Origin of the sequence: Klebsiella sp. HMSC16C06 (genome assembly GCF_001808325.1) — a bacterium.
Classification (GTDB): domain Bacteria; phylum Pseudomonadota; class Gammaproteobacteria; order Enterobacterales; family Enterobacteriaceae; genus Klebsiella; species Klebsiella variicola.
Genome location: NZ_KV792996.1, coordinates 1 through 42,815, shown reverse-complemented (window position 1 = coordinate 42,815; position 42,815 = coordinate 1). Strand labels below are relative to the sequence as shown.

At 60.2% G+C, this 42,815-nt stretch carries 42 protein-coding genes, 1 tRNA gene and 1 pseudogene; 23 read left to right on the top strand and 21 right to left on the bottom strand.

From position 1 onward, the window contains the following. Positions 1-58: 58 nt before the first annotated feature. From HMPREF3142_RS10060 to HMPREF3142_RS10050, 3 genes are all read right to left on the bottom strand, one after another. Positions 59-781 (bottom strand): MurR/RpiR family transcriptional regulator, encoded by a 723-nt coding sequence (locus tag HMPREF3142_RS10060; protein WP_012967042.1) that lies wholly within the window; start codon positions 779-781, stop codon positions 59-61. A 158-nt stretch (positions 782-939) separates the two neighbouring features. After that, complete coding sequence (gene yicI, locus HMPREF3142_RS10055; RefSeq protein WP_070612048.1) at positions 940-3,258, bottom strand: alpha-xylosidase; 2,319 nt, start codon at positions 3,256-3,258, stop codon at positions 940-942. Between the two features lie 12 nt (positions 3,259-3,270). Beyond that, positions 3,271-4,665 (bottom strand): glycoside-pentoside-hexuronide family transporter, encoded by a 1,395-nt coding sequence (locus HMPREF3142_RS10050; RefSeq protein WP_070612047.1) that lies wholly within the window; start codon positions 4,663-4,665, stop codon positions 3,271-3,273. Positions 4,666-4,957: 292 nt separating this feature from the next. Between HMPREF3142_RS10050 and HMPREF3142_RS10045 the strand changes: the two genes are divergently transcribed. The 4 genes from HMPREF3142_RS10045 to HMPREF3142_RS10030 all read left to right on the top strand — a co-directional run bounded on the left by HMPREF3142_RS10045 (position 4,958) and on the right by HMPREF3142_RS10030 (position 7,099). After that, positions 4,958-5,052, top strand: a tRNA-Sec gene (locus tag HMPREF3142_RS10045). A gap of 167 nt (positions 5,053-5,219) precedes the next feature. Continuing rightward, the gene (locus HMPREF3142_RS10040; protein ID WP_070612046.1) at positions 5,220-5,687 is read left to right on the top strand and encodes a DUF3237 domain-containing protein; all 468 of its coding nucleotides are present in this window, start codon (positions 5,220-5,222) and stop codon (positions 5,685-5,687) included. Between the two features lie 112 nt (positions 5,688-5,799). Beyond that, complete coding sequence (locus HMPREF3142_RS10035) at positions 5,800-6,807, top strand: zinc-binding alcohol dehydrogenase family protein (protein ID WP_070612044.1); 1,008 nt, start codon at positions 5,800-5,802, stop codon at positions 6,805-6,807. Between the two features lies 1 nt (position 6,808). Beyond that, positions 6,809-7,099 carry a putative quinol monooxygenase gene (locus tag HMPREF3142_RS10030; RefSeq protein WP_070612042.1) on the top strand — a complete coding sequence of 97 codons (291 nt, stop codon included), beginning with the start codon at positions 6,809-6,811 and terminating at the stop codon, positions 7,097-7,099. A gap of 51 nt (positions 7,100-7,150) precedes the next feature. Here the strand turns inward: HMPREF3142_RS10030 and HMPREF3142_RS10025 are convergent, their stop codons facing one another. Further along, positions 7,151-7,849 (bottom strand): winged helix-turn-helix transcriptional regulator, encoded by a 699-nt coding sequence (locus HMPREF3142_RS10025; RefSeq protein ID WP_070612040.1) that lies wholly within the window; start codon positions 7,847-7,849, stop codon positions 7,151-7,153. Positions 7,850-8,219: 370 nt separating this feature from the next. Between HMPREF3142_RS10025 and HMPREF3142_RS10020 the strand changes: the two genes are divergently transcribed. Further along, complete coding sequence (locus HMPREF3142_RS10020) at positions 8,220-9,269, top strand: NAD(P)-dependent alcohol dehydrogenase (RefSeq protein WP_022065263.1); 1,050 nt, start codon at positions 8,220-8,222, stop codon at positions 9,267-9,269. Here HMPREF3142_RS10020 and HMPREF3142_RS10015 read toward each other — a convergent pair. Together HMPREF3142_RS10015 and HMPREF3142_RS10010 are read right to left on the bottom strand one after the other, a co-directional pair. Beyond that, positions 9,266-10,219, bottom strand: a complete 954-nt coding sequence (locus HMPREF3142_RS10015) for a GlxA family transcriptional regulator (protein WP_070612038.1) — start codon at positions 10,217-10,219, stop codon at positions 9,266-9,268. The genes HMPREF3142_RS10020 and HMPREF3142_RS10015 overlap by 4 nt on opposite strands. A 21-nt stretch (positions 10,220-10,240) precedes the next feature. Then, a complete protein-coding gene (locus HMPREF3142_RS10010) occupies positions 10,241-11,020 on the bottom strand; it encodes an MBL fold metallo-hydrolase (protein ID WP_032731505.1) in 780 nt (259 codons plus the stop codon). 167 nt (positions 11,021-11,187) lie between these two features. Here HMPREF3142_RS10010 and HMPREF3142_RS10005 point away from each other — a divergent pair, with 167 nt between their 5' ends. Further along, positions 11,188-11,748, top strand: a complete 561-nt coding sequence (locus HMPREF3142_RS10005) for an NUDIX domain-containing protein (RefSeq protein WP_049139996.1) — start codon at positions 11,188-11,190, stop codon at positions 11,746-11,748. On the opposite strand, the gene HMPREF3142_RS10000 is transcribed toward HMPREF3142_RS10005, so the two are convergent. The 3 genes from HMPREF3142_RS10000 to HMPREF3142_RS09990 form a co-directional block, all read right to left on the bottom strand. Further along, positions 11,738-12,592, bottom strand: a complete 855-nt coding sequence (locus tag HMPREF3142_RS10000) for a DMT family transporter (RefSeq protein ID WP_002922972.1) — start codon at positions 12,590-12,592, stop codon at positions 11,738-11,740. The two genes, HMPREF3142_RS10005 and HMPREF3142_RS10000, sit on opposite strands and share 11 nt — an antisense overlap. A 24-nt stretch (positions 12,593-12,616) precedes the next feature. Continuing rightward, complete coding sequence (gene nlpA / locus HMPREF3142_RS09995) at positions 12,617-13,426, bottom strand: lipoprotein NlpA (protein WP_016161991.1); 810 nt, start codon at positions 13,424-13,426, stop codon at positions 12,617-12,619. A 127-nt stretch (positions 13,427-13,553) separates the two neighbouring features. After that, positions 13,554-14,459, bottom strand: coding sequence for an AraC family transcriptional regulator (locus tag HMPREF3142_RS09990; RefSeq protein ID WP_008806791.1), 906 nt, complete (start codon positions 14,457-14,459; stop codon positions 13,554-13,556). A gap of 116 nt (positions 14,460-14,575) precedes the next feature. On the opposite strand from HMPREF3142_RS09990, the gene HMPREF3142_RS09985 reads away from it, so the two are divergent. After that, positions 14,576-15,112 carry a carboxymuconolactone decarboxylase family protein gene (locus tag HMPREF3142_RS09985; RefSeq protein WP_008806790.1) on the top strand — a complete coding sequence of 179 codons (537 nt, stop codon included), beginning with the start codon at positions 14,576-14,578 and terminating at the stop codon, positions 15,110-15,112. Positions 15,113-15,131: 19 nt separating this feature from the next. On the opposite strand, the gene HMPREF3142_RS09980 is transcribed toward HMPREF3142_RS09985, so the two are convergent. Next, entirely contained in the window at positions 15,132-15,602 is a 471-nt protein-coding gene (locus HMPREF3142_RS09980) for a nuclear transport factor 2 family protein (RefSeq protein WP_022065267.1), read from the bottom strand. Next, positions 15,602-16,231, bottom strand: coding sequence for a pyridoxamine 5'-phosphate oxidase family protein (locus HMPREF3142_RS09975; RefSeq protein ID WP_012540285.1), 630 nt, complete (start codon positions 16,229-16,231; stop codon positions 15,602-15,604). Before HMPREF3142_RS09975 ends, HMPREF3142_RS09980 begins: the two co-directional genes overlap by 1 nt. Before the next feature lie 38 nt (positions 16,232-16,269). On the opposite strand from HMPREF3142_RS09975, the gene HMPREF3142_RS09970 reads away from it, so the two are divergent. Continuing rightward, positions 16,270-17,241: a LysR family transcriptional regulator gene (locus tag HMPREF3142_RS09970; protein ID WP_168225651.1), complete on the top strand. Its 972-nt coding sequence runs from the start codon at positions 16,270-16,272 to the stop codon at positions 17,239-17,241. Here HMPREF3142_RS09970 and HMPREF3142_RS09965 read toward each other — a convergent pair. Continuing rightward, positions 17,238-18,731 (bottom strand): MDR family MFS transporter, encoded by a 1,494-nt coding sequence (locus HMPREF3142_RS09965; protein ID WP_070612036.1) that lies wholly within the window; start codon positions 18,729-18,731, stop codon positions 17,238-17,240. The genes HMPREF3142_RS09970 and HMPREF3142_RS09965 overlap by 4 nt on opposite strands. A gap of 80 nt (positions 18,732-18,811) precedes the next feature. Here HMPREF3142_RS09965 and HMPREF3142_RS09960 point away from each other — a divergent pair, with 80 nt between their 5' ends. Beyond that, complete coding sequence (locus HMPREF3142_RS09960; RefSeq protein ID WP_070612034.1) at positions 18,812-19,459, top strand: TetR/AcrR family transcriptional regulator; 648 nt, start codon at positions 18,812-18,814, stop codon at positions 19,457-19,459. A 620-nt stretch (positions 19,460-20,079) separates the two neighbouring features. On the opposite strand, the gene HMPREF3142_RS09955 is transcribed toward HMPREF3142_RS09960, so the two are convergent. After that, complete coding sequence (locus HMPREF3142_RS09955) at positions 20,080-20,496, bottom strand: GNAT family N-acetyltransferase (protein WP_023298368.1); 417 nt, start codon at positions 20,494-20,496, stop codon at positions 20,080-20,082. On the opposite strand from HMPREF3142_RS09955, the gene HMPREF3142_RS29395 reads away from it, so the two are divergent. After that, positions 20,471-20,587, top strand: coding sequence for a hypothetical protein (locus HMPREF3142_RS29395; RefSeq protein WP_012540280.1), 117 nt, complete (start codon positions 20,471-20,473; stop codon positions 20,585-20,587). The two genes, HMPREF3142_RS09955 and HMPREF3142_RS29395, sit on opposite strands and share 26 nt — an antisense overlap. Here HMPREF3142_RS29395 and HMPREF3142_RS29390 read toward each other — a convergent pair. After that, a complete protein-coding gene (locus HMPREF3142_RS29390) occupies positions 20,547-20,669 on the bottom strand; it encodes a hypothetical protein (protein WP_012540279.1) in 123 nt (40 codons plus the stop codon). The genes HMPREF3142_RS29395 and HMPREF3142_RS29390 overlap by 41 nt on opposite strands. A gap of 206 nt (positions 20,670-20,875) precedes the next feature. Between HMPREF3142_RS29390 and eefA the strand changes: the two genes are divergently transcribed. The 8 genes from eefA to HMPREF3142_RS09910 all read left to right on the top strand — a co-directional run bounded on the left by eefA (position 20,876) and on the right by HMPREF3142_RS09910 (position 31,655). Beyond that, positions 20,876-22,000 (top strand): multidrug efflux RND transporter periplasmic adaptor subunit EefA, encoded by a 1,125-nt coding sequence (eefA, locus tag HMPREF3142_RS09945; protein WP_049165270.1) that lies wholly within the window; start codon positions 20,876-20,878, stop codon positions 21,998-22,000. After that, positions 22,000-25,107, top strand: coding sequence for a multidrug efflux RND transporter permease subunit EefB (eefB, locus tag HMPREF3142_RS09940; protein ID WP_023323401.1), 3,108 nt, complete (start codon positions 22,000-22,002; stop codon positions 25,105-25,107). The genes eefA and eefB overlap by 1 nt, the downstream gene beginning before the upstream one ends. Positions 25,108-25,110: 3 nt before the next feature. Beyond that, entirely contained in the window at positions 25,111-26,475 is a 1,365-nt protein-coding gene (gene eefC, locus HMPREF3142_RS09935; RefSeq protein ID WP_004889164.1) for a multidrug efflux RND transporter outer membrane subunit EefC, read from the top strand. A 45-nt stretch (positions 26,476-26,520) separates the two neighbouring features. Next, complete coding sequence (locus HMPREF3142_RS09930) at positions 26,521-27,684, top strand: multidrug effflux MFS transporter (RefSeq protein WP_016162000.1); 1,164 nt, start codon at positions 26,521-26,523, stop codon at positions 27,682-27,684. Positions 27,685-27,846: 162 nt separating this feature from the next. Next, the gene (gene murQ, locus HMPREF3142_RS09925) at positions 27,847-28,749 is read left to right on the top strand and encodes an N-acetylmuramic acid 6-phosphate etherase (protein ID WP_012967024.1); all 903 of its coding nucleotides are present in this window, start codon (positions 27,847-27,849) and stop codon (positions 28,747-28,749) included. A 24-nt stretch (positions 28,750-28,773) separates the two neighbouring features. Continuing rightward, on the top strand, positions 28,774-30,204 hold the full coding sequence (gene murP, locus HMPREF3142_RS09920) for a PTS N-acetylmuramic acid transporter subunit IIBC (protein WP_032736563.1): 1,431 nt from the start codon (positions 28,774-28,776) through the stop codon (positions 30,202-30,204). A gap of 151 nt (positions 30,205-30,355) precedes the next feature. After that, a complete protein-coding gene (locus tag HMPREF3142_RS09915; protein ID WP_002923118.1) occupies positions 30,356-31,258 on the top strand; it encodes a DMT family transporter in 903 nt (300 codons plus the stop codon). 106 nt (positions 31,259-31,364) lie between these two features. Next, complete coding sequence (locus tag HMPREF3142_RS09910; protein ID WP_023298372.1) at positions 31,365-31,655, top strand: YicS family protein; 291 nt, start codon at positions 31,365-31,367, stop codon at positions 31,653-31,655. A 3-nt stretch (positions 31,656-31,658) separates the two neighbouring features. Here the strand turns inward: HMPREF3142_RS09910 and HMPREF3142_RS09905 are convergent, their stop codons facing one another. The 4 genes from HMPREF3142_RS09905 to galB are packed head-to-tail and all read right to left on the bottom strand — an operon-like array spanning position 31,659 to position 35,061. Then, entirely contained in the window at positions 31,659-32,522 is an 864-nt protein-coding gene (locus HMPREF3142_RS09905) for an NAD(P)-dependent oxidoreductase (RefSeq protein ID WP_070612033.1), read from the bottom strand. 2 nt (positions 32,523-32,524) lie between these two features. Further along, positions 32,525-33,610 carry a 4-oxalomesaconate tautomerase gene (locus tag HMPREF3142_RS09900; RefSeq protein ID WP_070612032.1) on the bottom strand — a complete coding sequence of 362 codons (1,086 nt, stop codon included), beginning with the start codon at positions 33,608-33,610 and terminating at the stop codon, positions 32,525-32,527. Then, complete coding sequence (locus HMPREF3142_RS09895; protein ID WP_070612031.1) at positions 33,611-34,324, bottom strand: 4-carboxy-4-hydroxy-2-oxoadipate aldolase/oxaloacetate decarboxylase; 714 nt, start codon at positions 34,322-34,324, stop codon at positions 33,611-33,613. Further along, positions 34,321-35,061 (bottom strand): 4-oxalmesaconate hydratase, encoded by a 741-nt coding sequence (gene galB, locus HMPREF3142_RS09890; protein ID WP_008806774.1) that lies wholly within the window; start codon positions 35,059-35,061, stop codon positions 34,321-34,323. Before galB ends, HMPREF3142_RS09895 begins: the two co-directional genes overlap by 4 nt. Positions 35,062-35,188: 127 nt before the next feature. On the opposite strand from galB, the gene HMPREF3142_RS09885 reads away from it, so the two are divergent. Next, entirely contained in the window at positions 35,189-36,415 is a 1,227-nt protein-coding gene (locus HMPREF3142_RS09885; protein ID WP_016162005.1) for a LysR family transcriptional regulator, read from the top strand. On the opposite strand, the gene HMPREF3142_RS09880 is transcribed toward HMPREF3142_RS09885, so the two are convergent. The 3 genes from HMPREF3142_RS09880 to HMPREF3142_RS09870 all read right to left on the bottom strand — a co-directional run bounded on the left by HMPREF3142_RS09880 (position 36,412) and on the right by HMPREF3142_RS09870 (position 40,211). Continuing rightward, positions 36,412-37,674, bottom strand: coding sequence for a gallate dioxygenase (locus HMPREF3142_RS09880; protein ID WP_008806772.1), 1,263 nt, complete (start codon positions 37,672-37,674; stop codon positions 36,412-36,414). The genes HMPREF3142_RS09885 and HMPREF3142_RS09880 overlap by 4 nt on opposite strands. A gap of 13 nt (positions 37,675-37,687) precedes the next feature. Beyond that, the gene (locus HMPREF3142_RS09875; RefSeq protein ID WP_070612029.1) at positions 37,688-39,058 is read right to left on the bottom strand and encodes an MFS transporter; all 1,371 of its coding nucleotides are present in this window, start codon (positions 39,056-39,058) and stop codon (positions 37,688-37,690) included. 211 nt (positions 39,059-39,269) lie between these two features. Then, positions 39,270-40,211, bottom strand: a complete 942-nt coding sequence (locus HMPREF3142_RS09870) for a LacI family DNA-binding transcriptional regulator (RefSeq protein ID WP_032691298.1) — start codon at positions 40,209-40,211, stop codon at positions 39,270-39,272. A gap of 293 nt (positions 40,212-40,504) precedes the next feature. On the opposite strand from HMPREF3142_RS09870, the gene HMPREF3142_RS09865 reads away from it, so the two are divergent. The 4 genes and pseudogenes from HMPREF3142_RS09865 to HMPREF3142_RS09850 all read left to right on the top strand — a co-directional run. Continuing rightward, entirely contained in the window at positions 40,505-40,819 is a 315-nt protein-coding gene (locus tag HMPREF3142_RS09865; RefSeq protein ID WP_004145041.1) for a PTS sugar transporter subunit IIB, read from the top strand. Between the two features lie 11 nt (positions 40,820-40,830). Then, positions 40,831-42,153 carry a PTS cellobiose transporter subunit IIC gene (locus HMPREF3142_RS09860; protein WP_002923156.1) on the top strand — a complete coding sequence of 441 codons (1,323 nt, stop codon included), beginning with the start codon at positions 40,831-40,833 and terminating at the stop codon, positions 42,151-42,153. Positions 42,154-42,250: 97 nt separating this feature from the next. Further along, positions 42,251-42,553: a PTS lactose/cellobiose transporter subunit IIA gene (locus HMPREF3142_RS09855; protein ID WP_002923158.1), complete on the top strand. Its 303-nt coding sequence runs from the start codon at positions 42,251-42,253 to the stop codon at positions 42,551-42,553. A gap of 144 nt (positions 42,554-42,697) precedes the next feature. Then, positions 42,698-42,815, top strand: a pseudogene (locus HMPREF3142_RS09850) (maltoporin); the annotation flags it as partial.

Here is a 42,815-nt window from a genome sequence, read left to right as displayed (position 1 = left end):
GATAAGGCGCCAGCCGCCATCCGGGAACTCCCCCCGCTCGCGTCGCGCTTAGCGGGGGCTAACTATTACTACGTAGGCTGGTAAACCACATCTTCAACAGTCGCTCAAAGCCTAAGATGCAGTAGCCGAAAAACGGGTTGCTCCAGTAAATATCATCGTCGAACTTCTGCGGGTCGTGAATAATAAACGCCGTATCCGCAGCCTGCGCCAGCGGGCTTTGATAGTCGCCGGTAAAGCAGACCAGATTAATCTCCTTCCCCTCCAGGGCCTTCACCCAGTTAAGCGCCGAGCTGCTGCGCCCGGATTTAGAAACGATCCAGATGGAGTCGAAGCGGGCGGCGTTTTTCTGTTCGAGGATTTCATAATCGGGCCACAGCGCCAGGCTGGCATTCACGCCGGTGACGAGGAACTTGTTGTAAATATACTGGGCGATTAGCTGCGAAAAGCCGCTGCCGTGGATCAGGATGCGCTGCTGTTTAAGGCTTGCCAGCAGCGGCGTCAGCGCTTCTTCCGGCTGAACGCTCATGTAGTCGATATCGTTGGTGACATCGAGCTTCGGCATGGTGATATTGAACTTGATGAAATAGACCAGCTCCAGCCAGCCGCTGAACTTCAGTTTCTTCGCCAGCCGGACCAGCGAAGAGGGGTTGCTGTAGCACTGTTCGGCCACAGCGCGGACTCCCTGGCGGATACACTGCTCCGGGTCGTTCTGAATAAAGCGCAGCACGGTCATTTCCGTTTTGCTTAGCTTCACGTCACGAAAGATATTTTCTAAGTCCATGGCGGGCTCCTCTCAACGGCAGAATACGCTAACACCGTTCGGCGACAGCGTCTGCGGCCTGAGTCACCACTATGAAATGAACGTTACTTTTTGTACAAAAATGAAATAAAAAAACCCTCGCCGCTGGCGGAGAGGGTTGCAGCCGTTAAGATGGTGTTTTACAGGGTAATCGTCAGCGTATTGCCCTCGGCGCTCACTACCATACCCCATTCGCTGCCGGCCTGAGTCCCGCCCTGCACGCCCGCGACCTGCGGGATATTGCGCAGGCACAACGTCCAGCCGCGGGCCTCGCCTTCGCCGCTCACGGCGATGGTGTTGCCCTGGCGCCTGGCCTTCAGGGTGAAAATCGTCGAGCCGTCTGCCGCCGGAACGTCACAACGTGCCTCGCGTCCATCCTCGAGGTGGAACAGCTGGAAGGCGGTGCCCTCATGCCAGGCATAATCGGGTTTCTGGTCATTGTTGCCCAGCGCCAGCAGGGTGTTGTCGCGAACGTAGACCGGCAGGCTCAGCGCATCGTGATGCTGCTTATGCCAGCGGCTACCCGGTAATTCATCGTTATGCCACAGGTGCGTCCAGCGCCCATCCGGCAGATAAAATTGCACCTCGCCCGCTTCGGAGAACACCGGCGCCACCAGGACCGAATCACCGAGCATATACTGGCGGTCAAGATAGTCGCAGGCCGGATCGTCCTGAAACTCGAGCATCATCGCACGCAACATCGGCGTGCCGAACTCGTTGGCCAGCGCCGCCTGGCGATAGAGATACGGCATCATGCGGCATTTCAGCTGCGTGAAGTGGCGCACCACGTCGCAGGACTCTTCGTCGTAAGCCCATGGCACCCGATAGGATTTGCTGCCGTGCAGCCGGCTATGGCTGGAGAGCAGGCCGAAGGCGCACCAGCGCTTGTAGACGTGGGCCGGCGCGGTGTTTTCGAAACCGCCGATATCGTGACTCCAGAAACCGAAGCCGGACATGCCGATCGACAGCCCGCCGCGCAGGCTTTCCGCCATCGATTCGTAGTTGGCGTAGCAGTCGCCGCCCCAGTGCACCGGGAACTGCTGCGCGCCCACCGAGGCGGAGCGGGCGAACAGCACCGCCTCCTGCTCGCCGACGGTCTCTTTCAGCACTTTCCACACCAGTTCGTTATAGATGAAGGCGTAGTGGTTGTGCATTTTCTGCGGGTCGGAACCGTCAAACCACTGGACGTCGGTCGGGATACGCTCGCCGAAGTCGGTCTTGAAGCAATCGACCCCCATCGCCACCAGGCCTTTTAGTTTGTCAGCGTACCACTGGCAGGCTTCCGGGTTGGTAAAGTCATAAATCGCCAGCCCCGGCTGCCACTTATCCCACTGCCACAGCGAACCGTCCGGGCGCTTCAGCAGGTAGCCCTTCTCTTTCAGCTCCTTGAACACCGGCGAGCGCTGGCCGATGTACGGGTTGATCCACACGCAGACCTTCAGCCCTTTCGCCTTCAGGCGTTTGATCATCCCTTCCGGGTCCGGGAAAGTAAGCGGATCCCATTCAAAATCGCACCACTGGAAGGCCTTCATCCAGAAGCAGTCGAAGTGGAAGACGTGCAGCGGCAGATGGCGCTCAGCCATGCCGTCGATAAAACTATTCACCGTCGCTTCGTCATAGTTGGTGGTGAACGAGGTCGTCAGCCACAGACCGAACGACCATGCCGGCGGCAGCGCAGGGCGGCCGGTGAACTGCGTATAGCGGTTAAGCACCGCTTTCGGCGTCGGGCCGTCGATGACTAAGTACTCAAGGTATTCGCCTTCAACGCTGAACTGGACTTTAGAGACTTTCTCCGAGCCCACCTCGAAGGAGACGCGCTGAGGATGATTGACCAGCACGCCGTAGCCGCGGTTGGTCAGATAGAAGGGGATATTTTTGTAGGATTGCTCGGTGCTGGTGCCGCCGTCTTCGTTCCAGGTTTCTACCGTCTGGCCGTTGCGCACCAGCGCGGTAAAGCGCTCGCCGAGGCCGTAGACGGTTTCGCCGACGCCGAGGTCGAGGCGCTCAAACATGTAGTTGCGCTGGGTCTTACTATCCTGCACGTAGCCGTTGTTTTTCAGCTGGCTACCGGTGATGCGCACGCCGTCGCGCAGAAAATCCAGCGCCCAGAATTCACCTTTAGTGACGCGCACGCTGAGGTTGCCGCTTTTCAGCTCGGCGAACCCGGCCGTATTTTCTATTTCGACATGGACGTCTTTCTGCACGTTCAGCGGATAGTGCGGGCCGTTATCCAGCGCGCCCTGGAAGTGCGCCATGCGCACGCCGATTATCCCTTCCTGAGGCGAGAAAAAGCGCAGGGTGAACAATGGCGTATCCAGCTGCCAGGCGCGTTCGCGGACATCGCGCGGCGCGGCATAGACCACCATTTCATTCCCCTGCCGCTCCACCTCGTAAACCTGTACGGGTTGGATCAGGCTGAGCCCTGGTTGAATGAGCCAGTTTCCATCACTGATTTTCATTAAAACGTCCTCTTAGTTTTGCCATTCTTTATCGATCGGGGCTGCGGTGAAATCTTGTTCGTTGCGACGCGCGCCCTCGGCCAGCTCGGCCATCATTTTTTTCAGGAACGGCGTTTTCAGCGTGTAGTAGCGTTTGGCGATCACCGCGCTCAGCAGGTAGCACACCGCCGGAACGAGGGTGAACAAGGCGATAATGATGGTGAGGGTGGCGCTGTTCTGGGTTTTAGCGGCGGCGTCATAGCCGCCGCCGGCCAGCATCCAGCCGATCAGCGCGCCGCCCAGCGCCAGCCCTAACTTGAGCACAAACAGGGTGCCGGCGAAGCTGATGCCGGTCAGGCGTTTGCCGTTACACCATTCGCCGTAGTCGACGGTGTCGGACATCATCACCCACTGGATTGGCGTCACCAGCTGGTGCAGTACGCCAATGATGAAGATAAAGACGAACATGGTGATTTCGGCGTCCATCGGTACGAAGAACATCGCCACGCTGAGCACCGCCAGGAGGGCGTTGGTCCACCAGAAGACGCTGACTTTGCATTTCCAGTCGGTCAGCGGTTTCGCCAGCGCCGAGCCAATCAGGTTGCCGACGCAGTAGGTGGTGAGGAAGACGGTGAACAGCGCCGCCGAGCCCATGATCCAGGTGGTGTAGTACATCATCGCGCCGCCGCGAACGCAGACCGCGAGGATATTGAGGATGGTGAGTACGCCAACGATGCGCCACTGGTCGTTGCGCCAGATATCGCGCAGGTCTTCACGCATCGAGGTGCTGCTCGGCGGCGCTTCGACACGCTCTTTGGTGGTGAAAAAACAGAAGGCCAGCATCAGGAAGGCGACCACCGACAGCACCGCGATGCCGCCCTGGAAGCCGAGCGCTTTATCTTCGCCGCCGATAAAGTTGACCAGCGGCATCATCAGCACGGTGGAGAGCATGCCCCCCGCCGTCGCCAGCACGAAGCGCCAGGACTGCAGCGAGATGCGCTGCGTCGGGTTGTCGGTGATCACGCCGCCCAGCGCGCAGTAGGGGATATTCACCACGGTGTAGAGCAGGGTCAGCAGCGTGTAGGTCACGGCGGCGTAGATCAGCTTGCCGTTGTGGCTTAAATCCGGCGAGCTGTAGGCCAGCACGCAGACGAGGCCGAACGGGATGGCGCCGAAGAGGATCCATGGGCGGAACTTACCCCAGCGGCTGCGGGTACGGTCGGCAAGCAGGCCCATGCACGGGTCAGAAATCGCGTCCAGCGCGCGCGCCAGCAGGAACATGGTGCCGACAAAGCCGGCGGGGATACCAAAAATATCGGTGTAGAAAAACATCATGTATAACATGACGTTATCAAAAATGATGTGGCTGGCGGCGTCACCCATGCCGTAGCCAATTTTCTCTTTGACGGACAAAATATGATCTTTCATATGCGCACTATTCCCTTAGCGGCACCGCGGATTGGTACCGGTTACGATTTTTGTAAACCTTTGCCGCAGTAAGATGAATTGCGATATCTCGTTATCAGATTACGTTTCTTGTTTTCTGTGATCGTGGTAGGGAATCAGGGAGTGAAAAAGTGTAACTCACGGATTTTGTGAGGATTTGTCCAGGACTGTTCTGTAAAGTCCAGTTTTAACAGTAAAAAAGTGCGTTTAGGTATGTGGTAAACGGCTGAAAGTAGCTATAATGCGCCCCGCCTCCATGTAGCAATCGAGGCGCGGAAGATCGTCATCTCCGGTGAGGTGGCTGGACTTCAAATCCAGTTGGGGCCGCCAGCGGTCCCGGGCAGGTTCAACTCCTGTGATCTTCCGCCAGTTTGCCTCTGCTCCCCCAAAGCCACGCCATACCAACCTGAGCACCCCCAAACTCATCATCCCAGCCAATCATTTTCATCCAAACCCTGCGTTATTTTGTCTCTCGCGAACCCGTTACACTGGCGCGGTGGCCGCGTGCCGTTACCAACCGAAACAGGAGAGCCATAATGACCCCCGAACTCAGACACTGTTTTTCCATTACCATCCAGGTTGATAAACCGATAATTGTCTCCCGCAGCCCGCAGACCGGTAAGCGTCAGTTGATCCCGATTATCGGCGGCAGCGTCTCGGGTCAACTTCGCGGCCACGTATTACCCGGCGGCGTCGACAGCCAGATAATCGAACCCGACGGCACCTGCAGGCTGTCCGCTCGCTATGCCCTGCAGGTGGCGGAAGGGACAGTCTATGTGGAAAACAACGGCATCCGCCGGGTGCCGGCCCAGTATCATGCCCAGCTGTTCGCCGACGATATGCGCTTTTTTAGCGATATTCCGCCAGAAGCCATCTATTTTCGCACCGTTCCCTCCTTCGAGGTGGATACCCCCGCGCTCAGCTGGCTAACCACCTCGCTGTTTATCTGCGCCGGTGGCCGGACCCAGGATGGGGTAATGCTCGATTTCTATCAGGTGGGCTGATTTTCACTTTCTGCATATAACTGTTATTGCCGTTAGCCCATTTTTCCCCTCCCGGCAGCGGTCTACTATCGCGTCATCTTTTCATTCACCCGAATCACAGACCGGAGCAGTTATGAAAGCTATCGCCATTACTCAAGCCGCCGCTGACGGCAACAACATCCCTTCTTTAACTGAGATCGACCTGCCGGTCCCCACCGCCCACGGGCGTGACCTGCTGGTCGCCGTGAAAGCCATCTCGGTCAACCCGGTAGACACCAAAGTACGCGCCGGCTTCCAGGGCGACACACCGCGGGTGCTGGGTTGGGACGCCGTTGGCGTGGTGCAGTCCGTCGGTGCGGAGGTGACGTTGTTCGCCCCGGGTGATGAGGTCTGGTACGCCGGCGCGCTGGGCCGGGCCGGCAGCAACAGTGAATATCAGCTGGTGGACGAGCGCCTGGTGGCGCACAAACCGCGCACCCTCGATAACGCCGCTGCCGCTGCGCTGCCGTTGACGGCGATCACCGCCTGGGAGCTGCTGTTTCACCGTCTCGGCGTTAAGGAAGGCGGCAATGCGGGCGACACGCTGCTGATCGTCGGCGCGGCGGGCGGCGTGGGGTCAATCCTGACCCAGCTGGCCAGCAAACTGACCGCCATGACGGTGATCGGCACCGCCTCGCGTCCGGAGAGCCAGCAGTGGGTCCGCGAGGCGGGCGCGCACCATGTGATCGATCACAGCAAGCCGCTCGCCAACGAGCTGGCGCGCATTGGCATCAGCGCGGTGACCCATGTCGCCAGCCTGACCAACACCGAGCAGCACTTCAACGCGCTGATCGACGCCCTCGCCCCGCAGGGCAAGCTGGCGCTGATTGATGACCCGGAGACCCTGGACGTGGTGCCGCTGAAAGCGAAAAGCCTGTCCCTGCACTGGGAATTTATGTTCACCCGTTCAATGTTTGAGACGGATGATATGATCGCCCAGCATCAGTTGCTCACCCGCGTGGCGGCGCTGATCGACAGCCACACGATCAAAACCACCCTCGGCGAACACTACGGCGCCATCACCGCCGCCAATCTGCAGAAAGCGCATCGCCAGCTGGAAACCGGGCGTGCCGTCGGCAAGATTGTGCTCGAGGGGTTTTAAGATGATATCGCTTATCGCCGTGCTCAAGGCGAAACCGGGCCAGACGGACGCCCTGCACCAGGCCCTGCAGGCGCTGCTCCTGCCGACAAGACAGGAGCCGGGCAACCTCGACTACGCCCTGTTTCAGCTGCGCGACGCGCCGGACACCTTCTATATGCGCGAGGCGTGGCAGGGACAGGACGCCCTCGATGCGCATGTCGCGATGCCCTATTTTCAGGCGTTTATGACGCAGATGGAGTCCCTGCTGGCTGAGCCGCTGCGGCTGGACTACCTGACGGCGATTGAGCCTTAGCAGGTTCGATTCACGAGGGGTGGGAAAATCACGCCCCTCCGCCGCACGGGCTTAAAATTGGGCGGGAAGCGGGTGAGCGATGGTCCTCAGCACACCGCGATGGATCGTAATATAGTCACCTTTACGCAGCTCCGACAGAATCGACATAATGCGGCTACGCGACAAGTTGGTACGGCGCTGAATAAAACTCAGGACGTTGATTTGGCGACGATATGCCTCCGGATAGTCCGCCAGCTCTGTTAGCAGGGTTCGCACCATCAGATAAGAATCCACCCCCATCAGCTCTTGCTCACGTATGCTCAACACCATCAACCGCTGCGCCAGGATATGCGTGACATGGCGCCACAGGTTTTGCTCATTCAGGATATCAACAGCAGCCTGGTGTGATATCCAGCGCCCACGCAAATCCGTCTCGGCAAACAGCACGTAGTGCCGTTTTTGTGGGATATCATCAAATAGCCCATAACCATCCATAAATCCTAATATCGACGGAGAAAAAAGCGGGGTTACCACCATCTGTTTTTCCCCATGACAAATTGAAGCAATCCCCTCTTCAAGCATAATGACCCCAGGCTCGGCCTGATCTGGACGAAAATCATAATTGCTCTCTCGCGCCAGTTCAAAGGGCGCACTGGCGGGACGAAATGCCGTGAATAAGGACTCCAACGCCAATAATGGTTTTGTCCGGCTTCCGTAATAAAAAGACGGTAACGCCTGGTCGGTAGAGAGGCTGGCTGCAGGTATCGACATGGTTTTATGCCATCGGTCAGGTTGAAAAAGTGATTCGTTGAGAATCATAGTATCAACAGGTGAAATAACGAATAAAAGACAAGACGTTACGGGGATAAAAAGAGTGTAAGCATCATTATCTGCAATAACTATTTATCTCTATTCTACAGGAATAAATAATACTATTTGCCGTAAATACCTATAAGGCTTAGCGGCTATAAAGATAAGGCCACCTTATTATTTACTGCGCTGGCTAACGCCGCGCCTGAGGGTTTCTCAACCGCTTTCCCCCTCGCATCTCGACCAGTCCAGGCTACGCTTATCGATGCCACTGACCACCCGCTTTCCCCTCCCGTTCTATTGAGTCCATTCATCAAGAAGAGGTTTCGCTATGCTGATCAACGCTATTGGTACCTACTCCGCCAGCCAGCCGCTGGAATCAATGGCCATCACCCGCCGCGAGCCGGGGCCACAGGATGTACAGATCGCCATCGCTTACTGCGGCGTCTGCCACTCCGATCTCCACCAGGCGCGTTCGGAATGGGCGGGAACGCTCTATCCCTGCGTGCCGGGGCATGAAATTGTGGGTCGGGTGACCGCGGTCGGCAACGCCGTCTCGCGCTACGCCGTCGGCGATCTGGTGGGCGTCGGCTGCATGGTCGATAGCTGCCAACAGTGCGAAGAGTGCGCTGAGGGGCTGGAAAACTACTGCGACCACATGGTGCTGACCTATAACGGCCCGACCCAGGACGCGCCGGGCCACACTCTGGGCGGCTATTCCCAGCAGATCGTGGTCAAAGAACACTACGTGCTGCGGATAACCCATCCCGAAGCGCAGCTGGCCGCCGTCGCGCCACTGCTGTGCGCCGGGATCACGACATACTCGCCGCTGCGCCACTGGCACGTCGGGCCGGGTAAAAAAGTCGGCGTGGTCGGCATCGGCGGCCTTGGGCATATGGGGATCAAGTTGGCCCACGCCATGGGGGCCCACGTGGTGGCCTTTACCACCTCCGAATCCAAGCGTAATGCAGCCAGAGCGCTGGGCGCCGATGACGTAGTGGTGTCGCGCAACGACGACGAAATGGCGGCCCACGTCAAAAGCTTCGACTTCATCCTTAATACCGTGGCGGCGCCGCATAATCTCGATGCCTTCACCACGCTGCTGAAACGCGATGGCACCATGACCCTCGTAGGCGCTCCGGCCACGCCGCATCCGTCGCCGGAAGTGTTCAATCTGATCTTCCGCCGCCGGTCGATTGCCGGCTCGATGATCGGCGGTATTCCGGAAACTCAGGAGATGCTCGACTTCTGCGCCGAACACGGCATCGTCGCCGATATCGAGCTGATCCGCGGCGATGAGATCAACGAAGCCTGGGAAAGAATGGTCAAGGGTGACGTGAAATACCGCTTCGTGATCGACAGTGCGACCCTCGCCGGCTAAGCGCCGCGACGAAAGGTGCGCCGCCACTCCGTCGGGCTGACGCCAAAGCGCGCCTTAAACTGCTGGCGCCAGGTGACCGCTGAAAGATAGCCCACCGCCTCCGCCACCTGTTCGACCGGCAGATCGCCCGCCTCAAGCAGAGTCTGGCTGCGGCGCAGACGTTCGGCGGTCAGCCAGTCGGTAATGCTCATCCCGGTCGCCCTGGCGAAGTGGCGGGTCAGGGTACGGCGGCTCATCGCCACCACCCGGGCCAGCGAATCGAGACTGTGCGGCTCGGCAATATGCTGCTGCAGATAATCCAGCAGGCAGTTGATTCGCGCATCGCGGGTGTTTTTCGGCACCGGCTGGGCGATAAACTGCGCCTGGCCGCCTTCGCGGTGCGGCGAAACAATCATCCGCCGGGCGATCTGGTTGGCCGCGAGGCTGCCGAAACGCTGGCGGATGAGGTACAGGCAACAGTCCAGCGCCGCCGCGGTGCCCGCCGAGGTGATCACCCGTTGGTCATCGACATACAGGGCATTGATATCCAGCTGCACCTGCGGAAACAGGCGCTGGAAATCCTGCTCGAACTCCCAGTGGGTCGCCGCTCGCCTGCCGTCCAGCAGCCCGGCGTAGCCGAGGACAAACGCGCCGAGACACAGGCCGACAATCTCCGCGCCGTTATCCCGCGCCCGCACCAGGCTATCAAGCAGCGCCTGCGGCGGACGCCGATCGACCTCGCCCCAGTAAGGCACCACCACGATATCCGCCTGTTCCAGCGCGGCGAAATCGCCGGTGGCGTACAGCGCAAAACCATCGCGGGCGCGCAGCAGCCCCGGCCGCTCGGCGCAAATGTGCAGGTTAAAGCGTTTGATTTCCGAAACCGAATCGCCAAACAGCATGCAGGGGACGGCGTAGTGAAACGGGCTAAAGCCCTCTACAGCGACAATCGCCACGTCGGTGAGTTTCATCGTCCTTTCCCCTTTCGCATGTTAATAAACCACGGTTTCCCCATCCTGCGGGATACTCACCACATCGGCAATCTGATTATCCAGCGCATACTGGCGCATCTCTTCCCGGCTCACCAGACAGTGGTTGACCGCCTCGAGGTGGATAGCCATGATTTTCGCTTCCGGCAGGGCGAAGTGCACGTTAAGAAGATCTTCCTTGCCCATGATTATCGGGCCAAAGCCGATGACGTGGGCGTAGCCGGCGTTGAGGACCACCACGTCCGGGCGCAGCTTCAGCAGATCAGCTTCAATTTCATCACGCCAGATGGTATCCCCCATCAGCCACAGCGTCTTCTCCTGCGGATGGCGAAACACCACGCCGCAGGCTTCTCCCAGGCGCTCAGCCATCGCCGGCACCGCGTAGGTCCGGTCGCTGCCGTGTTGGCCGGAGGTGGTTTTCTGCAGGCGCACGCCGGCAAATTCGCTGTCTGCCGACAGCAGGCGCAGATCCTGAAATCCCTGGCTGCGCAGCAGCGCGGCGTCGGCCTCATGCTGGACGAACACCGGCAGGGTTTTCGGGATCGCGGCGATCGCCGCCGCGTCCCAGTGATCGTCATGGGTATGGGTGACGATCACCGCATCAACGTCGATAATTTTATCGCGGGAAAACGGCAGCTCAACCAGCGGATTGCGCAGCTCGCTGCGCGCAGTGCCAGGAAAACCTGGCCAGGCGCCCTTGTCAGCCAGCATCGGGTCGATGAGAAATCTTTTCCCGGCGTAGTCAATCCTCTGGGTCGCATTACGGATGTGGGTGATGTTCATGTTGGTGTTCCTCAGTGGGGTCATCTGACGAACATCGTACTGAGTCCGCACCTGGCTCAACAGGGGCATTTGGGCAATGATCGATGGAATCGGGCCAACCTGCGGCGGTTGCCATCCGCCTCCGGCTATGTTGTTCTTAAGGCTCAATTTTTGACAGGAGTGGCAGGATGAAAAAGAAACTGACCGCCGCCGATATGCACGACCCGCAGGTCATCGCCGAGACGCAATGGTTCAGCATGCGTAAGGTGGGGATTGATGTCGCCCCCGGCGAGCGCCGCGACTTTTATTCCATTCATTACCCGCGCCCGGCGGTGGGGATTGTGGCTATCCAGGATGAGAAAGTACTGCTGATTCGCCACTACCGCTATCTGATCGATCAGGTGGTGTGGGCCATTCCCTCTGGCGGCGTCGATGAAGGGGAAGATCCGGCGGTCGCCGCGCTGCGCGAGCTGCGGGAAGAGACCGGCTGGCAGGCGCAACGCGTCGAGGAGATCATTCGCTTCAACCCCTCCTACGGCAGCAGCGATCAGCTGTTTATCACCTGGCTGGCTACCGACTTACGCTGGGTGGGCATGGATGCAGATCAGGATGAGGTGATGGAGACCGGCTGGTTTACCTTCGACGAGATAAACCAGCTGATCGCCTGCGGCGAGATGCCGGACGGGCTGTCGCTGGTGCCGCTGCTGCAGCTGATGGCGCAGCGGCGAAGCGGCCCGCTTACGGCTTAAGCATCCGCCAGCGGAACCACAGCTGGGCCACCAGGATCAGCACGCCGCCGATAATCTTCTGTAGCGGCAGCTGTTCGCCGTACCACAGCGCGGCGGCAATGACCGTCAGCAGCGGTTCGAGCACCATGATGATCGCGGCGCTGGCCACCGCCGCGTACTTTTGCCCCTTCATCTGCAGACCGAAGCGCAGGCTGGTGGCGATGACAATGCTGGCCACCAGCCAGCCGAGAGTCGGCAGGGTCATCGGCTGGTCCCAGCGTTCAACGGCAGCGGAGATGGTCAACCCGACGATACCGGTGATCGCCAGCTGCACGGTGGTCAGGGGGATCAGCGGTACTTCACGCGCGCAGCGGCTGGTGTAACAGAACCAGATCGACTGCACCAGCGCCGTCAGCAAAAACCAGCCCTGGCTGGGGTGGAAGGCTATCGGCATATGCAGACTGAGCAGCCCCAGGCCTACCACCGCGATCGGCAGGCACTCCCACCAGGCGCGAGGCGGGCGCACCTTCATCATCACCCACGCGGTTAGCGGGACGAACATCATCGACAGGCTCATGATAAACGCCCCTTCGCCGAGCGACGCCGTCGTGGAGACCGAATAGATCCACAGGCAGAGGTTGAGCGCAAACCAGAGTCCGCTGATGATGAGTTTTGGCCAGTGCTGCTTTTGCGGGCGAAAACCGCGGCAGAACGGCAGCAGAAGCAGCGCGGCGAAGAAAAAGCGCAGCCCAAGGAACGCGAATACCGGCATGCCGGCGATCGCCTCGCGGGAAAAAATCCAGCCGCAGGCGGCAATCACCGTCGCGGCAATCAGCAGCAGGTCAGCCTGCCGTTGGCGTACCATACGCGCCTCTCCCTGTGTGTAGGCCTACCAGCCCGGCACCGCGCCGCCGTTGAAGATAGTCTCTGCCGCCTTCGCCACCTCCGGCGACTGGTACGACTGCATAAACTCCTTCACGTTTTCCGCGTCTTTATTGTCTTCCCGGGTCACGATGATGTTCACGTAGGGCGAGTTTTTATCTTCGATAAAGATGCCGTCACGAACCGGCGACAGCCCGGTTTGCTGCAGGTAGGTGGTGCTGATGATAGCCACATCGACTTTGGGATCGTCGAGTACGCGCGGCAGTTGCGCCCCTTCCAGCTCCATGATCTTCAGGTTATGCGGGTTGTCGGTGATATCCACCGCCGTCGGCAGCAGGCCGGTCCCGGCTTTGAGGGTAATCAGCTTCTCTTTTTGCAGCAGCAGTAGCGCCCGCCCGAGATTGGTCGGATCGTTGGGAATGGCGATCGTCGCGTCGTCTTTCAGTTCGGCGACTGACTTGATCTTGCGCGAATAGCCGGCCATCGGGAAGACGAAGGTATTGCCGACCGCCACCAGATGATAGTTATGCGCTTTGTTGTCCTGCTCAAGGAAAGGCCGATGCTGGAAGACGTTGGCGTCCAGATCGCCGGCATTGGTCGATTCGTTAGGCAGCAGCGAGCCGCTGAATCCCACCAGTTCGACGTCCAGACCGTACTTCTCTTTGGCCACCTTCTTCGCCACTTCCGCCACATCCTGCTCGGCGCCGTTAATCACGCCGACCTTAATGTGCTTCGCTTCATTACCCTTTTGGTCGCAGCCGACCAGCGCCAGACCCGCCAGCATCACTGCGGCGGCGGCCCGTAAACGTAATCTCATCCTCTTCACCCTGTCTGTCCTGACTGTCATTGTTTTTTTCGTGCAAAACTATAGCGACTTTCGGGTCGGGTAATAAACAGCAAACCACGCAACTGGAAATAAAATCATCTTCGCGAAACGCGAGGCGCTAGCCCCGTCGCCACTCGCCCGGCGTCACGCCATAGCGCATTTTGAAGCGCTTCGAGAAGGACGCCAGCGACTGAAAGCCGCAGCGTTCGGCAATGACCTCGAGGTTGGTCTGACGCTCCAGGCGCAGCAGCCGGGCGGCCAGCGCCATTCGCAGCTGCGACAGCCACGCCTGCGGCGTCAGGTGATAAACGCGGGCAAAATGACGGGCAAAGGTGGCCCGCGAAAGAAAGGCACGGGCGGCCATGGTTTCCAGCGTCCACGGCTGCTCCGGGGTCGCCATCACCGCCAGCACCGCCGGCATCAGGCGTTCATCGCTCATCAGACGCAGCAGTCCGCCGGGCGGCTGTTGCTCGCCAAGCAGCATGCGCAGCAGGAGCACCAGCAGCGTATCGCCGAGGCTGCGCACGATAGCGCTGCCGCCGGGACGCTGCGCCAGGCTCTCGCGCACCAGTATATTAAGCAGCGCGTCCAGCTCCGGGCAGTCTTCACGCGCATCGGTATGGAGATGGATCAGCGTCGATGCTTCACTGAACAGCCAGCTGACGTGCGGACCAAAATAGAATTCGCCGCACAGCATCTCCAGCGCCCCCTCCGCCGGGCCGGCGCGCATTTCCGTCACCGTGCCGTTAAACCGGTGCGCTACCGGCAGCACCTGGCCCCACTCCACCAGGCTCTCCATCAGATGCGGCGAACCGTGCGGCAGGAGGACCACATCTCCCGCGCGCAGGTGATGAGTCTGGCCGCCGACGTTGAGCCGCCCCTCGCCGCGCAGCACCACGTGCCAGGGCACCACGCCGCTGCGCATTTGCTGGTGCCCGGCCTGCCAGCGACCGCCGAAGCGACAGTGCAGGTTCACTTCGCAGCGCGGCGCCAGCAGCGCCAGCAGATGACTGAGACTGTCCATGCTTCTCCTGAGACGATAAGACAAAAAGGTGAGACGAAGACCGCCAGTCTAGCATGCGGCAAGCGCCTAAGATGACCCCATTGCCAACACACCCTCGATAACAACAGGAGTTAACCATGAGCCGTTTAGCAGATATCCGTGAACAAGACGCCACCGGCAAAGCCGCCGATATTTTCGCCGGGATCAAAAAAGCGATGGGCAAAGTGCCGAACGCCTATCTCACCATCGGCGGCCACTCGCCGGCAGCACTGCAGCAGGCGCTGGCGCACAATGCGATGCTCCATAAAGGCAGCCTCAGCGCCCAACAGCTGGAAGCGATTAACCTGTCGGTCAGCGAAGCCACCGGCTGTGACTACTGTCTGGCCGCGCATACCCTGATGGCGAAAAAAGCCGGCTTCAGCAGCGAACAAATCCACGCCCTGCGCCGCGGGGAGTATGCGGAAGAGGCGCAGCTTGATGCGCTGGTGAAATTCGCGCAGACCCTGGTGACCACCACCGGTACGCTGCCGGAAGCCGACGTCGCCGCGCTGCGCAACGCCGGTTTTAGCGACCAGCAGGTGATTGAGATCATCAGCGCCGTCAGCGCCATCCTGTTCACCAACATGGTGAACCGGGTTAACGACACGGTGGTCGACTTCCCGAAAGCCGATTAACCCGTCGTCGCGCGCCTGTTTACAGTCCCAATTCGCTTAGCCCCGGATGATCGTCCGGGCGGCGCCCCTGGGGCCAGTGGAACAGGCGCTCGCTTTCGGCGATCGGCAGGTCGTTGATGCAGGCGTAGCGCGTCTGCATCAGCCCGTGCTTATCAAACTCCCAGTTCTCATTGCCATACGAGCGAAACCAGTTGCCGCTGTCGTCGCACCACTCATAGGCGAAGCGCACGGCAATGCGATTCTCCTGCCATGCCCACAGCTCCTTAATCAGCCGGTATTGCTGCTCCTTGCGCCATTTTCGCTGCAGGAACTCAACAATTTGCCCCCTGCCGTGGACAAATTCGCTGCGGTTGCGCCATTCGCTATCCACGGTGTAGGCCAGAGCGACTTTTTCGGCATCGCGACTGTTCCAGCCATCTTCCGCGGCGCGGACCTTCTGGATAGCGCTGTCGCGGGTAAACGGCGGGAATGGGGGACGTTGCTCATTCATCAGGAGTCTCCTTTTGAGGCTAATTGCTGCTGCAGGCGCTGATTCTCCTGCTCCAGGTCATGAATACGTTGCTGCAGGTTCTGGCTGTACTCCGCCACCTGCTGCGCGCTGTAGCGCGGCGTAATGTGCTGCGGGCAGTTCCAGTCAAACGCCTGCAAATGAAAAAGAAACAGACGTTCAATGCGGGCGCGATAGTTGGCCGGCGCCACCTGCGCCAGCAGCTGCGGATGGTCCTCTGCCGCCAGGACCTCGACGGTGGCGTAGATTTTCAGCCTGGCACGGCGCGGATAATCCATCAAAAACAGGCAGGCCCGGTCGCTGCCGCGCAGATTGCCGGTAGTGATGTACTGGCGGTTACCGCCGAAATCGGCCATCGCCAGGGTAGTGTCATCCAGCAGATGCAGAAACCCCGGCGGGCCGCCGCGATGCTGAATGTAGGGCCAGCCGCTCTGCGACACCGTCGCCAGATAAAAGCTGTCGCGGGTGGCGATCATCCCCGCTTCGCTGTCGCCGAAGCGGTCGGCCTGGCGGCGACTGTGCGGCGTTTGCCACAGCGAGTCGCTGCCCATTTCATGCTGCACATCCATCACGTCCGGGGTGATGGCGATATCGAGAAAGGTTGCTGCCATAGCGCCTCCTGTTGTCTGGCGCCATCATGGACTGTACTGTGAAGAATGATAATACGGGTAAAGTGGCAATCATCTTTCCGAAAAACGGGAGAATAATGGATCGATTAAGCGCGATGGCGCTGCTGGTGAAAGTGACCGAGCTGGGGAGCATGTCGGCGGCGGCGCGGGCGCTGAATATGCCGTTGACCACCGTCAGCCGCCATATTGGTGAACTGGAGAGCGCGCTGGGCGTGCGCCTGCTGGCGCGAACCACCCGCAAACTGACGCTCACCGACGCCGGGGTCGATTATGTTGCCGCCGCGCAGCGGATCCTTGAGGATGTGGAAAACGCCGAACGCCAGGCGACGGGCGAATATCAGGAGCCAAAGGGTGAGCTGGTGATCTCCGCGCCGACGATGTTTGGACGCCAGCACGTTCTTCCGGTAATCAGTGAATTTATCGCCCGCTACCCGCTAATTCGCGTCCGTTTGCTGCTCAGCGATCGCAATGCCGACCTGGTGAGCGACCATGTCGATCTGGCGGTGCGGATTGGCGACCTGGCGGACAGCAGCATGGTGGCCACCCGCCTTGGCACCATGCGGATTGTGGCCTGCGCCCATCCGGCGCTGCTGGCGAAATACGGCGAGCCGCAGCGGCCACGCGATCTGGCGGCGCTGCCGATCATCCGCATTGAATCGCCGATGCCCTATCGCGGCTGGCGCTTTCGCGCCGCTGAGCGCGAGGACCAGCTGATTAACCTGCCGCCGGTGCTATCCGTCACCACGCCAGAGAGCGCCGCCGATGCCGCGCGGCTGGGGGTGGGGGTGGCCCGCTTACTGCATTATCAGGCGCTGGATGGCCTGCGCCACGGGGAGCTCCGTCTGCTGCTGGAAAACGTCGAGCCGGATCCGGCGCCGGTCCATTTGCTGTATACCGCGCGGGATCTGGCGCCGCTTAAGCTGCGGAAATTTATCGATTTTGCCGCGCCGGCGCTGCGTCAGGCACTGCTGCGCATCGCCGGGGCCGCTTAATGCGTCGCGGTCTTCAGCGGTGCCTCCTTTAACAGCCAGGAGAGGACAAACGCCACCGCCATAATGCCGGCCGCCATCAGGAACGCCGCGTGGATCGCCGCGCCGAAGGCGTCGAGGTAGTCGAGGCGGATATCCGCGGGCAGGTGCTGAACCGCCACTGGATTCATTCCCGGCGGCAGCACCGCGCCTTCCGGCAACAGCTTTTGCAGGTTGCTCTGCAGCACGTGCGTGAACACCGCGCCAAACAGCGCCACGCCGATCGAGCCACCAATCGAGCGGAACAGGGTCACGCCGGAGGTGGCGACGCCGTACATCTGCGCCGGCATCGCATTCTGCACCGCCAGGACCAGCACCTGCATTACCAGCCCCAGACCCGCCCCCAGCACGCCGGTAAACAGGTACAGCTGCCACAGCGGCGAGTGAATGGTGATGCGGGTCAGCAGTACCATGCCGGTCACGCCGAGCAGGGTGCCGAGGATCGGAAACAGGCGATATTTACCGGTACGGCTGATAATCCGCCCGCTGATAATCGAGGTCAGCAGCAGGCCGCCCATCAGAGGGAGCAGCTGCAGCCCGGCCTCGGTGGGCGTCGCCTCCTTCACCACCTGCAGATAGAGCGGCAGGAAGGTGACTGACCCGAACAGCGACATGCCGATGACGAAGCCGATCAGGCTGCACAGCAGGAAGCTGCGGTTGCGGAACAGCGCCAGCGGAATAATCGGCTCGGCGGCCATCCGTTCTTCGTAAATAAAGCCGATGATCCCCACGATGCCGAAGGCCAGAATGCACCACAGCTGCGGGTCATTCCACGCGTGGACGCTGCCCCCTTCCGAGGTAAACAGAATGATGCACAACAGCGCCATGCTGAGGTAAATCGCCCCCAGCCAGTCAATCTGATGCTGGCTGCGTTTATTGCTGCTGTGGAATACCGCGCCGATCACCAGCAGCGCGAACAGGCCGAGCGGTAGGTTGATATAGAAGATCCAGCGCCAGGAGGCGTGCTGCACCAGAAAACCGCCGATCAGCGGGCCGATCACCGTCGCGAGGCCAAAAACGCCGCCGAACAGCCCCTGATAGCGGCCACGATTGGCGGGTGGGATGACGTCGGCGACCGCCGCCATGCTGATCACCATCAGGCCGCCGCCGCCGAGCCCCTGCAGGCCGCGCATCAGCACCAGCTGGGTCATGTTCTGCGCCAGCCCGCAGAGCGCAGAGCCGACGAGAAACAGCCCAATCGCCACCTGCAGCACGATTTTGCGACCGAACAGATCGCCGAATTTCCCGTACAGCGGCACCGCGATGGTGGAGCTGAGAATATAGGCCGTGACCACCCATGAAAGCTTGTCCAGCCCGCCCAGTTCGCCGACAATCGTCGGCAGCGCGGTGGAGACAATGGTCTGATCCAACGCCGAGAGCAACATCACCAACAGCAATGCGCTGAACAGCAGGCGTATCGACTGCACCGGTGGGTTAGCGACTTCAGAAGTCATTACAACGCTCGCTTGAAATTAATTAAATGCATAATTAATATTTAGTGAAAGAATGAGTCGGGTCAAGAGATCGCCATACCATGACAGCACAAAAGGATCAGGATGCCCCCCGCCGCCCGGGTCGGCCGCGCGGTAAAAAACCGGATACTGCCAATCGCGAACAGCTGATGGACATTGCCCTGATGCTGTTTGCCCGCGACGGGGCGGGCCGCGTATCGTTGAACGCCATCGCCAAAGAGGCCGGGGTGACGCCGGCGATGCTGCATTACTACTTCAGTTCCCGGGATGCGCTGGTGACCCAGCTGATTGAGGAGCGCTTTATGCCGCTGCGCAATCACATCAGCCGCATTTTTGTCGATCATCCGCAGGATCCGGTGCTGGCGCTGACGATGATGGTCGAGACGCTGGCGCATATGGCGGAGAAAAACGCCTGGTTTGCGCCGCTGTGGATGCAGGAGATCATCGGCGAGATGCCGATCCTGCGTCAGCATATGGATGCCCGCTTCGGCGAGGAGCGTTTTCAGGTGATGCTGGAGACGGTGCGTCGCTGGCAGCTGGAGGGCAAGATCAATCCGGCGCTGTCGCCGGAGCTGCTGTTTACCACGGTGATTAGCCTGGTGCTGGTGCCATTTTCACGCATTCACAGCGATCCGCGTTTACAGGCGGTCAACCGCCAGATCATCATCAGCCACGCGCTGGCGTTAATGGGCCACGGCGTCGGAGGTTAAGGCGTGGTTTTGACGCTTTTGTAGCCCGGATAAGGCGCCACGCGCCGCCATCCGGGAGTTTCCCTGCTCGCACTGCGCTTAGCAGGGCTACAACTTCTATGTTAATTCCCGGCAGATTGCGCTCCCGGTTGATCTTCTGCGTTATGTCTCTTATGGCGCGGGGAGCGCACAGGGGGCGGCCAGTCGCCGCCGCCCCCTGTACCCCCGGGCTCCGGCCAGCAACATCGCCGCTACGTGGTGCCTTCGACTTATCCCTGCAGGCTTCGGGTCGGGCCGAGGCAGCGTCCGTGCAAAACACGGCCCTCAGCCCGCATCCATGCGGGCTGCCCCGGCCTTCCGGGAACGTCTCGCGATTTTGAGGCCGCCAGCACCGGCAGTTTCAGTCGCGCAAGTGGGTATATCAATAACAGGCCGCACGAACCCCAGGACGGGTAAGGCGACAGGCGCCACCCGGCAAGAATACTGGTGCCGTGCCTGATATCCTGCCCGGCGGCGCTGCGCTTGCCTGTCCTGGGTGGGGCGAAACGACGGGAGGACTGTGTAGGCCGGATAAGGCATTTATGCCGCCATCCGGCACAACCACAGGTAGGGTACCTGACCGCCCGGGGATACCAGGATCGTTACAGCGCCTTCGACAAATAGTGGCGCTGCATGCCTGCGTGGGGGAAGTCGGGCAGCGACATCTGCAGCTGATAGCCTAATTTCTGATAAAACGGCAGCGCCTGGAAGCTAAAGGTATCCACCAGCAGATGGCTGCAGCCTAGCGCCTGCGCCTGCTGTTCCGCCTCCTGCATCAGCTCGCTCCCCAGCCCGCGCCCGCGCGTCGCCTCGCTAACCCACAGATACTCAATGCACAGCCAGTTGCCCTTGCGTTTGGCAATCAGCCCGCCCTGCATCACCCCTTGCCCATCGCGGGAGTAAACCCCCAGATCGCCAAACTGCGCCGCATCGAGATACTGCTGATTATAGTGCCGCAGACCGGCAAACAATTCTTGTTGATCGTCGGGATTAATGCTTTTTGTAATGATTAGCGTCATTAACTATCTCCAGTATCGCGATGCCGAATGGTTATTTTCCCTCTCCACTTTCACAAAATATTCTTATTTTCTCCATGATTATTTGCCTTAATTTTTTGCGTTCTAAAAGTAAGCAAAAAAACCTTTCCATTATCGCGACGGATCGTATAATGGATAAAAATGAGAATGATCATTCTCACCAAAAGACCAGAGGAGATGCGCTTTTCACCTCCTGAAGACCGAAGAGGTTGGCTTCAACGGAGACACAATAACAATCACGTTCAGGAACATCTGTGTTCCTTTTTTGTCATTTTCGCTCACCCGAAAATGCCTCAGCGCCCAACCTATTCCCTCGTTTTTAAATAAACGGGGCGGACGTCTTATATCTTGAGAAAATATAATGAAATACATCATAGCTCCCATCGCGACAGCATTATTTCTCCTTAGCGGATGCGATAATGCGCAGACATCTGCCCCGCAGCAATCCACGCCGGAAGTGGGCGTGGTCACCCTGCAAAGCCAGCCGGTGCCGGTAGTTAGCCAGCTCACCGGGCGCACCACCGCCTCGCTCAGCGCCGAAGTACGCCCCCAGGTGGGCGGCATCATCCAGAAGCGCCTGTTTACCGAAGGCGATATGGTGAAGGCCGGGCAGGCCCTTTACCAGATCGATCCCTCCAGCTATCGCGCGACCTGGAACGAAGCGGCGGCCGCACTGAAACAGGCCCAGGCGCTGGTGGTCTCCGATTGCCAGAAGGCCCAGCGCTACGCGTCGCTGGTCAGGGATAACGGCGTTTCCCGCCAGGATGCCGACGACGCCGCCTCCACCTGCGCCCAGGACAAGGCCAGCGTGGAATCGAAGAAAGCGGCGCTGGAGAGCGCGCGCATCAACCTGAACTGGACCACCGTCACCGCACCGATAGCCGGGCGCATCGGCATCTCGTCGGTTACGCCGGGGGCGCTGGTCTCCGCCGATCAGGATACCGCGCTGGCGACGATCCGCGGGCTCGACACCATGTATGTCGATCTGACGCGATCCAGCGTCGATCTCCTGCGTTTACGCAAACAAAGCCTGGCCAGCAACAGCGACACCCTCAGCGTGACGTTAACCCTGGAAGATGGCAGTACCTACCAGGAAAAAGGGCGTCTGGCGCTCACCGAAGTCGCCGTCGATGAATCCACCGGCTCGGTGACCCTGCGCGCTATCTTCCCCAACCCGCAGCACGTCCTGCTGCCGGGGATGTTCGTCCGCGCGCGCATCGATGAAGGCATCATGAACGACGCGATCCTCGCCCCACAGCAGGGGATCACCCGCGATGCCAAAGGCGACGCCACGGCGCTGGTGGTCGATGCCGCCAACAAAGTTGAGCAGCGTACCGTGGAAACCGGCGACACCTATGGCGATAAATGGCTGGTGCTGAGCGGCCTGAAAGCAGGCGATAAGCTGATTGTCGAAGGCACCAGTAAAGTGGCCCCCGGACAGACAGTGAAGGCCGTTGCCGTCAACAATAACGGAGGCAATGCCTGATGTTCTCCCGTTTCTTCGTGCGTCGCCCGGTCTTTGCCTGGGTGATCGCCATTCTGATTATGCTCGCCGGGGTGCTGGCGATCCGCACCCTGCCGGTAGGCCAGTACCCGGACGTCGCCCCGCCGGCGGTGAAAATCTCCGCCACCTATACCGGCGCCTCTGCCGAAACCCTGGAGAACAGCGTCACCCAGGTCATCGAGCAGCAGCTTACCGGCCTCGACCATCTGCTCTACTTCAGCTCCACCAGCAGCTCCGATGGCTCGGTCAGCATCACCGTCACCTTTGAGCAAGGGACCGACCCGGACACCGCCCAGGTGCAGGTGCAAAACAAAGTCCAGCAGGCGGAATCGCGGCTGCCGAGCGAAGTCCAGCAGTCCGGCGTAACGGTGGAAAAATCGCAGAGCAGCTTCCTGCTGATCCTCGCGGTATATGACAAAACCGACCGCGCCACCAGCTCCGACATCTCCGACTGGCTGGTCAGCAATATGCAGGACCCGCTGGCGCGCGTGGAGGGCGTCGGCAGCCTGCAGGTGTTCGGCGCCGAATACGCGATGCGCGTCTGGATGGACCCGACCAAACTCGCCTCCTACTCGCTGATGCCTTCCGACGTTCAGTCGGCGATTGAGGCGCAGAACGTGCAGGTTTCCGCCGGTAAAATCGGCGCGCTACCGTCGTCCAATGCCCAGCAATTGACCGCCACCGTGCGCGCGCAATCCCGGCTGCAAACCCCTGACCAGTTCAAAGCGATCATCGTGAAAAGCCAGGCCGACGGCTCGGTGGTGCGCCTGAGCGATGTCGCGCGGGTGGAGATGGGCAGCGAGGATTACACCGCTACCGCTAATCTGAACGGCCATCCGGCCGCCGGGATCGCGGTGATGATGGCCCCCGGCGCCAACGCGCTGGACACCGCGACCCTGGTGAAAAGCAAAATCGCCGAATTCCAGCGTCAGATGCCGCAGGGCTACGATATCGCCTATCCGAAGGACAGCACCGAGTTCATCAAAATCTCGGTCGAAGATGTGATTCAGACCCTGTTCGAAGCGATCATTCTCGTGGTCTGCGTGATGTATCTGTTCCTGCAGAACTTCCGCGCGACGCTCATTCCGGCGGTGGCGGTGCCGGTGGTGCTGCTTGGCACCTTTGGGGTGCTGGCGCTGTTCGGCTACTCGATTAACACCCTGACGCTGTTCGCCATGGTGCTGGCGATCGGCCTGCTGGTGGATGACGCCATCGTGGTGGTGGAAAACGTCGAGCGCATTATGCGCGACGAAGGGCTCCCCGCCCGCGAAGCCACCGAAAAATCGATGGGCGAAATCTCCGGCGCGCTGGTGGCGATCGCCCTGGTGCTGTCGGCGGTGTTCCTGCCGATGGCCTTCTTCGGCGGATCGACCGGGGTCATCTATCGCCAATTCTCGGTAACCATTATTTCGGCAATGATGCTGTCGGTGGTGGTGGCGCTAACCCTCACCCCGGCGCTGTGCGGCGCGCTGCTCAGCCACTCCAAACCACACACCAAAGGGTTCTTTGGCGCCTTTAACCGCCTGTGGGGGCGCACGGAAGCAGGCTACCAGCGCCGCGTACTCGGCGGCCTGCGCCGGGGCGCAGTGATGATGGGCGCTTACGCGTTGATTTGCGGGGCGATGGCGCTGGCGATGTGGAAGCTGCCGGGCAGCTTCCTGCCGGTGGAGGACCAGGGGGAGATCATGGTCCAGTACACCCTGCCCGCCGGGGCCACCGCGGTGCGTACCGCTGAGGTGCGCCGCCAGGTGACCGACTGGTTCCTCACCAAAGAGAAAGCCAATACCGACGTCATTTTCACCGTCGACGGCTTCAGCTTTAGCGGCAGCGGCCAGAACGCCGGGATGGCCTTCGTGTCGCTGAAAAACTGGTCGCAGCGCAAAGGGGACGACAATACCGCCCAGGCCATTGCCCTGCGCGCCACCAAAGAGCTGGGGACGATCCGCGACGCCACCCTGTTCGCCATGACCCCGCCGTCGGTGGACGGCCTCGGACAGAGCAACGGCTTCACCTTCGAGCTGATGGCCAGCGGCGGTACTGACCGCGACAGTCTGATGAAGCTGCGCAGCCAGCTGCTGGCGGCGGCCAACCAGAGCAGCGAGCTGCAGTCGGTGCGCGCTAACGATCTGCCGCAGATGCCGCAGCTGCAGGTGGATATCGATAACAACAAAGCCGTCTCGCTGGGGCTGTCGCTGAGCGACGTGACCGATACGCTCTCCAGCGCCTGGGGCGGTACCTACGTGAATGACTTTATCGATCGCGGCCGGGTGAAAAAGGTCTATATCCAGGGCGAAAGCGACGCGCGCGCGGTGCCGTCGGACCTCGGCAAATGGTTCGTTCGCGGCAGCGATAACAGCATGACGCCGTTCTCCGCCTTCGCCACCACCCACTGGCAATACGGCCCGGAAAGCCTGGTGCGCTACAACGGCTCCGCCGCCTTTGAGATCCAGGGCGAAAACGCCGCCGGCTTCAGCTCCGGCGCGGCGATGGACAAGATGGAAAAGCTGGCCGACAGCCTGCCGGCGGGCTCCACCTGGGCGTGGAGCGGCATTTCGCTGCAGGAAAAGCTCGCCAGCGGCCAGGCGATGAGCCTCTACGCCATCTCGATTCTGGTGGTGTTCCTGTGCCTGGCGGCGCTGTATGAGAGCTGGTCGGTGCCGTTCTCGGTGATCATGGTTATCCCGCTCGGCCTGCTCGGCGCGGCGCTGGCGGCGACGCTGCGCGGTTTAAGCAACGACGTCTACTTCCAGGTGGCGCTGCTGACCACCATCGGCCTGTCGTCGAAAAACGCCATCCTGATCGTGGAGTTCGCTGAATCCGCCGTGGATGAGGGGTATTCGCTCTCCCGGGCGGCGATCCGCGCCGCGCAGACTCGTCTGCGCCCGATTGTCATGACCTCGCTGGCGTTTATCGCCGGGGTACTGCCGCTGGCCATCGCCACCGGCGCCGGAGCCAACAGCCGCGTGGCGATCGGCACCGGCATCATCGGCGGCACCCTGACAGCCACCCTGCTGGCGGTGTTCTTCGTACCGCTGTTCTTCGTGCTGGTGAAACGTCTCTTCACCCGCCAACGTCCTTCTCAGGAGTAAGGTATGTTTCGTTTGAGTTTTATGTTTATCGCGCTCCTGACCGCGGGCTGCGTCTCGCTTGACCCGCATTATGATCGCCCGGCCGCGCCGGTGCCGGCCACCCTGCCCGGGGCGCACGGCGAATCGACGGCGGTGGTCGGCGACTGGCAGAAAGTGGTCAATGACGCGCGGCTGAAAAAAGTGGTCAGCATCGCGCTAAACAGCAACCGCGATGTGCAAAAAGCGCTGGCCGATATCGAGGCCGCGCGCGCCCAGTACGGCGAGACGCGGGCGTCGCTGTTTCCTACCGTCGATGCCGAGCTGAGCCATACCCGCAGCAAAACGGTAGCCAGCGGCCTGAGCTCCGCTTCGCAGGCCGACGGCGCGGTCTCCAGCTTCGAGCTGGACTTGTTCGGCAAGAACCAGAGCCTGTCGCGCGCGGCGCGCGAAACCTGGCTTGCCAGCGAATTCACCGCGCAGAATACCCGGCTGACGATGATTGCCGATTTGACCACCGCCTGGGTAACGCTGGCGACGGATAACAGCAATCTGGCGCTGGCGCAGCAGACCATGGACAGCGCAGCAAACTCGCGCAACATCGTCGCCCGCCAGATGGCGGTGGGTACCGCTTCCGCCGGCGATGTAAGCTCGGCGGAAAGCGTCTATCAGCAGGCGCGCGCCAGCGTCGCCAGCTATCGCACGCTGGTGGCGCAGGATAAAAACGCCATTAACCTGCTGGCGGGGGAAACCGTGCCGGAGAGCCTGTTGCCCGGCACCCTCGAGAGTCTCGGGGATAACAGCATCGCGCTGGTGCCGGCGGGCGTGTCGTCGTCGGTGCTGCTGCGCCGGCCGGACATTCAGGAAGCGGAGCACAATCTGAAGAGCGCCAATGCCGATATCGGCGCGGCGCGGGCGAACTTCTTCCCGTCGATTTCCCTGACCGCCAGCGCCGGGGTCGGCAGCGACTCGCTGTCGTCGCTGTTCAGCCACGGGATGCAGGTGTGGTCGTTCGCCCCCTCCATCAGCCTGCCGCTGTTCACCGGCGGCAGCAACCTGGCGCAGCTGCGCTATGCGGAAGCGGAGAAAAAGGGGCTGATCGCCACCTACGAGAAATCGATTCAGAGCGCCTTTAAGGACGTTGCCGATGCGCTGGCGCGCCGGGAAACGCTGAGCGAAGAGCTCGATGCCCAGCGGCAGTACGTCGCCGCCGAGCAGACATCGCTGGATATCGCCATGAAGAGCTATCAGGCCGGAGTCGGCGATTATCTGTCGGTGCTTACGGCCCAGCGCACGCTGTGGTCGGCGAAGACGACGCTGCTGTCCCTGCAGCAGACCGACCTCAATAACCGGATCACCCTCTGGCAGTCGCTGGGCGGCGGCGCCAGTTAATTTCACCCGCCGGGCGGCCGCGCCCGGCTTCTGTAAGGAATCGTTATGCCACGTGTTTCCCTCTCCTGGGCGCTGATCCTCGGCCTGCTGTCGGGTATCGGCCCGCTGTGCACGGATTTTTATCTGCCGGCGCTGCCGGAGATCACTCAGCAGCTGCAGGCCACCAGCACCCAGACCCAGCTGTCGCTGACCGCCGCGCTGATTGGCCTCGGCCTGGGTCAGCTGTTTTTCGGCCCGCTGAGCGATCGCATTGGCCGCCTGAAACCGCTGGCGCTGTCTCTGCTGCTGTTTATCTTTGCTTCGGCGATGTGCGCCCTGACCCGGGATATCAACATGCTGATTGTCTGGCGCTTTTTACAGGGCTTCGCCGGCGCCGGCGGCTCGGTGCTGTCGCGATCCATCGCCCGCGATAAATACCAGGGCACCCTGCTGACCCAATTTTTCGCCCTGCTGATGACCGTGAACGGCATTGCGCCGGTGCTGTCCCCGGTGCTGGGCGGCTACGTTATCACCGCCTTCGACTGGCGAATTCTCTTCTGGACGATGGCCGCCATCGGCGGCGTGCTGCTGGTGATGAGCCTGACGATCCTGCGGGAAACGCGCCCGGCCACAGCAACGCATGCCGCCCGCCAGCAACGCGGCCAGCCGGTGCTGAAAAATCGCCGCTTTCTGCGCTTCTGCCTGATTCAGGCCTTTATGATGGCCGGGCTGTTCTCTTACATCGGCTCCTCTTCCTTCGTGATGCAAAGCGAATACGGCATGAGCGCCATGCAGTTCAGCCTGCTGTTCGGTCTGAACGGTATCGGGCTGATTATCGCGGCGATGATCTTTTCCCGCCTGGCGCGCCGCTTTAGCGCCGAAAGCTTGCTGCGCGGCGGCCTGACGCTGGCGGTGAGCTGTGCGGCGATCATGCTGCTGTTTGCCTGGCTGCAGCTGCCGGTGCTGGCGCTGGTCGGCCTGTTCTTTACCGTGTCGCTGATGAGCGGCATCAGCACCGTCGCTGGCGCGGAGGCGATGAGCGCCGTCGATGCCGCGCAGTCCGGGACCGCGTCCGCGCTGATGGGCACCCTGATGTTTGTCTTCGGCGGCATCGCCGCGCCGCTGGCAGGCCTCGGCGGTGAAACGATGCTGAAAATGAGCCTCGCGATGGCCATCTGCTACCTGCTGGCGCTGCTGCTGGGCCTCAGCAAACCGCGCAGCGCGCGCTAATCTCCTGCTGCGGTAATAAAATATTCCAGATTTATTACCGCACTATTTCCCGCCATACCTACCATTCTCCTATTATTCTCCGCGTACTAATCGTGATACTCTTCACAGGCAAGGAATAAATAATTCCTTATACTGCGCGCCACTGAGAATAACGAGGTTTCTATGAGTATCGACCTGAGCAAACTGCTGACCGAGCGACGCAACGCCAACAGCGCCAACATTGACACCCTCTCCACCCTCGACATGCTGACGGTGATAAACCAGGAAGACCAGCAGGTAGCCCAGGCGATTACGCCCTATCTGCCGCAGATTGCCGAGGTGGTGGATAAGGTCGCGACGGCGCTGCAGGCCGGTGGCCGCTTGATTTATATCGGCGCGGGTACCTCAGGGCGTCTGGGGATCCTCGATGCCAGCGAATGCCCGCCAACCTTCGGCACCCGCCCGGAGCAGGTGGTGGGGATCATCGCCGGCGGACATAAAGCGATTCTCAGCGCCGTGGAAAACGTGGAAGACAACAAAGCGCAGGGGGCGATGGATCTGCAGAACCTGAACTTCAGCCACCGCGATGTGCTGGTGGGACTGGCGGCCAGCGGACGCACGCCGTACGTCATTGGCGCCATGGAATACGCCCATAGTCAGAATGCCTTTGTCGCCATCGTCAGCTGTAACCCGCATGGCGAAATGGCCCAGCTGGCGGATGTGGCGATCACCCCGGTGGTCGGCCCGGAAGTGGTCACTGGCTCTACCCGTCTGAAAGCCGGTACCGCGCAGAAGCTGGTGCTGAACATGATCTCCACCGGGGCGATGATCCGCGTCGGCAAGGTGTACAGCAACCTGATGGTCGACGTCGAAGCGACCAACGCCAAGCTGATTGAGCGCCAGGTCTCTATCGTGATGGAGGCGACCGACTGCGATCGCCCCACTGCCCGGAAGGCGCTGGAGGCCTGCGGCCGCCACTGTAAAACGGCGATCGTGATGGTGCTGGCGGACTTAAGCGCCGAAGACGCGCAGTCGCTGCTGGCAAAAAACAACGGCTATATCCGCAAGGCGCTCAGCAACACCTGAGCGCCGACAGACAGGTAACGGGCAATGGCAAAAATAACGAAAGAGATGATAGCGCGGATCCTCGCCCACGTAGGCGGCGCCGCAAACGTCGCGCAGGCGGGCAACTGCATGACGCGCCTGCGCTTGACCCTGCGCGATGAAAGTCTGGCCGACAGCGCCGCCATCCGCCAGATTGACGGCGTAATGGGGGTGATCGTCAGCGACGAGCAGTTCCAGGTGGTGCTCGGCCCCGGCAAGGCGCAAACCGCCGCCGAGATGATGAACGTCCTGCTGGAGGAGGCGCCCGCCGCGCCGTCGCTGGCCGACGTCGCGGCAGAGAAAAAGCAGGCGCTGAAGGGCAAGCAGACCAGCGCGGTGCAGAAATTTCTCGCCAAATTCGCCACCATCTTTACGCCGCTGATCCCCGGCTTTATCGCCGTCGGGCTGCTGCTGGGCTTCGCCACCCTGGCGGAACAGGTTTTCGTGCTGGAGAACGCCCATCCGAACGCCAGCCTGGTAGCGCTGATTGGCTATATGAAGGTCTTCAGCAAAGGGATGTTCACCTTCCTGAGTATCCTGATTGGCTATAACGCGCAGAAGGCGTTCGGCGGCTCCGGCGTGAACGGCGCAATTATCGCCTCGCTGTTCGTGCTGGGCTACAACCCAGAGGCGACCAGCGGCTTCTACGCCGGCATTTCCACCTTCTTCGGCCACGGCATCGATCCGCGCGGCAATATCATCGGCGTATTGATCGCCGCTATCCTTGGGGCGTGGGTTGAACGCCAGGTGCGGCGGGTAATGCCGGCCAACCTCGATATGATCCTCACTTCGGCGGTGACCCTGCTGATCATGGGCGCGGTGACCTTTACGGTGATCATGCCGATTGGCGGCTGGTTGTTTACCGGCATGTCGTGGCTGTTCCTGCATCTTAACGGCAACCCGTTTGGCTCGGCGGTGCTGGCCGGCCTGTTCCTGCTGGCGGTGATGTTCGGCGTCCATCAGGGGTTTGTCCCGGTCTATTTTGCGCTGGTGGACGCCCAGGGCTTTAACTCGCTGTTCCCGATCCTGGCGATGGCCGGGGCCGGGCAGGTGGGGGCGGCGCTGGCGCTATTCTGGCGGGCGAAGCGCGATTCGCTGCTGCGAACCCAGATTAAAGGGGCGATTATTCCGGGCTTCCTCGGGATTGGCGAGCCGCTGATCTACGGCGTCACCCTGCCGCGGATGAAGCCGTTTGTCACCGCCTGCCTCGGCGGCGCCTGCGGCGGGTTCTTCGTCGGACTGATCGCCTGGCTGGGGCTGCCGGTCGGCCTGAACACGGTGTTCGGCCCATCCGGGCTGGTGGCGCTGCCGCTGATGACCTCCGGCAGCGGAATTTACGCCGGGATGGCGGTCTACGCCGGCGGGCTGGCGGTCTCCTACCTGTGCGGCTTTGTCCTCACCTGGCTATTCGGCAGTAAAAATGTCGATTTAAGCTAGAACGCGACTGTCGGGTAGTGCCCGGTGGCGGCTTCGCCTTACCGGGCCTGCAACATCGTTACGCCGCCGCGCCCGACTACCATTTCCTGCCCCGCCGCCCGGGCTGGCGCATGCTATGATTCCCCTTTGTCATATTTCGCTTGAGGAAAAGATGGGCTCCAGCAAAAAAGGGATGCTGAACGTACTGATTGCCGCCGTGCTGTGGGGCAGTTCCGGGGTGTGTGCGCAGTTTATTATGCAGGAAAGCCAGATGTCGTCGCCGTTTCTGACCATGACGCGTCTGCTGTTCGCCGGGCTGATCCTGCTGATGCTCGGCTTTGTTCACGGCGACCGCATTTTCCGCGTGCTGCAAAACCGCCGCGACGCCCTCAGCCTGCTGTTTTTCTCGCTGTTTGGCGCGCTAACCGTGCAGTTCACCTTTCTGATGACCATTGAAAAATCCAATGCCGCCACGGCCACGGTGCTTCAGTTTCTGTCGCCTACGATCATCGTCGCCTGGTTCGCCCTCGCCCGCAAAGCGCGTCCCACTCCGCTGGTGCTGGGAGCTATCTGCACCTCGCTGGCGGGCACCTTTCTGCTGGTGACCCACGGCAACCCAACGACGCTGTCGATTTCGCCGGCGGCGCTGTTCTGGGGGATCGCCTCGGCGTTTGCCGCCGCGTTTTATACCACCTATCCCTCGACGTTGATTGCCCGCTACGGGACGCTGCCGATCGTCGGCTGGAGCATGCTGTTCGGCGGCGCGATGCTGCTGCCGTTTTACGGCGGCCAGGGCACCGATTTTGTGGTGAACGGTAGCCTGCTGTTAGCCTTTTTCTACCTGGTGGTGATCGGTACTTCGCTGACCTTCAGCCTTTATCTTAACGGCGCGCAGAAAATTGGCGGCGCGAAGGCCGGGATCCTCAGCTGCGCCGAACCGCTGAGCAGCGCCCTGCTGTCGCTCCTGCTGCTGGGGATCACCTTCACGCTGCCGGACTGGCTGGGCACTCTGCTGATCCTCGCGTCGGTGGTGCTGATCGCCATCGACTCGCGGCGGCGGGTGAGAGCCGCCTGAGCAGGCGATAAAAATTGCATTTTCAATAAGTTAAACTGACCACTATTTGCGTGTTTTCGCGCCTGCGCATATAGTTGACGGAAGCGATTACGGAAGGAGAAGCCTGATGAAAGCATGTTGGATGGTATGCCTGGTCACCGCCCTGAGCGCCACGTCGGCGTGGGCCGAATCACCGCTGCAAAGCCTGCAGTTCGAACAGCAAAAACAGCTGGTGCTCAAAGCGGTGAAGGAAAAATGTGCGCCAGCAAGCCACCTCAGCGATAACGATTTTGCCAATAAAGTGCTGGCGACCGACGGTAACAAGAACGCGGTCCGCGAAGCAACGCTGGCGAAAGAGCGCAATAACCAAAAAAGCTACCAGGCCGCAATCGACAAAATCGTCTGTCCGGCCAAATAGCGGTTATTTCAGCCTGGCGACCAGCGTTTTCCAGTCAAACGGCGTCAGCTGCCTGTAGCTCAGGCTACGGGCGGCCATCTGCTCCGGCAGCTGGCGCTGGCTTTTCGCGATCGCCTCGCTCATTATCCCGGCGCTCCCCACGTCACGCAGGGTTTTCACCACCTCTTCCATCTCTTCGCTGCGCCGAATGCCATGTTCCGCCACCCGGCTGATCAGATAGTCGGGGAACGCTCCTGTCCAGCCCAGAGAGGGGAAACTATGATGCAAGGAACTAAGCACCTCCTCCTCGACGCCATATTCACGGGCCGCGAACAGGCATTCTGTGGTGAGCGCTTCAAGACCTTTGATCATCACGCTACGGCACATTTTTATCGCCGACACCTGGCCCACCGTACTGGCGCCATAGCGGGCATTCAGCCCCAGCCCCTGCAGACGCGGCGCGATCGCCTCCGCCTGTGGCCCGCCGATCAATAACGGTGTCTGCAATCGGGCCGGCGGTACCGGCGCCATCACCGCGACATCGATGTAGGCGCCGGGCAGAAAATGTTCAGCCGCCTGCCGTTTCGTCTCCGGCGCCACGGAGTTGAGATCGAGGAAGTATTGCCCCGGCTGCAGCAGCGCGGCCGCCTGCTGCGCCACCTTTAGCGCCTCACCCGCGGTCACAGTAGAAAAAACCAGCGTGGCCCCCTCCAGCGCCTGCGCCAGCGAACTTCCCACCTGAACGCGCGAGTCACGGGCTTTTTTGCCCATCGCCTCTCGCGCCGGGCCATTGAGCTTGCAATCCCACATGGTCACCGTATTCTCACGGGCCAGATCCGCCGCCAGAATGCCACCCGCCTCGCCAAAACCAATAAACGCGATCGTCATCATTACTCCTCACGCGGCCAGACGCGGGCCGGAATAAAAACCTCGCCAGCAAACAGCAATCGCGCCGTGCGTAACAGGCCGCAGCCAGCCAGGGCGCCGTCAGCATCAAGCTGAAGCGTTACGCTAAATTCGCCTGTCGGATGCTCAACGCTGAGCAGCGGCGTATCGCCTGGCGCTACCTGCGCCAGGCCCTGCGCGACAGAGCCGGGGAGCAGACAAGCGCTGGCCACGCTCACCGCGCCAAACACGCCGATTGACGCGTGGCAGCGGTGCGGGATAAAGGTGCGGCTGCTGATGGCGCCGCCGTGTCGCGGTTCGGCGATCAGGGTCATCTTGGGCACCGTGCGCTGGCTGACGTCGCCAAGCTGCATCAGCGGCCCGGCCTGCAGGCGAATCGACTCCAGGCGACGTTTAAGCGCATCGTCATTATCCAGCTGTTCGCGCGTCTCATAGCCGGTGCAACCGAGGTCGCAAGCGCGCAACAGGATCACCGGCATACCGTTATCGATGCAGGTCACCTCAACGCCGTCAAAACGGTCACGAACCCGGCCGGTCGGCAGCAGCGCCCCGCAGCTGGAGCCCGCCACATCAAGAAAATGGAGCAGGATCGGGCTGGCGCTGCCCGGCACGCCATCGATACGACTCTCGCCGGCGTAGTCGACCCCGTCGGCATCGCAGGGGATCTCTGCCACCGCCAGTTGCCCCGTGTTCTCCATATAAATACGCACCCGAGTGAGCGGCGCATCGTGGCGAACCAGACCACGCTCGATGGCGAAAGGGCCAACGGCGGCAAGAATATTGCCGCAGTTTTGGCCGTAATCCACGGTGGCCGCCGCCACGTTCACCTGGGCAAACAGATAGTCCACATCGGCGTCAGACCGTGCGGAGCGGCGGATAATCGCCACTTTACTGGTCAGCGGATCGGCGCCGCCGATCCCGTCAATTTGCCGGGGATCAGGCGAGCCCATCACCGCCAGCAGCACCGCATCACGTTGCACCGGATCGGCAGGCAGATCGTCGGCCAGAAAACAGGCTGCCTTCGAGGTGCCGCCGCGCATCCATAGACAGGGGATTCCGCGTTGCGCCATTTATTCCTCCACCTCGTCTGCGCGGTCATAATACCGCAGCCCCTTTTCCGCCAGACGCGGGCGCATCGCGTAAATATCCAGCCCCAGCTCGCCATGGCGCATCCGCTCACGCTTCGCAAGCTCATTGCTCATGCGGGCTTCCGCTTTATCAAGCACATCACGGACCTGCGCGTGAGGCAGCACCACGACGCCATCGTCGTCGGCCACCACGACATCGCCCGGCTGCACAAGCTGACCTGCGCAAATCACCGGGACGTTAACCGAACCGAGGCTCTCTTTCACCGTTCCCAGGGCATAAACCTGACGGGACCAGACGGCGAATCCCATCTCCCGCAAAGTCTGCGAATCACGAATGCCGATATCGCCCACCAGACCGACCACGCCGCGCGATTGGAGAGACGTCGCCAGCAGATCGCCGAAGAAGCCATCGCCGCACGGCGACGTCGGGGCCACCACCAGAATATCGCCGGCGCGGCACTGCTCGACCGCGACATGAAACATCCAGTTGTCGCCTGGCGTCACCAGCACGGTTACCGCGTTGCCCGCCCGGCTGACGCCCTGCTGAATCGGACGGATTACCGGCCCCATCAGCCCCTGGCGCTCCCAGGCTTCATGGAGCGTCGCCACCCCGGCCGCCTCACAGCGGCGCAAAACCGCCTCGTCATGGCGCGGCAGGTGGCGGATCACAAGGCCTTTTTTATTTAACAGGTTCATGCCAGGTTCTCCGTTACGCGGGGGAAGATGCTCTGGAAGGCTTCGCCGTGAACGATATCGCGCGCGGCCGTGATGCCGATATTGCGTTTGGCCTGCACTCCGCGCTGCAGCGCCACGCGGGTGTAGTATTCCCACAGATGCTCCTGACCCTGCATGCACTGAATGGCCTGATACTTTTTCTCCCAGACGGCGGTGATGTCCAGTAACACATCGGGTTTCCAGTTGCACTGCTCCGGCTGGTGCGGTTCGAAACAGTAAACCGGGGGAGCAGCGACAATTTTCTCGCCGGGGCGATAGCCCTCTGCCTGGGCGATAATCCGTGCTTCCTGCGCCAGATGGGAGGCCAGCGGATGATCGTAGTTATAGGGATCGTGCAGGGAGTGCGTCAGGACAAAGTGGGGCTGGATACGGCGATACACATCCGCCAGACGAAATAGCGTCTCTTTATCGGCGCGCAGCGGATAGTCGCCGATATCAAAAAATTCGACGCTGGCGCCGAGGATCTCAGCGGCGGCCTGCGCCTCTTCGCGACGCACCTGCTTCACCGCCTCCTCGGTCATGTTGCCTTTGCGCCACAGTTTGGCGGACTCGCCGCGCTCGCCAAAGGATAAACAGACCACGTGGACCTGATAGCCCTGCAGGGCATGCAGCGCTATCGCACCGCCCGCACGCCAGACGAAATCGGCCGAGTGGGCGCTGACGACAAGGGCACTTTTTTCGCTAACCGGATGAGACATGATGGCTTCCTCTGTTGTTTTTTTCAGCTTGTCATGTCCCGTCGCAGGGAGGTAATTCGTTAACTTGCGAAGGCTATGATTTTTATTTATGTTGTCGACTCACTCACTGTTTCAGGCCTGACGAACCATGCTGAAGAAAAAGCACGATAAAATCATAAATATCATGCAGCTGCGCTTTTTCTGTCAGGTCGCGCTGCGCGGCAGTGTCTCGCGTGCGGCCGATGACTTATTCCGCACGCAGTCAGCGATAACCCGGGCGATCCGCGACCTTGAATCCGCCTTGAACGTCACGCTGTTCGAACGCCATTACAGCGGCATGGTGCCCACCGAGTATGGCAAGTGCATCCTGCCGCGCGCCCGGCGGGCGATTGACGACCTGCAGGCCATTCCGGCGCTGTTGCAGAAACACCATACCCGCACCAGCGGCCCGCTGGCGGACGCCGGCTGGCTGTTCAATACCCGCCGGTTAGCCATATTTATTCAGCTCTATCACGTCAACCATACCCAAACCGTCGCGCAACAGTTGGGGATCACCCAGCCGGCGGTCAGCGCCGCGCTGAAGGTCCTGGAGAAAGGGGCGGATTCGGCGCTATTTCGCCGGACGCCAGAAGGGGTGCGCCCCACGCCCGCCGCGGAGCTACTCTATCCCCCGGTAAGCAGAGCGCTCAACGAGCTGGAAAACATCTGGAGCGATATCGCCGCCCGTCGCGGGGTGCTGGAGGGCACCGTGCGCATTGGCGCCCTGCCGCTGAGCCGGACCCGGCTACTGCCCTCCGCCATCGCCGCCTTTCTGGCTCAGCACCCGGGCATTACCCTCATGACCAATGAAAGCCCGTATGAGTCGCTGGTCGCCGATATGCGGGCAGGTAATATCGATTTTATTATCGGCGCCCTGCGTCAGGATGAAGATCTTCCGGACCTCTGTAGCGAGGCGTTATTTGAAGAGGATATGTTGATTTTACTGCGTAATAACCACCCGCTGCTGCGCCATCCGGATCCGCGCAGCCAGCTGGCGACCGCGCAATGGGTGCTGCCGCGCGCCAACGCGCCGGCGCGCCATTTGCTGGATAAGGCGTTTATCACCCTGGGGCTGCCGCTGCCCCAACCGACGGTGGAGACCGGGGATGCGGCGATGGTGAGAGGATTGCTGCAGGACTCCGACATGCTGGCGGCGGTCTCCGCCAGCCAGATGCGTTTTGAAACTGACAATGGGCTGCTCAGCGTGTTGCCGGTCCCCCTGCCCGATACCACCCGGCGTATCGGGCTGACGTTTCGCGCCGGCAGCCTGCCCTCCCCGGCGACGCAGGCGCTGTTGCGTTTTATCTATCAGCAGGTTCAGGACGGGACCGTTTAACGTTTACCCGCCACCGAATAGGTTACCTGTTGGTTGCGCGTTTGCTGAAACGCCTCCAGCGTCTGCCCGCGCATCGCGGCGTAAATATGCAGGTTGGATACGCCGACCACCGCGCCCATTTTCTCCAGCAGGAAGAAACTGGCGCCATACTGAATCAATCCCCGCCAGTCGCGTGCGTTGAGCAACTGCTGTTCCTCCTCACTCAGTCCGGCTTCGGCATAAAGCGACTGAGGCGACTGCAGAAAACGTTCGCGCCAGGCAGGCTCAATCAGCCGATGCAGGAAACGGTTAAGCCGCAAGCCATTCAGGCTGCGCTCGTGGGTAAAAGGATAGGTTCCCGGCAGTTTCTCCACCCCGGCCAGCTGCTGCGCCATATGCTGGCGATGGCGCGTCAGGGTATCGACGGGGGGCAGGCGCGCATTGTTCTCAAGGATCAGCGTGGCGATACCGGTCATCGACGGCAGGTAATAGTCGCGCCAGGTTTCGGTGACATTGGCTGATAGCGCGCCGCGCATCACCAGCCACATGATCACTTCGGACCCCTCCATCCCCCCCAGCTCAGCATATTCGCCAAGGGTCATTTCGGTGAGCTTTTCCGGGTCATTAACCAGCATGTCAACAAACTGGGCATCCCAGTCGGGATTATTAAATCCGCAGCGCTCGCCATGAACCTGATGCGAGAGCCCGCCGGTCGCGACAATCGCCACATTGATATCTTCCGGGAAGCTTTCAATTGCCCGGCGCAGCGCCTGGCCGAGTTTGTAACAACGGCGCGCGCTCGGTACCGGAAATTGCAGCACGCCGATCTGTAACGGGATCACCGCCGTCGGCCACCCCTGCGCTTCATCCCAGGGCAGCAGCGCCGAAAGCGGCGAGAAAAGGCCGTGGTCGAGCTTTTTATCCATAAAGAACGACATATCAAACTCATCGGCCATCAGGCTGGCGCCAATGTGCCTTGAGAGCGCCGCATTGCCCTGGACCGGCGGCAGACAGCGTGGTCCGCCGCCTTCATCGGCAACGTCATATTGACTGTCGATTCCCAGCGTAAAAGTCGAATAGTGATCGAAGAAAAAGGCGGTCACATGATCATTAAAGATGTACACCAGCGCATCCGGTTTTTTCTCCTCCAGCCAACGCTGCAGCGGTTCGAAGCTCTGGAAGATCGGCGACCACGCCGGGTCCTGCTGTTTATGATGATCGACCGCGAAGCCGATAGTCGGGGTATGAGAGACGGCGATACCGCCGAGAATGTTAGCCATCAGATAACTCCACTTATCGGTGTTCCAGGGGGGATGACAAAGCGTCCAGTTCTGCCTCTGTGAGTCGAGGCTTAGCGTGATTCATACGGTGCAACAAAATACAGATCCCCGCCAGGCAGGCCGGCAGCGCAAGCACCAAAAAGATCGACGAGTTTCCCGGTACGGCCAGCATCAGCATCCCGCCCAGCGTGGAGCTGAGAATAGCCCCGGTACGGCCGATACCATGCATCCAGCTGACGCCGGTAGCACGGATCTCGGTTTGATAATAGGCTGGCGAATAGGCCTGCAGACCGTTCTGCGCGCCGTTAATGCACATCCCGCTGATAAAAATCAGCACCGACAGCGCCGCCGATCCGAAATCCATCAACCCCTGGGACAACAGGCACAGGCAGCCGAGGAAATAGGTTGCCGCAATCACGGCTTTCGCCGAAGCACGATCCATCAGCATACCGACAAGGATCCCGCCCAGCGGGCCGCCGAGCTGGAACAAGCCGGTCATCATCGCCGCCTGCTGCAGCGACAGCCCGCCGGAGCGGAGAATGGTTGGCAGCCAGCCGTTCAGCAGATATATCACGAACAGCCCCATAAAATAGGTCAGCCACAGCGCTATCGTGCCGCGGGCATAGCCATGCCGAAACAGCTGCGCCACTTTGCTGCTCCGCGTGATGGGCGGCGCATTCAACTGAAAAACGGTTTCCGCCGTAAACTGGCCCCCAAGCCGGTTAAGCGCCCTGGCGATCTGCTCGCCCGGTAGCCGGCGCGCCACCATGTTCATCGCCGACTCCGGCAACATCACGATCATAAAGGGGAGCACCACGAGCGGCAGCACGCCGCCAAAAATCAGCGCCGAGTGCCAGCTGTAATGCGATAACAACCCGGCGGCGATAAAGCCGCCGAGGCCGGAACCCACGTTAAAACCGCTGTACATCAGGGTGATCATCACCCCTTTACGCCGCTCCGGCATATATTCTGCCACCAGCGTGACGCAGTTGGGCATCACCGCGCCAAGGCCAAGGCCAGTAAGAAAACGCATCAGCGCCAGTTGCGATGGGCTTTGCGCCACGGCGCCGGCCAGGCTGAACAGCGCAAACAGCGCCACCGACCAGAGTAAAATGCGTTTTCGGCCGTAGCGGTCAGAAAGCGGGCCCGCCACCAGGGCGCCAATGGCGACGCCGAACATGGCCGCCCCAAGAATCGGCCCCATTTCAGCCCGGCTGATGCCCCAGTCCTCGATGAGCGCCGGGGCGACAAAGCCCATCACCGCGGCGTCATACCCATCCAGCATAATGATGATGAAACAGAGCAGCAGCACGTTCCATTGAAAGCGCGAGACCGGACGGGCATCTATCCACGCTTTCACATCGACAACGTTCATGTGATTCATAGGGTCACTTCCTTAAGCAGGCGGTACGAATGTTCTGGTTAGTGTTTTTTGAGTGGAACTTTCGTACTCAACTTAAGGCAGGTCACGCAGGCTGTCCGGTTCGAAAACCCGGCGTCAGATATGAGTTTTATTTATAATGTGAGGGATACGACAAAAACCAGCCAGCAAAAAACCCGCAGCCAACGGCGGCGGGTCAGGGCAAGAGCGGTGTTCAGTGCTTCGGAATAATTAAATCGCCGCGCAGCGGGCTGCCGCCCGGGTTGTCCGTTTTCTCGGTCAGCCAGTTGACGATCCGCGACGCCATCGCGTCCATGGAATATTCAATGGCCGGAATGGTGGGGATACCGGGCAGCTGTAACGATCCGGCGAGGCTAAACACCATCACATTTTGCGGAACGGCGCGGTTAAACGCCTGCAGCTGCGGCACCACGCGCTGCGCCTGCTGTTCATCGCTCACCAGCAGCGCGTTAAAGTTCAGCGTCGTGGCGTTATTGACCAGCTCCTGGACCGCCACCGACGGCGAGGTGTTATCCAGAAACACCAGGTTGCGATTAAACGGCAAAAAGTTTTTTTCCAGCGCGTGCTTGTAGCCCAGCAGCACCTGATCGGCAAAGCCGCTGCTCTGCGGATGAATCAGCGCAATCTGCCGTCTGCCCTGGCTAATCAGATAGTGGCAGGCGGTTTCGGCAGCGAAGGCATGATCGAACTGAATGCTGTTGTCGCCCTCGCTGTCGAGGCAGTCCACCAGCACCACGTCCGGGCGGTTAATATTCAGGGGAAAACGCGCGCCGATGATCAGCACGTTATCGCACAACCCGCAGGTCAACTCCTCCAGCGAGCTCATCACGCCGTTGCTGGTGTTGGCGAAGCGCAGCAGCAGGTGCTTCTGGTGCTGGCTGAGCTGTTTTTCCAGGGCGTAGAGATAGCTGGTGGTTTGGTTGATGTTGTCCTGGGCGCAGATGACGCCGATACAGCCGGTGGACTGGCTGAGCAACGACTGGGCTATCATGTTTGGCCGGTAATTGAGCGCTTCCGCCGCCTGCAGCACCGCCTGACGACTGGCTTCCTTCACGCCACGTGAGCCGCTCAACACTCGCGACACCGTGGCTTTGGAAACCCCGGCAAGTCGTGAAACATCATTGATTGTCGACATCATTTTCCCCTGCGCGGGCGCCGCGTCCCGCCAAAATCCTGTAAACCTGAATCGCTTCAATTGTGACCAGCGCAGTATATCCATTTCACCATTTGTTTGGAAACCGATTTTCCATTTCAGCGCAAAACATCGCCAAATCGACAGAATAATGTGAGCGAAATCCAATAAATCCGCCCCATAAGCAGGAGATCTTGACCACTATCACAGTTCTGCTTTTTATAAATGGAAACCGGTTTCCGTCTGATATCAAATCACCCACGCAATAACTTTTTACATTTTGAGGATGGTCGTCGATGTACAAGATTATGCTGTGCTGCTCTGCCGGGATGTCCACCAGTCTGCTGGTCAGAAAGATGGTGGAGGCGGCGAATGAACGTGACCTGCCGGTGCAGATTGATGCCTATGGCGTTTCCGAATTTGACATGCAGTTTCCGCAGTATCAGGTGGTGTTGCTTGGCCCCCAGGTGAAATACATGTTGAAAACCCTGTCTGACAAAGCGGCTTCCCTGAACATTCCTGTTCAGCCCATCGATACGATGGACTACGGTATGCAGCGGGGAGACAACGTCCTGAATTATGCTCTGTCGCTGATCCCAGCGGCGCACTGAGAGGTGTTGAAATGAGTTCTCTGTATCAGTCCATGATTGCCGTGATCGAGCAATCTATTACTCCGCTGGCAGGACGCCTTGGGCAGCAGAAATACGTTATCGCTATCCGCGATGGCTTCACTGCCGCCTTGCCGTTTATGATCATCGGCTCTTTCATGCTGGTATTTATCTTTCCGCCGTTTTCACCCGATACCACCAACGGCTTTGCCCGCGGCTGGCTTGATTTCTCCCAGCACTACCGCGAACAGCTGATGCTGCCGTTTAACCTCAGCATGGGCGTGATGACCTTCTTTATCTCGGTCGGCATTGGCGCCAGCCTCGGTCGTCAGTTTCAGCTCGATCCGGTAATGTCCGGTCTGCTGGCGTTTATGGCCTTCCTGCTGGTCGCCGCGCCCTATGCCGATGGCAAAATTTCCACTCAGTATCTGTCCGGTCAGGGCATTTTCACCGCGCTGATCACCGCCATCTACTCCACCCGCGTTTATGCGTGGCTGAAGCAAAACAACATTACGATTCGTCTGCCGAAAGAGGTCCCCACCGGCGTCGCCCGTTCGTTTGAAATCCTGATCCCGGTGCTGGTGGTCATTGCGACTCTGCATCCGCTGAACCTGTTTATCGAAGCGCAGACCGGGATGATCCTGCCGCAGGCGATCATGCATCTGCTGGAGCCGCTGGTTTCCGCCTCCGACTCGCTGCCGGCGATTTTGCTCTCCGTTCTGATGTGCCAGATTTTCTGGTTCGCCGGGATCCACGGCTCACTGATTGTTACCGGCATTATGAACCCGTTCTGGATGGCCAACCTGTCGGCAAACCAGGCGGCGCTGGCGGCGGGTACGGTGCTGCCGCACGTCTATCTGCAGGGCTTCTGGGATCACTATCTGCTGATTGGCGGCGTCGGTTCGACCCTGCCGCTGGCTTTCCTGCTGCTGCGTAGCCGGGCCACGCATCTGCGCACCATCGGCAAGATGGGCATTGTGCCGAGCTTCTTTAATATCAACGAGCCGATTCTGTTCGGGGCGCCAATCATCATGAACCCGATGATGTTTATCCCCTTCGTCTGCGTGCCGATGGTCAACGCGGTGCTGGCTTACGGCGCGACGCGTCTTGGCTGGCTGAGCCAGGTGGTGTCGCTGACGCCGTGGACCACGCCGGCACCGATTGGCGCGTCGTGGGCGGCCAACTGGACCCTGAGTCCGGTGGTGATGTGTCTCATCTGCATGGTGATGTCGGCGGTCATTTACCTGCCGTTCCTGCGCGCCTATGAACGTTCCTTAATGAAAACCGAAGTTGAGAAAGCCAAAAATAGCGTTCCAGTGGCAGAAACCGTTAGCTAATCCCTCTCCTTCCGGAGAGATAATAAGATGACAGCGTAATAATGCAGAAAATGGACTTTCACTGCATTATTAAATAATAAATACCTCAGGAATACACATGATTGAATTAGAAGATGCGGTAATGGAAATTATCGTTAATGCGGGACAGTCACGCTCATTATGTTTTGAAGCGCTGCATGCAGCCCGAACCGGAAATATCGACGAAGCGCGCTTACTCTTAAATGAGGCCGACGGCTACGCCCGCCGGGCGCATCAGATGCAGACCCAGCTCATCGGGCAGGATGCCGGTGAAGCGCGTCAGCCTATGACGCTGATTATGGTACATGCCCAGGATCATCTGATGAATTCGCTGCTGGCCCGCGAGTTCTCAGAAGAATTAATCCATCTGTACCAGCGTTAATTAATATGGAATAACGTCAGCGAGAATATTATTCTCCGGCGTCGCTGTACCCTAAAAAACAAATCAGCTTATTTTGGTTATTTATTTTAGCCAGAATGGGATGGTTATTATCTGAAATATATTAATTATTAAAGCGAGATAACCATGAATACTGTGAAAAAACTGCCTTTAGCCATGGCGGTTGTCGCCGCGCTGTGCCCAATTTCTGTCATGGCGCAAGAATTTACGCAGGAACAGATCGACGCCATCGTCGCCAAAGCCG

Bases quoted from the DNA above. Each gene is read 5' to 3' on its own strand.
- HMPREF3142_RS10060 (WP_012967042.1), bottom strand. From the start codon at position 781: ATGGACTTAGAAAATATCTTTCGTGACGTGAAGCTAAGCAAAACGGAA.
- yicI (WP_070612048.1), bottom strand. From the start codon at position 3,258: ATGAAAATCAGTGATGGAAACTGGCTCATTCAACCAGGGCTCAGCCTG.
- HMPREF3142_RS10050 (WP_070612047.1), bottom strand. From the start codon at position 4,665: ATGAAAGATCATATTTTGTCCGTCAAAGAGAAAATTGGCTACGGCATG.
- HMPREF3142_RS10040 (WP_070612046.1), top strand. From the start codon at position 5,220: ATGACCCCCGAACTCAGACACTGTTTTTCCATTACCATCCAGGTTGAT.
- HMPREF3142_RS10035 (WP_070612044.1), top strand. From the start codon at position 5,800: ATGAAAGCTATCGCCATTACTCAAGCCGCCGCTGACGGCAACAACATC.
- HMPREF3142_RS10030 (WP_070612042.1), top strand. From the start codon at position 6,809: ATGATATCGCTTATCGCCGTGCTCAAGGCGAAACCGGGCCAGACGGAC.
- HMPREF3142_RS10025 (WP_070612040.1), bottom strand. From the start codon at position 7,849: ATGTCGATACCTGCAGCCAGCCTCTCTACCGACCAGGCGTTACCGTCT.
- HMPREF3142_RS10020 (WP_022065263.1), top strand. From the start codon at position 8,220: ATGCTGATCAACGCTATTGGTACCTACTCCGCCAGCCAGCCGCTGGAA.
- HMPREF3142_RS10015 (WP_070612038.1), bottom strand. From the start codon at position 10,219: ATGAAACTCACCGACGTGGCGATTGTCGCTGTAGAGGGCTTTAGCCCG.
- HMPREF3142_RS10010 (WP_032731505.1), bottom strand. From the start codon at position 11,020: ATGAACATCACCCACATCCGTAATGCGACCCAGAGGATTGACTACGCC.
- HMPREF3142_RS10005 (WP_049139996.1), top strand. From the start codon at position 11,188: ATGAAAAAGAAACTGACCGCCGCCGATATGCACGACCCGCAGGTCATC.
- HMPREF3142_RS10000 (WP_002922972.1), bottom strand. From the start codon at position 12,592: ATGGTACGCCAACGGCAGGCTGACCTGCTGCTGATTGCCGCGACGGTG.
- nlpA (WP_016161991.1), bottom strand. From the start codon at position 13,426: ATGAGATTACGTTTACGGGCCGCCGCCGCAGTGATGCTGGCGGGTCTG.
- HMPREF3142_RS09990 (WP_008806791.1), bottom strand. From the start codon at position 14,459: ATGGACAGTCTCAGTCATCTGCTGGCGCTGCTGGCGCCGCGCTGCGAA.
- HMPREF3142_RS09985 (WP_008806790.1), top strand. From the start codon at position 14,576: ATGAGCCGTTTAGCAGATATCCGTGAACAAGACGCCACCGGCAAAGCC.
- HMPREF3142_RS09980 (WP_022065267.1), bottom strand. From the start codon at position 15,602: ATGAATGAGCAACGTCCCCCATTCCCGCCGTTTACCCGCGACAGCGCT.
- HMPREF3142_RS09975 (WP_012540285.1), bottom strand. From the start codon at position 16,231: ATGGCAGCAACCTTTCTCGATATCGCCATCACCCCGGACGTGATGGAT.
- HMPREF3142_RS09965 (WP_070612036.1), bottom strand. From the start codon at position 18,731: ATGACTTCTGAAGTCGCTAACCCACCGGTGCAGTCGATACGCCTGCTG.
- HMPREF3142_RS09960 (WP_070612034.1), top strand. From the start codon at position 18,812: ATGACAGCACAAAAGGATCAGGATGCCCCCCGCCGCCCGGGTCGGCCG.
- HMPREF3142_RS29395 (WP_012540280.1), top strand. From the start codon at position 20,471: ATGCTTTTTGTAATGATTAGCGTCATTAACTATCTCCAGTATCGCGAT.
- HMPREF3142_RS09955 (WP_023298368.1), bottom strand. From the start codon at position 20,496: ATGACGCTAATCATTACAAAAAGCATTAATCCCGACGATCAACAAGAA.
- HMPREF3142_RS29390 (WP_012540279.1), bottom strand. From the start codon at position 20,669: ATGATCATTCTCATTTTTATCCATTATACGATCCGTCGCGATAATGGA.
- eefA (WP_049165270.1), top strand. From the start codon at position 20,876: ATGAAATACATCATAGCTCCCATCGCGACAGCATTATTTCTCCTTAGC.
- eefB (WP_023323401.1), top strand. From the start codon at position 22,000: ATGTTCTCCCGTTTCTTCGTGCGTCGCCCGGTCTTTGCCTGGGTGATC.
- eefC (WP_004889164.1), top strand. From the start codon at position 25,111: ATGTTTCGTTTGAGTTTTATGTTTATCGCGCTCCTGACCGCGGGCTGC.
- HMPREF3142_RS09930 (WP_016162000.1), top strand. From the start codon at position 26,521: ATGCCACGTGTTTCCCTCTCCTGGGCGCTGATCCTCGGCCTGCTGTCG.
- murQ (WP_012967024.1), top strand. From the start codon at position 27,847: ATGAGTATCGACCTGAGCAAACTGCTGACCGAGCGACGCAACGCCAAC.
- murP (WP_032736563.1), top strand. From the start codon at position 28,774: ATGGCAAAAATAACGAAAGAGATGATAGCGCGGATCCTCGCCCACGTA.
- HMPREF3142_RS09915 (WP_002923118.1), top strand. From the start codon at position 30,356: ATGGGCTCCAGCAAAAAAGGGATGCTGAACGTACTGATTGCCGCCGTG.
- HMPREF3142_RS09910 (WP_023298372.1), top strand. From the start codon at position 31,365: ATGAAAGCATGTTGGATGGTATGCCTGGTCACCGCCCTGAGCGCCACG.
- HMPREF3142_RS09905 (WP_070612033.1), bottom strand. From the start codon at position 32,522: ATGACGATCGCGTTTATTGGTTTTGGCGAGGCGGGTGGCATTCTGGCG.
- HMPREF3142_RS09900 (WP_070612032.1), bottom strand. From the start codon at position 33,610: ATGGCGCAACGCGGAATCCCCTGTCTATGGATGCGCGGCGGCACCTCG.
- HMPREF3142_RS09895 (WP_070612031.1), bottom strand. From the start codon at position 34,324: ATGAACCTGTTAAATAAAAAAGGCCTTGTGATCCGCCACCTGCCGCGC.
- galB (WP_008806774.1), bottom strand. From the start codon at position 35,061: ATGTCTCATCCGGTTAGCGAAAAAAGTGCCCTTGTCGTCAGCGCCCAC.
- HMPREF3142_RS09885 (WP_016162005.1), top strand. From the start codon at position 35,189: ATGCTGAAGAAAAAGCACGATAAAATCATAAATATCATGCAGCTGCGC.
- HMPREF3142_RS09880 (WP_008806772.1), bottom strand. From the start codon at position 37,674: ATGGCTAACATTCTCGGCGGTATCGCCGTCTCTCATACCCCGACTATC.
- HMPREF3142_RS09875 (WP_070612029.1), bottom strand. From the start codon at position 39,058: ATGAATCACATGAACGTTGTCGATGTGAAAGCGTGGATAGATGCCCGT.
- HMPREF3142_RS09870 (WP_032691298.1), bottom strand. From the start codon at position 40,211: ATGTCGACAATCAATGATGTTTCACGACTTGCCGGGGTTTCCAAAGCC.
- HMPREF3142_RS09865 (WP_004145041.1), top strand. From the start codon at position 40,505: ATGTACAAGATTATGCTGTGCTGCTCTGCCGGGATGTCCACCAGTCTG.
- HMPREF3142_RS09860 (WP_002923156.1), top strand. From the start codon at position 40,831: ATGAGTTCTCTGTATCAGTCCATGATTGCCGTGATCGAGCAATCTATT.
- HMPREF3142_RS09855 (WP_002923158.1), top strand. From the start codon at position 42,251: ATGATTGAATTAGAAGATGCGGTAATGGAAATTATCGTTAATGCGGGA.